Genomic DNA, 57671 nt, shown 5'->3' on the forward strand with positions numbered 1-57671 from the left:
TTTTTTAGTTTTAGTTCTGCAAGAGCCCTTGCATAAGGTTTACCATCAGATAAATCTTTTTGTAAACTTCAACTGCCAGTTCCTGAATTGGATTTTCTGCAAATCTGTCCAATTCCTTCCAGTTTGTAATCAGCTCTGGACGTGCTTTTTTGTAGTCTTCAACAAGGTCTTTCGTGCCTTTTGCAAACACAATTAAGTTTTTTGTGCTGTTTACGACGAATTCCTTTGCGATGGAGTTACAGTCGCGGAGCGTTGTCTTGATGATGTTTGCGGCTTCTTTGTCCCTGTCGGAGCGCGGAAGCAAGGTTTTTAGCTTTGTTCCGTACTCACCGCCTTCTTCAGAAAGTTTTCCGTCAAAAGTTGTGATTTTGTCTGAGTTTTCAAGAAGCGTATGGAAAGCTTCGCTCATCGCCTTTGAAAGCGGAGAAGCACCCCATTTGCCGCGGATAAGAACCAAGTCTGCATAGTCGCGAACGTCGCGTTTTACGTATTCCAAAAGGAACGCCTTCATGTAATTCAAGGCTTTTGTATACTCAAAACGGCCAAGATTCTTTTTTACGAAAATTGCTGATTTTGCATCAGTGTAATATTTGAGTGCCGTGATTGCGCTCGTGTTAAAAATCTGTGTCGCAATGCTGTCAATCTTCGAATCTTTTTGCTCTGCTTCGAGCTTTCGGATTGTGTTTGTTGCTTCGAGACGGATTTTTTCGATGTAAGTCTCTACGATTTGCTCACGTTTTTCTTCGACAGAAACAAAATACGTCGGGTCTTTTGTGGTGAGCTGGATAATCATCTCAAAGACGTTTGCCGAACGCATCTGTTCGAGTTTGTTCATAAGCTTGTTCCAAACGGCAGGCTTGATTGGCTCAACGCCCTTTATCGCCTTGAACATGCCCATCATATCGCTCCAGTCTTTGTTGAGCGGCATTGCCCACGTAATTGCAAGGAAGTCTTTTAAGTCGTCGGCAATGTAAGATGCGTCTATCGGGTTGAATTTCATTGTTTTGTTGAATTCTCGTTCTTTTAACGACGAATCGAATTTTTTGAGCATAAAATAAAAGTCAAAAAGACAGAATGCCCTAAAACTCATCAACTTTGAATAAATATCATCGATTTCGCGGATTTTGTCTTGAGAAAAATCGCTCGACAACGTATCAAGGTTTGATTTTACCTTCTGTTTGAGTTTGTCGAATTCCATTGAGGCAGAAATTGTTTTGATTGATTCTTCTGAAAGTTCATCAACAATCTTTTTTTGCTCCTCAGAAAGCGAATAGTCAACTACAAGTGTTTTGAACGCATTCGGATTCTGCTGATTTTGGAACATAAGCTGCGTTGGAGAAATCAGTTTGTAAATCTCAAAGAAAAATTTTCCGAGCTGTGGTAAAATCTGGTCGGAACCTGCTTTGTAAAATTTATATTTTGTTTTAGAAAGCGTTTTGGCTATTGCTTTAAGCTTGCGTTTTTTCTCGGCTTCTGGGTCATTTTTATGAAAAAACGAGCCGAACAATTTTTGAAATATATTTTCACCCGATTGATTATTAGACATTCTTTAAATATGCAAAATTATGCCCGTTATGTCAATCAATGGGAACGCTGCAAGTTGGTTTTACGGATGTAAGTTGACTTGTGCGTTCCCCGCGAGTTTCTGACGAAACTCGCGCTCTGGTGGGGGCAGTTTGCATGTGCTCACGAAACGCGGCGACAAGCAGGGCCGCGTTTCGTGGGTTTTGCTTTATTGCTCACGCGCCGCTCGCAAGGTTTTTTGCGGTAGTGCAGACAATTTTTTTACGCTGGCACGTTTGCAATGCAGAAAAACTTCACTTGTAGAAAAAATCCTTACTTCGCTTTAATATTCTATAATAATGGAAGTGAACAATTTTAATTCGGTGGACAAAAAAACTCTAAAAAAATATTCGGCTTATATTCTGATTACTTGCGTGGGAATCTTTTTGGGCGTGATTCTCAAACTTTTTGTAATCGACATCCTGCACGTTTCTGGAAAATCCATGCAGCCTTCGATTGAAGACGGAGAAGTGATTTTGGTTAACAAGCTTGCTTACGGACTTAATAAACCTTACGGCGAAAAATCTTTTTTTAATTGGAGCGAACCTAAAGTCGGTGACGTGGTTATTTATCTTTACGACAACAAAATCGTTGTAAAACGCTGCGTAGCCACGGAAGGCACTTTGCTAGAATATTCGGATAATCCGTTATATACTCTAAAAATCGGCGAAAAAGAAATTTCTCTTACGGCTGAGCAGTATGACAATTTAAAATCTTCACCGAAAGTTCCAGACGGCTATATTCTTGCGGTCGGAGACAATTACAGGGAATCAATTGATTCAAGAAATTATGGTTTTGTTTCAGTTCGCAACATTCTCGGAAAAGTTTTATGCAAATAAATAATTATCTTAAAAAAGTACCGACAATCGTCATTTGTGTTTTGACCGTAATTTTTGCGGGCATTGTCATTTTTCATTACGGAATGTATGCCTTTTCCAAAAAAGAAACTTCCACGGTGGCCTATTCAGAAAATCTGATCCGCGGTTCAATTCTTGACCGGAACGGAAAAGCACTTGCGGTTTCTACGAATTTCTATCAGTTCGGAGTTACGCCTTCCGCAATCAAAGACGTTCAGGAATTTTCTAATTTGATTGCTCCGGTAATCGGCGAAATGCCGCAGATTATAAGTCAGCTGATTTTTTCTAACAAAAAGTCAAGTTTTTTGTACATCAAAAAGAAGATTGACCAAAGCGTTTATGATGAATTAAAAACTTTGTGCAACACGAAAGGGTTCGGAAATGCCGTTCGTTTTGACAGAATTCCCGGACGAATTTATCCTGAGAACAATCTCGCATCTCAGCTGATTGGCTTTACGGATTACGACGGAAAAGGCTCCGAAGGAATCGAATATTCAATGAATGACATTCTTATGCCTCTTCCGAACGGAACTGATGAAGAACTCCGCGGAAAAAATATTTACCTTACAATCGACGCGAATTTGCAGTACAAACTTGAAAAAATCGCACAGGATGCCCTTACAAAAACCGGCGGAGAAGCGTTGATGCTGGTTGCCGCCGAAGCAAAAACGGGCGAAATTCTTTCGTACATCAGTCTGCCGTCTGCCGATTTGAATGATTTTGGAAACGTTTCTCAGGAAGCTTTGCGAAGCCGCCCTGTTTCCGAAGGATACGAGCCAGGCTCTGTTTTTAAGATTTTTTCGGTGGCGGCTTTCCTTGACACGAATGCAATTTCCAAAACCGACATATTCACTTGCGACGGCGTTTATGAGCGGCGCACGAGCAGCGGCGAAGTTGTAAAAATCACTTGCTTGAACAACGATGGTCCTCAGACGGCGCGCGAAGCCCTTCAGCATTCTTGTAACGATGCTTTGGCGCAGATGAGTGACAGAATTGATTCTGACGTTTTCTTAAAGAAAATTCGGTCTTTTGGCTTTGGCGAAAAAACAGGAATAGAGCTTTCTGGCGAAACGACCGGACTTGTGCGCAATACGAGCGACCGTTTGTGGTCTGCGCGTTCAAAGCCGACCATTGCAATCGGGCAGGAAATTCAGGTGAGCGCAATGCAGATGGTTCAGGCCGCAACCGCGATTGCGAACGGCGGTGTGCCTGTAAAACTCACCTTAATCGATAAAATCACCGACAGCAACGGCAAAGAAGATTTTGTTCACAAGCCGATTTACAAAGACCGCGTGTTAAAAGAATCCACGGCAACTTATCTTCTTAGCTGCATGGAATCTGTAACTGAAAGCGGAACAGGACGCAAGGCGACCATTGGCGACATTTCCATCGGAACAAAAACCGGAACCGCCCAAATGGCCGACCACATTCACGGCGGATATAGCAAGACCGACTACATTTCAAACTGTATCGCAGTTTTTCCTGTAGAAGCCCCAGAAATCATTCTGTACATCGTCATTGAAAAAGCAAAAGGCGAGCAGTATGCCGGACGAATCGTAGCTCCTGTAATCAAAGAGGCTGCCAACGTAATCATTGATTATCTCGGAATGAGCCGAAAGAGCGCTTCGAGCCTTGTTCATTCTGGCGTAATTTCGATTTCTGGAGACGCACCTGTAGTCATAAAAGACACCGTACCGAATTTTGTGGGAATGTCTTCCCGCCAGATTCTTCCTTTGACAGACCGAACGGATTTGCGCGTAAAAGTTAACGGATACGGCTGGGTAACCGAGCAAAAACCAGCCCCAGGAACACCTGTAACGGAGAATATGGAAATTGAACTCTATTTGGAATAAAAATATTTCGCTTTTTAAAAAAAGATTCCCGCTTCTGGCAGAAACGCTTTTGAAAAATCATTTTGCGGAGAATCCTGATGAAATTCCGGAAGATTTTCTGGCGCCACTTGAGATTCTTCCGTCAAAAACGGGCGTGCTTACTGCCCGCGAAAACGGAAAATATCTTCATTCGTTTTACAATCCTCTTCGCGAGGCTGAGCAGACTGCCGAGAGCGCAAAAAAAGGCGACGGCGCAAAATCTAACAAAACGATTATTTCGGCTGCATTTTTGGGCTTTGGCTTTGGCTATGCCGCCTTGCAGTACGACAAAAAAAAATCCGAACGACACGGTGATTCTCGTTGAGCCTGATTTTCGCTATTTTTTTACGGCACTTTCAGTTTGCGACTGGAGCGAACTTTTTGCCCTAAAAAATTTTATTGTCGCAGTTCAGACCGGAGCGGACGTGGTTGTTTCGCTAATTGAAAAAGCCGGCGGATTTGACCATTGCGCAATCGTCGCGAACCCTGCCCACATGCAGCATGCCACGGAATATTTTACCGCGCTTTCGAGTCAGATTTCCCGCAACAAGCAAAAAGACAAAATCAACTCTGCCACGCAGGAGCGCTTTTCAAAACTTTGGCTCAGGAACGTTTGCCGGAACCTTGAAAAATTCGCCACTTTTGACGGCGTGAACCGATACGAAAAAAAATGCCCGAAGAATTTGCCATTTTTAATCCTTGCGGCAGGGCCAACATTGCAGGACGTGCTTCCGCACCTTAACGAACTCAAAAAAAAATGCGTCATCGTTGCGGTGGACACGGCTTTGCGGGCTTGCCTTCGACTTGGCTTTGAGCCGGATTTTATTCTGCTTGCCGACCCTCAATATTACGCGTACATGCACATTGCGGGGCTTTCCGCGCCTTCTAGCGTGCTCATAACCGAATCTGCGGCTTATCCCGCGGTCTATCGCTTTGATTGCAAGGAAATCATCGTGTGCTCTTCGATGTTCCCGCTCGGAAAATTTTTTGAAGAAAAACTCGGAAAAAAAGGCGAATTGAGTTCTGGAGGCTCCGTTTCCACAGCTGCGTGGGATTTTGCACGCCTTTGCGGGGCAAACGAAATTTATTGCGCCGGACTCGATTTGGGCTTTCCAGACTTCCAGACTCACATCCGTGGCTCAACCTTCGAAGAAAAAATCCATACTGCATCGACAAGGCTCGTTCCCGCAGAAAAATCTGGAGTCTCCGCACTTTTTGGCGCAAACATGATTTACGAAAAAAATTACGCAGGCGAACCGATTCTTACCGACAACCGCATGAAAATGTTCGCATGGTGGTTCGAAAGCAAGTGCACCGAAAATTCGAGCATAAAATCCTATTCACTTTCTCAAAAATCCCTAAAAATTCCGGGATTCAGCGTCTGTCAAATAGAAGATTTTATAAAAAAATCGGATGTGATTTTAGAAAAAGATGAATTCATGAAGTGCATCTTCCACGGCGCACCTTCGCAGAGCGAACTTTCAGAACGGAAAAAATCTTTGCCTGCATAAAAAATGACTTACTTTTAGGGTTTGATTCTTTGTATGAATTTGCCAAAAAAGGAATTCGCGTTGCGGACAACGGAATTTCTGACAACAAAAAAAATCCGATAAAATATCTTTCCGAGCTTGAGTCAATCGACAGTCAGATAAAAAATTCTCGCTTTAAAGATATCGCCTCTTTGGTTTTTCCTACGGAACGAAAACTCAACGACATTTTTGCCGAGTCACGGCTCAGTCAAGATGAAATTTTGATGAATTTTCAGAAATCAAAAATTATTTACAAGCAAATCATCGAAGGTATAAAACTTTACCGTGCTGAACTTTGCTTTTCGTAAAATTTAAAAGAATTTTTGAATTTAATTCTAAAGAATTTTTACTGCCTACCGAAATTTATAATGTACCGAGCAATGCAGGGCATTTTCATTTTGAAAGAGGGTCTGTGAAGTTTTCAGAATGAAATGTTATCCAGATGCCTTGCATTGTAAAAAGTATGTAATCAAGCGGTGGGTGTAGCTGTGAAATGCATCCGTTGCAAAAAATATTGCATATAAGCGGTTCTCCATGATTAAGATGAAAGGTGTGTAAGGCTTTTCATCTTTTTTTTTTGCTCTTCTGTTTTTTGGTTGTATAATGATTTTGAGAGGGGCTGTAAAAAATCTCCAAAATCTAAAAAAGTCACATAAAATGACACTTTTCAGGGATTGTGGGTAAAAAATCACTGATTTTTGTCCGATAATTTAATTGGAGAATTATTATGACTTCATTTAAGGTTGCAGAATTACAAGACGGAAAAATTTTTACGGATTCCCTTTTCCTTGACAGCAATTTTTTACTACTCGACAAAATTTGTCCTTTTACAAAAGAATTACGCTCTGCGTTGCTTGAATGGAAGTTTACAGAGGTATATACAGAAGGTTCTGCTGTCGTTCCGCTGGCAGAAAAAGCTCCTATTTCTAAAGAATTTGAAGATGTTGATCTCGATGAAGTAATTGATAACGGTAAGCCCGAAAAAAAACAACTTGACAATGCTGATATTCGAAATCTCCTTGCCGATGCTCTGAACGCGCTGCGCACGTCTCCTGAAAATCAAAAAATGGAAATCGTTCAGGAAGTATTTAAAGGTCTTCAGGACTATGCTTCGGTTGTGTACACTAGGTTTGTCACGCATAGGGTGCTCAGTCTTGCCCAAATTTCAGAAGTTATAGAGGATTTTTGCAAGATATCTTCAGAATTCCGCTCGTATCTTTTGAGAATCACGCCGCCTCTTTTTAAAAAGAGCGATAAGAATTTTATAATTGGTCATACGGTTCGTTCGCTTATTTATTCGATTGTAATTGGCCAGCAACTAAAAATGCCTAAAGATAAACTCGTGGAACTCGGAGTTGCGACCTTCCTGCATGAAATCGGTCAGATTCGTCTTCCTCCGCAGATTTATCTTACGGAGCGTCCGCTTTCTTCTAACGAAAAGAACATTCTTGCAACCCATACGATTCTTGGTTACAAGATTCTGAAAGATCACAACTTTCCGCTTGCGATTCAGCTTGGTGTTTTGCAGCACCACGAGCGCGAAAACGGAAAAGGTTATCCTCAGCGACTCTTTAGCGGAAATATTTCGCTTTACGGAAAGATTATTTCTGTAGTTTGCTCTTTTGAGGCAATTACGGCTCCTCGCCACTATAAGGAAGCAAAATCAACTTATGAAGCTATGATTGAAATGCTTCGTAACGCAGATAAGCAGTATGATGAAATCGTGATTAAGGCTCTCGTTCAGGCATTGTCCCTTTTCCCGATTGGCGCGTATGTTTTCCTTTCTAACGGAAAACTTGCTCAGGTTACTGATACGAATCAGAATGATCCACGAACTCCGTTCGTTCAAATTATTGGCGAAAAAAATGAGGTTGGAAATCCAAAAATAGTGCCAACCGACAATGAGCTTTTTAAAATTGCCCGTGTTTTGAGCAAAGAAGAAGTTGCTGATATTATGAATGCCTTAAAGAACAAGCAGTAAATTTGTTCCGCAGAGGCTTTTTTGCATTGTTATGAGAGTTGCTTGCCGGGCGGTAGCGAAGGGGCAGCATGAAATTACTGTGCTCAAATCTCATGACGAAAACTCAAAATTCGGCCCTCTATTTTTTGAGATTTTTTAGTTGAAGAATTGCCTGATTTTTTCAACTTCCTCGTTGAATTTTTCATCGATATTCGGCGGGTTTTGTGTAAAGTATAAAATCTGCTGCAGCTCATCTTCAGTCTGAACGCCCCAAACCGGAACCACGTTGTCGAATTGCTGCAGGTAGCCTAATGCCAGCGGAAGGTTCGTTACGACACCGCCACACAACGGTCGGCTTGCAATAAATCCTATGTCAGCCTTAAAAAATTCCTGCGTAAGTTGTTCTGTTTCTTTTCCGCAGAGCATATTGAACGGAAATTGCAACGTTTCCCAACCAACTTCCGACGTTAACATTGAAAGTGCCGTTTCTATTGAGTCAGTTGAGATTCCATAATGTTTTATGACGCCCGTGGTTTTTAGATTCAAAAGCTTTTCCACAAGACCGATTTCTTCGTTTCCTGGAAGAAAATTCGTGCGGACAAGCTGGAATAAATCAATGTAGTCGGTCTGAAGGTTGCTGAGACAAGTGTCAATGTCCTCCGCGAGTTCGTCTGCCGAGTGGGCTGACGATTTTGCCGCAATAAAAATATTTTTTCGCATTGCAGGAAACTCTGCAATGGCAGCTCCGAGCCGTTTGGAACTTTCAACTTCGGATTTTGATGTGTCAAAAAAATTAATGCCTTCTTCATAAGCCTTTTTTACCATTTTTATGGCGATTTCCTGGTTTTCGGCTTTGCCAAGCGAGGCTGCCCCGAACCCTGTCCGGCTTACGAGAAGATTTGATTTTCCTAAAACAACATAATCCATCGCTAAAAGCTCCGTCCGTCTGGATTTTTAAGGAACTGGCTGCGCTGAAAAAATGTTCATGCAGCCAGAATCGTTCTGACTATCGCTCAACAGGCTTGTAATTCTTAATTGCGTTGAACAAGAATGTGTGAAGGTCAGAAAGCTTAACGCGCTCCTGTTCCATTGAGTCTCGGAAACGAACTGTTACTGTTCCGAACAAATCGTTCTTTGAACCGTCGTCTTTTGTCTCCTGGATTGTGTCAAAGTCAACTGTTACGCAGAATGGAGTTCCAATCTCGTCCTGTCGTCGGTAACGTTTTCCTACAGTTCCTGAAACATCGTAGTCTGTTACGAAGTCCTCTTTGAGAAGATGCTGAATCTCTTTTGCCTTTTCTGCAAGTCCGCCTTTTTTCATGAGCGGAAGAACTGCAACCGTTACAGGTGCGAGTCTTGGGTCAAGGTGAAGAACAGTTCTGTAGTCTTCTGTTCCTTCTTCTGTGGCAACGTTCTCTTCTTCGTAAGCTTCACAAAGGAACATGAGGAAGTTTCGGTTCAAACCAGCCGAAGTTTCGATTACATACGGAATGTACTTTTTGTTTCCGTCTTCCTGATCGATATACGACATGTCTTTCTTTGAGTATTCCTGATGCTGAGAAAGATCGAAGTCTGTGCGTGAGTGGATTCCTTCGATTTCTTCAAATCCAATCGGGAAGTTGTAAGTGATGTCGTAAGCGTCTTTTGCGTAGTGAGCGAGCTTGTCGTGGTGATGCCACTTGAGCTGTTTTTCTGGAATGCCGTACTTTAAGTAGAATGCCCAGCGTTCTTTTCGCCAGCGTTCAAAAGTTTCATCCTCGGTTCCTGGCTTACAGAAATATTCCATTTCCATCTGCTCAAATTCGCAAGTTCTAAAAATAAAGTTCTTGAAGATGATTTCGTTTCGGAAAGATTTTCCAACCTGAGCAACGCCAAAAGGCACTTTCATGCGGTTAGACTGAACGATGCTCTTGAAGTCTGTAAAAATACCCTGACAAGTTTCCGGACGAAGATAGATAAGGTGAGCGTCATCAGCGATTGGTCCCTGATGTGTTTTGAACATAAGGTTGAACTCGCGAACAGCAGTATATTTTTTATTTTTTGAGTGACAAGTAGGGCACTCGATATTCTCGTCAATGTATGCCTTCATCTCTTCGTGAGACATTGTATCAATCGGTTTTCCAGGAGCCTTGTCTGGATTTGCGGCAACAAAGTCCTCAATGAGTTTGTCCGCGCGGTGTCGAGCCTGACACTCAAGACAGTCAATCATCGGGTCAGAAAAGTGACCAACGTGACCAGAAGCTTCCCATGTTGTATGGTGCTGGAAGATAGCAGAATCAAGACCAACTACATCGTCGTGGAGCTGAGTCATTTCCTTCCACCATGCGTTCTGAATGTTTCTTTTGAATTCAACGCCTAAAGGACCGTAGTCCCAAGCACCGGCTTGTCCACCGTAAATCTCTGATGCCTGATAAACAAAACCTCGTCTTTTGCAGAGCGAAATGATTTTGTCCAAAGTACATGCGTGTGGATCAGCCACAACCTTTTCATTTTTTGCCATTTTTTTCTCCTGAATCCACCACTGGCTTGTGGCAGACGATAAAAATAAAGTAACAAGATTGTAGCAGATTTTTCTAAAAATGAAAATGTAGTTTTAATTCTACGTGAGTTATGAAAGTCCCGATGTTCGGAAGTTCCTTAAAATCGCGGGGGTGGGGAAAGTGCAAAGTAGTGCCTTGTTAAAATCCGCAGATAAAATTTTACCGCTGATTTCCTGATTAATATCAGACTCAGAAGAAATATAAAATCTATGTAATACACCATCCATCATAACATAATCACCTAATCATCTTTATGGTATCTTGAGCCAAAAGATAAAATTTTTAGATTTATTTAAATATTCTTAAATAATGTTTGCGTCAACCTCTTTCCCATGTTTATTGAAATGATGTAACAAAGAAACTTTTGCATTATCAAACGTGTTTTTTCCAACTCGCACCAGAAGCAAGAAAAATACTATGCGGAAAAAGATTCTTACGGTTTCTTTAGTTTTTTAACTTTTGCAAGTTTGCCGTTTTGAATTTTACAGACATAATAAGTCCATATCTGAGAGTCGCCTCCGAACAGAAAACGATGAATGGGATTGAATCGATTGTATTCACTTCTTAAAACATATATATCATAGTTCTTTCTCATTGCAATAATCTTTTCTTTTTTGGGAACGAATGTTTTTACCTCATTTAAAGAAACATTTTCTTCAATGTAGTTTGCAGTGAAAAGTTTATTTTGAACAGATAAATACACATTCCCATCTTCAACAAAAAGCTCCCTGAAATTTGTCTCTTTTGAAAAAATCTCTTTTCCAGATCGCAATGAAACAATTTTCATTGATTCTGGCCAACCATTATTTCCAGCAGTTATAAATAATGCTCTTTCATTCTTTTCATCAACATACATAGACCATATATTCATATAGCGATTTTGTATAAGAAAATTTTCTAGTTTATACTCTGAAATTACCTTCGGAGATTCCAAAGTCCTTTTTGTTATATAAAAATCTGCTTCAGAATCAATAGATAGTTCAAGACAAAAAATACCGTTTTCAGAGTAAAAAGCTGCTCTCAACTCTCTGTTTATAGACTTTCTGTTAATTGAATAAATTTCAGTTCGCTTTGAGTCTTTGAAATTATTCAAAGCAAATTGATATTCATCAAATTCATAGTGCGTCCCAGTTTTTCTGTAGAAAATGAAATGATTGAACTCATCAACGGTTTGAGTCGTTAAAATAGACCCTTCTCCCAGTATAGGATTCGTGCACCTCATCACCGGAGTGAACTTTTTTAAATCTGCTGTAGACCAGATACCAAAACCTTCTGAAATATATTGTTTTTCTGCATATAAAAATGAAGCAAAAAGCATCTGAACTAGAAAAAAAAGTTTTCTCATTGATTCTCTCCTTTATTTTTTTCTCTCAGAATTTTGGATAAATTGAGCGCCGTGACCTTTCATGGGGCGGACTTCTCGGGGAAAAGTGGATTTTTTAGGCATCCTACAAATCGCGATTTGTAGGGAAAATGCTTTTATTTAGAATAACTACCATACTAATTAATTTAGGTATATATTCTATTTACAATTTAATCTTATAAAGTTCGTTGCTTTTTTTATATTTTCACTAATTAAACTTAGCTCCTTGAACTCAATTTTATATAATGCTTTTTCCCAATCATAATCTTTTATAACTTGTAACACAAATCTGCCCCTGGAATACAGCTCTGGATACCAACCTAAATCTAAAAGTACATTATTTTGAAATGAAATTTGTAATATATCTTCTAAAAGACATTTTTCTTGTCCTTCTATAGACTTTGATAAATCAAAATCAAATTCATTATAAATTACTTTTCCTTCTGGTATATATAAATCAAACATATTTATTCCCCAATTAATTTTTTTTGCGGGAAGCCTGCGGCGAGAATGAGCCAACTCCAATTTGTATGGATTCCGAATCAGGTTCGGAATGACAGGACTGCTAAGGAGAGTGTGTCTAAAAAGTTGCGTCATACCGAATTTATTTCGGAATCTATACTGCATTTTGTATGCCGCACCTCGAAACAGGTTCGGAATGACATATTGGGGAACTTCTCTCAATTACCAGAAGCAAACCAAAAACGATGCGAGAAAAACGGTCAACCGACGTCTTCCAATTACTGGACAACTTTATCAGTATTTTGTGCCGATGAACGAACCGTATTTTACTTTTAATTCCTGACCGTTTGAAGTTCCGTTTATTACGTCTTCGTTCAGGCGGATTTTGTTTTTCTCAAAAAGAAGGACGATTGTTGAGCCGTGCAGGTCAAAAAATCCTTTTTCATCGCCTTTTTTAAATGACTCGCTGCCGCCCGTGTTTCCGAGATGATTTACGATTCCGCCAACTGAGAACGCGCCAACTTCAATTTGAGCCACTTTGCCGAAGTTTTCTGTTGAAAGAATCGCCCATGAACGGCGGTTTTTTGTGTAAACCCTAAAGTTTTCACAAGCCTTCGGCTGAACCGAGTAAAGCTTTCCGCGCAAAAAGTGGTTTTTGCCTTCCTCGCCCTCGTGCTTTCCATTGTCGATGTAGCAGAAACGGTGATAGTCGCTCGCGCACAGACGGAAAACCAGACAGTCTCCGCCTACAAAGTTTTGTCCGTAATCTTTTGTGCCAAAAAAATCTTCGAGCGTGTAATCAAAACCTTTTATGTGAAAAGTGGAATTTTCCTCGATTGTGTATACCGAAAGAAGCGAGTCCGATGGCGAAATCAAGTGAGAACTTTCTTTATCAGTGTTAAGTTTTTCGGAATCAATTTTTCTCGTAAAAAAATCGTTGAACGAACTGAAGTTTCTTCCTTCAAAATTGCTCATATCAATTCCGTTTTTTGCAACGAATTTTTTGATATAGAATTTTGAGAGCGGAGTTCTTAAAAGAAAGCCTAAAAGTTTTGGAATCCTGACAAAAAGAATGAATTCCAAAATTGCTTTTCCAATTTTTGTTCCGTAGAGAAATTCCACAGATTTGTCGTTTTGATTCGCAAAAGATTTTTCAGCCATCAATTATTCCGCCTGAGTGTTCTCTGATTCGGCATTTTGCTCATTGTCCAGTTTTGGTGGGTGAGCCAAAAATTCAACTTCAGAGGAAATATTTTCTTTGATTTCTTTTATTGTTGCAGGAGATTCAAAAACAATCGAACTGTCGGAACTGACTGTAGGAACACAATAGCTTTTTCCGAGAAGAAGAAGAACAAGTTCCACAAGTCCAATGAGAATCATTACGATTTTTCCGATTAAGCCCGGTTTTATGATTTTGAACGGCATGATGAACGCAAATGCCATAAAAATAAGGAGCACTGCCGCGGCTTCGATTGGCGGACGTGAGCTACCTGTAAAATAAGTTACGATAAATACCGCTGGCAAGATGATTGCGATGCTGGTGACCGGCAATCCCTTGTATTCGTGGCGTGAGTCAGCAGTTTTGTTCTGTCGCTCCATTTCGTCAACGTTAAAGTACGAAAGTCGGATGAGTGCGCAAAGAAGGTAAATCGCGCAGATGCATATTACTCCGCGTGCCTGCCAAGGGTGCTCAATCGGGTACTGAGCGTCCCCGATGGCGAGTTTGTAGACAATCAAAGACGGAAAAACACCGTAGCTTATGATGTCGGCCATGGAATCTATCTGGATTCCAAAAAGTTTTTCGGACGGCGTGCGGTTCTTTTTTGTTGAGGCAACCTTTCCGTCGAACATGTCCATTACGCCCGAAACCATAAGGCAGAGCAGGGCGAGAATAAAACTTCTGTCGGAATTAGAGAATACAAAATGTATTCCTGCGAACGAAAAGAGCATTCCGATGTACGTTAATAAAACTGTGTAGTTATAAACTCCTAGCAGCATAAATTATCTCCATAATATAAAAATCGCGGAAAATGATTCCACGACAGTTTCATAAATTAAATCTGTTCTCCAAGATAGCCGAAAATTAAGCTATAAACAAGAATAGTCAAAGGCTTTGAAGTAAGAATGATGATTAAAAATCTCTTGAACTTCATTTTTGTGAGTCCTGTAAAGTAGCACAAAAAGTCGTCCGGAGAGATTGGAAGCAAAATCGCAATCCACAAGAATATCGAATAGCTTTTATGCCATTTTTGCATCCATTTTAAGCATTGATTGTATCTTTTTTCTGAGAAAACGAGGCGCATCATAGAGTCGCCGAATTTTCGAGAAATCAAAAAAGCCAGTATTGAACCCGAACAGATTCCTATGTAGTTGCAGATGAATCCTGGAATCGTGCCAAACAGTCCTGCTCCTGCGATGCAGCCAATTGTTCCTGGAATTATTGCATATAAAACTTTTACGCACTGAAAGACTGTAAGAATGATGAATCCGAAGTAACCGAAACTTTGAATGTAGTCACGGAATGTTGCTGCATCACTGAATCGTCCGTTTTTATATTGATAAATAAAAAACGTTCCCACGGCGACAAAAAATAGTAAAAATATGCCTGCAAAAATATGTTTTGCAAAACTGCGTTTTTTTTGTGTGCCGTTTTTCTGCAAGTTGTTTTCAGAGTCAAAAGCGTCTTTTGGCTGTTCCTGTAAATATGCTGATTCTGCGATTTCTTGATTCATTAGTTTTATTTTCCGTAACTTAAAAAATAACATATAATTCTACTTGTGAAAAGTGGCATATTTTGCTCTTACCACTGACATGGCTGATTTTTCTTTTGTTTTTTTTTGCAATCTGAATCATTGAAAGTTTTTATTGTCCATATAAGATTTTTTTTGTAAGTTATTTATAATGTTAGGGGCGGGATGATTAAAAATATCGTCATGCTGAATTTGATTCAGCATCTATGTCTTATGGTGTAGAACTTCCAAAGCATAGAGGCAACCCCAAACTTTGACAATGTTAGCATATCAACACAGAGAGGATTTTTATGTACGACTATACGTATTTGATTTTTGTCTTGCCTGCCGTTCTTTTGAGTTTGTGGGCAAGCTCTGCCGTAAATTCAAGATTTTCAAAATATAATAAAGTTCACAGTAGAAAAGGAATTACAGGAGCTCAGGCTGCCGAGCTTTTGCTCAGGGCGAACGGGATTTATGACGTAAAAATTCGGCATATAAGCGGAAATCTTACGGACAATTATAATCCTGGAAATAAAATCCTGAGTCTCAGCGACTCAACTTACTCTAGCACGTCGATTGCGGCGATTGGCGTTGCTGCCCACGAGACTGGGCACGCGATTCAGCACAAAGTTGGCTATGCCCCGCTCGGACTCAGGAGCACTCTTGTTCCTGTGGCGAATATTGGTTCTCGGCTGGGGCCGCTTTTGGTAATAGCAGGGCTTGGTTTTGGATATTTTGGTTCAAGGGAGTCCCTTGCCATTTCTCAGCTGATAATGAATGCAGGAATTCTGCTTTTTTCTGGTGCCGTTCTTTTTTACATCATCACATTGCCAGTTGAATTCAATGCGTCTCGCCGTGCGTTAAAAATTCTGCATCAGACAGGAACTCTTGATTCTAGTGAACTTGCCGGTACCCGAAGTGTTTTGTGGGCTGCCGCAATGACTTATGTGGCTTCTGCTTTGACTGCTGTCGGTCAGCTTTTAAGGCTTCTGTTTATTTCTCAGCGCCGTCGTCGTTAAACTCGTTCCGCTCCGTGTCCACGCCAAGCCCAAAAAGCGCAAAATCCGCTTTTACAGGGTCGTCCGGAAAAACTTCTTTTAGGCGGTCGGTAAGTTCTATGGCCGTCTTGAGATTTGCGGAGCGTATTTTTCCTTTTGAATTCGGCTCGATGATTTTAAAATTCGTGGCTTCTTGCATTACGTGGGTGTCGAGCGGAATCAGCAAGTCTTTTTTTGAATACCAAGTCCACAATCCTAAATCAACTGGGCTTTCCGTTCGGACCATCCACCTTAAAAACATATTCAATTTTTTTGCCGCGGAATCTGGCGAATGGGGGAGCAAGTTGCACTCTTTTGGGAAAAAGCCGGCGATAACGTCGGTGAGCCGTTGAGAAGTGCACTTGTATTCATTCTTAAAAAAATCTCCCAGAGATTCTGATTTTTCGAGAATGATTCTGATTGAATCAAAAAAAAGTCTCATTGAATTGTTGGAATACATTCTGTAAAAAGATTTTTCGTTCTGCGGAAAGAAAATTTCGTATTTTTTTTGAAGAATCCACTCTTGCGGATTGTCGCTCATATTGTTTAGAATCAGTTCGACATGTTGCAAAATCTGCTCTCTTCGCCCGAATGCCAAATTTGCGGCAATAAAAGCTACAATTTCTTGTTCCCGCTGTGTTTTGTAGCGGTGCATGAATTGCGACGGGTCTTTTAAAAGAAAGTCGGCTGTTTCGTATTTTTGAGCCAGACTTCGTAATTTTTCAATAAGTTTTTCTTCAAGCATTATTAAATTATAATAAAAAAGCTGCTGGCTAGGAACAAAGTTTTGTGCCGGCCAACAGCTTTTCTTACGAGTTTATGGCTCCCTCGAAAAACTGAAGTTTTTCGAAGTTACCGTTTTTTATTTGTTCAAAATGAACTCTACGCGACGGTTCTTCCACCAGTTGTCTTTGTCTTCAACACTTGCAACCGGTTTTGTTCCACCCATGCCGACTGTTGAGAGTCGATTTTTTGCGACTCCATATTTGATAAGTTTAGACTTAACAAATTCTGCACGGTCTTTTGAAAGTGGAATAGAGCTTGTGCGTTCTTTTTCCGTGTTCTCTGTGTTGTTTGCGTGTCCTTCAACAGTTACAGTGTAATCCTTGAACTTCTTGAGGACTTGTGCAATTCGTTTGAGAATTCTTTCGTTGTTAGCCTGCTGTTCTTTTGTAACTTTGCTGTTTGAAACAACGTGGCCCTTTGCGTCCTTTTCGCCGTTTAAGCAGAAGTCTGCCGCGTCTGAACGGAATACGATAGAAGGTACGGCCATCTTGAGTTTGTCGCCGTCACGGATAACGAGAATATCAATCTCGATTTTGCCTTCAACCGTGCTTGTCATTCCCAGCGTGTCGGTTACCGTGAATACGTAAGGATAATCCATTGCAGACTGTACGAGTTCGCCTGAGTTAGAGCGACCGTCCCAAACGATTCTCTCGGTAATTGCAGTTTTTCCAGAAGTTGACCAGAAAGGCTTTCCGTATGGGTCTTTAATCTGGAACGACCATGATTTTGGTGTGAGTGCATGGCAGTTTGCTTTGAGAGAAATGAACAAATCATCGTTCTCGCCGTCGTTGTCTGGGCTAAAGTACTGCGGAGAAGTTTTTACGAGAAGCTCCGGTGGCGTTACGCTACAAATGAATGTGCTTGAAGAAACGTCAACTTCATTTCCTTTTTCGTAAGTGATTTTGAGTTTTCCTGTAAATACGCCTTCGGCAGTTTTTCCGTCAGTTCCTTTTCCGTCCCACTTGATTGTTGCTGGAACAGTTTTTGATTCTGTCTGAGTCCACTGTTTAACGATTTTGCCTTCTGGGCTAACAATGTCAAACGACCATTTTTCGATTCCTTCGTTCAAAGTAGTTTTGATTTTGAATTCCTGAGTCTCTTTGAATCCGTCTCCGTTCGGGCTGAATGCACTTTCTTCTGCCGTTACGAATGCCTTTGTTTCGCGCTTGTCGATTGTAAGGTTCGGAATCTCGGTTGTCGCTGTGTTTCCGGCAATGTCTGTAGAAGTGAATACGATTCTGTACTTTCCGTCGTCGAGTTTGTTTCCTGCATCGTCAGTTCCGTCCCATGAGAACGATGGAACCGTACCCTGCCAGTTGTATGCACGAACGACTTTTCCTGCATTGTCGTAAATTGAAGCTGTCCAAGCATCTTCTTTTGAAGAGTCTACTTTGAATGCAACGCTGTCTTTTTTGCCGTCGCCGTCCGGGCTGAACAATGTGTTGTCAGCGGAAACTTTGATGGTCGGAACGCTTGTGTCAACGACGAATACTCGTGAGCTTGCTTCCGGTTTAGTTCCGTTTGTGGCTTCGGTCATAAGCATTGCTTTGTACTTACCGTCAGCAACACGGTTTCCTTTGGCGTCGTTTCCGTTCCATGTGAATGAAGCTGGAAGTGAGCCGCTCTGTTTTGTGTTCCAAACTTCCTCGCCAGTTTCGGCGTTCATAATGCTGAGCTCGTATTTGTTGATTGTAGCCCCACCTTTTGCGTTTGGAGTGAGAACCAATGTTGAGCGGGCATTGTCTGTGGCTGCAGGATTGAATGCGTTTGGTTTTGCAGAAAGAATAAGTTCTGTCTGTGCGGTGTCGAGCTTGATTTTTCCGCCGAAAGCAATTTCGTTCGAGTTTCCTGCGAAGTCTGACGCTGTGAGAACGTATGAGTAAGTTCCGTCTGAGACGAAGTTGTTAGAAGAATCAAGACCGTCCCATGTTACAGTTTCTGGCGGGTATGCGCCAAAACTGAATTCTTTTACGACCTTTCTATTTGAGTCAAGAATTTTACCAGTCCAGTTGTTGATTGGAGATTCAGTCTCTTTGATTTTAGGAATTGACTGTGTGATTGTTACAGAACTCTTTTCTTCTGCACCAGGGTTAAGAATCAAAGTCTCTTCTTTTGTTTTTGAACCGAGCGTAGCAGTTGGTTTTACTGTATCAAGAACGAATTCCGGTGAATTGATGATTTCTGGAACATATCCGTTCAAATATTTTGCGCTTACGCGTGCCTGATAAATTCCGTCTGGAAGAAGTTTTCCGTCATCGCCTTTGCCGGTGAATACGATTTTTTCTTTTGGCTGGTCCGTGCCCGAATAGGTTCGAACAACGTTTCCGTCTTTAGAGAAAATCTCGACCTTCCAGTTTGTGAGCTTGTTTCCTGAGCGTGAATCCGGAAGAGGAATCTTTACGTCAAAGTTGATGTTCGTAAAATCACCGAATCCTGAGAAATATCGGCTTCCCAAAATAGTGATGTTCGTAGAAGGTTTCTCGGCAGAATAAATGATGTTTGTGATTCCTGTTACAGGGGCCACGTTTCCGGCCTTGTCTCTTGCTGTAATCTGGTAGTTGTAAACGCCGTCCGGAAGAGGAGCGCCAACGTCATCGGTTCCGTTCCATTCGACATTTGAAGGTGATGCTGAATTCCATTTGTATGATCGAACGACTTTGCCGTCCGCATTTGTAAATGCAGCTTCCCACAAATCTTCTGTTGAACCGCTCTGCGTAATGTTGAATACGGTTTTTGCGCCTTCTCCGAAAATCTTTTCGTTTGCACCTGGCTGAGCGAGAGTTACTTCTGGAGGTGTGTTGTCAACTGTGACAGCGAGTTTTCTTGTTTTTGCAGTGTTTCCGTTGTCATCAGAAGCTGTAACGTAATAGAAATAATTTCCATCAGGAGCAATTTCTCCGTTGTCCATTACACCGTTCCAAGTGACTGATTTTGGAATGTCAACACCGGCTTTTGGCGTGATGAGCGACTTCCAGAAAGATTTGAATGTGATTCTGCTCGGTCGTTTTTCTTTGTTGCCGATTGTTCGGACAACTTCGCCTTTTTCGTTCTCAATAACAAAAGACCATGCTGTTACGTATCGTTTTTCCTTGATTTGAAGAGGTACTGCAAGTTCATCCTGTACGCCATCGTTGTTTGGTGAAATGTAGACAGTCTCTTTTTGTGCAAAAGCAATTCCTGACGAGAGGAGAATTGCCATAACTGAAGATGTCAAAAGTTTTTTCATGATTAGTTATCTCCCCACATTGTGATTTCTGGAGCCTGCGTGTCTTTTAGACCCAGGTCAACTTCGATTCCCGCGCTTACCGCGTCAACGTTCTGGTACATTCGCTGCCAAGCCGCGCTTGTCGTAACTTCGCTCTGTTCCCAGCCTTTGCTAGAAAGTTTTTCGTTGTTTGACTTGAAGATAAAATTGAAACTCAGTCCGACAGACGGCAAAATGTTCTTTGCATCGTTTGCGAATTCCTGAACGTCAAATTCCCAAGAAGAAGAAAGTTTTATGATTTTAAAGAACTGCATCTGAAGTCCTGCGTCAAAAACAAAATCCTGGAATCCTGGGAACGCAAAGTCTGCCGAAAGTCCGAACTTGAAGTTCTCCGCATCAACCAAAGTTGCTGCCGAACCGATTCTGAGCGTTGCGATTCCCGGCCACATTGAAGCGTCGTCGTAAATTTCTGCGCTTGTTCCGTTAGAAAGTGTAATGTTCGTTGTTTTGATTCCGTTTACGGTTGTTTTTGTGTACATTTTTCCGAGATTCGTGATTGCAGAACCGAATCTTACGTTCTTAAGGAATTTAATGTCGCCGTAATTCCAGTAAGCTCCCAAAGCTGCGCTTGCGGTCCAGTCGCTTTCAAATCCCCACAAAAGTCCTACGTTGCCGCTTAGTCCGACAGACACGCTGTCCGTAATATCTTTTGCGTAGCCGAGCGTAAGATTCATGCTGTTGCCAAGCTGCATGTGCTCATACGGAACGAAAACTCCCTGGATGATTGCTGTAGGAACGCACCAGCGGTTTGCAAGCAGAATTCCGAGTTCAAATCCGCCGCCGAGCGAATGGTCATCATCTGCGCTGTCAAAAAGCAAAGTGCCGCCCGCTGTTAGCGTGCTTCTCTGATTGAAGCCCGGCAATGCGGGATTGTTTAGAATTGAATCTGGAGTGACGTGAAGAAGTGGTCCGCCTGCAGCAGATTTTGCTCCTGTAAGCAACTCAGGACTTGTAATCCTGAGAGAATTTTGTCCGCCGGCAGGCGGATTGTAAGCGAACAGACTTGCACTCATAAAAAGAGATGCTGCCGCAACGATAAACTTTTTCATTTTTTCCTCCCAAATGAAAATTGCTTGTATTATGTGGGAAAGTTGCCTCCAAAAGCTGAATCATTTGAAGTCTCCCATGTAAGTTTTTGACTCGTTTAAAATTTGATTTTTGGAGAGAGAATCACCAGTATGATTTTAATTTAAAACAAATTCTTTTAAAGTATCGAATAGAGTATCGGCCATTAAAAAAATGCACATAAGCCACTTTTGGTTACTAAAATCTCTAAAAAATAAGGGAAGCTCGAAAAACTAACAGCTTTTTTGTATGCGCCCATAAGTTTTGCCAAATTTTTATGACTGTTTTCCAATTTTCTAAATATCCTTTTTATTTTGACGATATTCTATATATGGAAATAATTAGTTATGTAGGCGGTGGGGTTGCCGCAAGAACAGACCGACCGCAAAAAAGTAAAAATTATCCTACGTTAAATTTAAGAAAAAATACTGAACGGCGTCACGAGCGTGCTTTTGCAGTAAATGCGCTTAGCGCTTCGGATTCCGTTCTTTTAGAAAGTCCAGTTTCTGTTGAAAAATCTGCCAAGCGTAAAAAGATAAGACGCGAGCGAATGAGCACGCGGGCATTCTTTTTTATGACGTTTATGACTCTTTTGGTTTTGTCAGTCGCACCGTATACGGTTTTTAAGTACAGACTTTATCAGGATACGCACATGGGGCCGCTTGTCCTTGATTCGTTTTTTTCTGACGAAGTTTCGATTTTGAATTCGGAAATGCGAAAATTCGCGATGGATCTTTCGAATGCCGGTATTTCCAGCCTGAGTCACAACGTACTCGACGAGGAAGGAAATATTCTTTCGAATGCGGATTTAGGATTTTCTGATGTGGTTACGTTCAAAACGTATCGCGTAAAAGACGGGGAGACAATCGGTTCTATCCGAAGGAAATTCAGTCTTGCGAATGACGGTACGCTCATAAACGTAAACAAAATTGAAAACGTTCGAAATTTGATGGCCGGCCAAAAATTAAAAATTCCTTCACAGGACGGAATTTTGCACAAGGTTGGAAACGGTGAGAATCTTACTTCGATTGCCACAAAATATAATGTTCCTATAGAAGAAATTCTTGATGTGAATGATTTGGAAACCGATATTTTGGCTCCTGGCAAAGAACTTTTTATTCCTGGGGCAATGATGGACGAGACCGAATACAGAAAGTCCTTGGGCGAACTTTTTGCTTGTCCTCTTTCTGGAAAATGGTATTTGAGTTCTCCGTTCGGAAAGCGAATAAATCCGATTACCGGTGTTGCCGGTTCGAACCACAACGGAATCGATATGGCGATTTCTGCCGGAACAAAAATTAAGTCAACCATGAGCGGAGATGTTGCCTATGTGGGTTATTCCAATGTTTATGGAAACTATGTGATTATAAATCACTTGAACGGCTATCAGTCTCTTTACGCGCACATGTCAAAAACACTTGCTCGGCAAGGACAGAAAGTTGGCCAGGGAACGGTAATCGGGCTTGTAGGTTCTACGGGAATGTCTACGGGGCCGCACTTGCATTTTACGATTTATAAAAACGGAAAGGCCGTTGACCCTCAGAAAATTCTAAATTTGAAGAAACGCTAGAGGTAACTTTAAAAATGCGATGCTTTAAGTCCTGCTATTTTCAGGATTTAAAACTCGCAGGCATTTCAAAAAATATCCAAATTTTAAGTTTTTCGAGATGCCCTAAATAATGACAGAAATTTATTTTCTGTGGTAAAATGATTCCATGAAATTTATGTCATTTTGCAGGTCGTGTGGACGTGCCGTTGAAAATGAATTTGTTTTTTGCCCGTGGTGTGGAGTTGAAAGATTTTCTTCTGCCGCGAATACGGCAAAAAACAGAGAATCTGGCGGTGTGCAAGAGCCTTTGTCAAATGCGTTGAGCCAGGAATTGATAGACGAGGTTTTTATACAGCTTGAAGAAAAGCAGTCTTCAAACCGCAATAAACGAGTTCGTGTAATGGAATCTAAACTCGAAGCTCTTGAAAAGGAGCTGGATACACTTGCGTTGATTGCGGAGACTCACGAATGCCAGCAAAAACACAAATCAGACGACTAAGACAATTGATTCGTTTAAAAGATTTCTTTTATTGTATGATTGCAAATACGCTTGCAGATATATTAGCATCCCTTAAAAAACAGAAAATATTTGGATTCCTAAAAATCGCATTCGGATTTTCTGTTCGTTTTTTCGGGGATTTTTTTTATGCAGCCCTTTGGCTTCTCAAGTTAAATTTGAATATCCTCAAATCAACGAGAATGATAAAATAATTTTTATTGTCGAGCATTCATCAGCTTTTTCGCCATCCTACAAAACACTTTTTTTGGCTGATGCGGCGAACGTTAAAGATTCAAAGATCCTTACGTGCTTTCCGGAAAAAATGCAGATTCTCACAGAAGTGAACGGCGGAAAATCAAAAGAATATCTTGAAATACGAAATCGTTACGGAACTGCCCGGTTTACGACTTCGGACATGAATCTTGTTTGGTATTCAAAAGTTCCTGAAATCCCTGCTGAATCAACTCGCCTTGTTCCAGAAATTTCGAGTCCGGACGGAAGATGGCTCTGTTACGTAAAAAGAACCGGGGCCACGGTTGGCCAGCTTGTAATTCGCAATAATTCAGACTTAAAAGAATACGTTCTTGATGAAAATGCCGCTTTTAGCTTTACGAAAGTGCCTGTAAAATGGTCGCCGGACGGAGCTGTTTTAATCTACGAAAAAAACGGAAATATTTATTTTATTGACCCAAAGATGGCTTTTCAAAAATATCAGATTGACGATGCGTTCCGAAAAATTGGCGAAGGTTCAATCAATTCCGTAAATTGGGCAAACCGAAAGACTTTGATTTATATAAATCGCGATTTGGTTTATAAATTGAACGCGAACGAACTTTTTACGCGAAGTTTGTATGCCGGAATGGCGGGTTCTGGAATTGTTGCGGGACGAATCCCAGTGTCTTTTGACGCAAAAAATGATGAATTTTGGGTGAACTCGGCAGAGACAGCCCTTGCCGTAAAAAATGCGAACTGCATCATCACGTGTTTTAAAATGAACACTGACGGCGGCGAGTACATTTCCAGCACCTATTCAAAGCCTTTTACTGACCCTCGTGGTTCGGTCGTAAATTATTATGTTTTTTGGGGCGAAAGCGAGACTCCTATTTTGTGGGTGAATCTAATAGGTCTTTTGGACGGAAAGCCTAAAACCAGCGTTTTTAAAATCGACTCGCAAATGAAGCAAATTGCCACTTTTGACGAAGCTGGAATTCCGATTCCGTCGCCGGACGGAAAAAAGTTGGCCTTTGCCCTGAACGACGCGCTTTTTGTTTATGACATCGACACATGGAAACCACTCGGAAAAATCAGCGGGGAAAAGCCTGTCTCGTATGCCTGGAGCGGAAATTACTCGATTTTTGCGGGCGGGGAATCTACCGTGCGGCATTGGAAGCTTAACGGCGGCGAAGACAAAAAAGGCCTTGTTCGCACGTTGTTCCTTTCTTCCGTGCGGAGTGCGGTCTGGAATGATTCAGAAATTTTGGTGAGAGATGCTTGCCGCGACGATGTTTTTTATTCTTATGATTCAAAAAATCATTATTGGAAAAAATCAATTGAAGAATTTGATGAAGAAATCTTAAAAAGTTCAAAATATCTTCAGAACGGAAAATATCGTGTTTTTACGGATGCGACCGAGAATAAAAAATTTGAGAATACGATTTACGTACGTGCGCTAAATGCAGCCGGAAGCACCAAACCGATTTTTCTTTCCACCACAAAAAAAACGCCTGCACCTAAAAAAATTTCTTTGATTTTTGACGCAGTTGATTCTGTTGATGGACTGAGTACGATTCTGTACGTGCTTTCGCGATACGGAATCAAGTCAACTTTCTTTTTTAACGGTGAATTTATAAGGCGTTATCCCCTTGAAACGAAGCAAATAATCTATTGCGGCCACGAGGCTGCCTCAATGTTTTTTAACAATGTTGACCTTACTGCTAAAAACGGATTCGTCGTTGATTCTGAATACATTCAGCGGGGACTTGCCCGAAACGAAGATGAATTTTTTAATTTGACAGGAACCGAGTTGAGTCTTTTTTGGCATGCGCCGGGCTATAAATCTTCCGAGATGATAAAAAAATCTGGCGATGATTGCGGATACACTTATGTTGAGGCTGGAAGATTCAGTCTGGACACAAAAACTTTGGAGCAAGGTTCTGCAAACAAATCTTGGTATATGACGGCAGACCAGCTGGTTATGTTTTATGCCCAAAACGTAAAAAATGGTTCCATGATTCCAATCAGCGTGGGAAATCCGAACGGAACGAGAGGCGATTACCTTTATGAAAAATTGGATTTGCTGATTGGAATTCTTATGGATGCAGGATATGAGTTTGTTCCCGTGAGAAAGTTATTTTAGCTTGTGCGTTGCGAGTTTTCCCCAGAATAATCCCCAATTGTCTGCCGGATTTGCGTTTCTGTCGGCAACGAGCGGAACAGTTTGCAAAACAGTTTTTCCGATTTTGTATTGAATTTGCCCGTAAATCCGGCCTGCAGTTACACCGCCATAAATATATTTTGGAATTGAAACCTCGGCTTCTATGCTGTCTGCAGTGTCTTGCGGGGTTTTCCCCGTAATGTGCGGAACCGAAATAATTTCATCCCAGGCCGGTACCAAATTTACGAATTTTTCTTCTGTTCCTGGAGTCGGAATCGTAAAAATCGTTTTTACCCGTTCTCTTGCAACGTAATCCGCAAATGACGAAAAAGCCCATTCCATTATTTCTTTGCCGTCGTGCACTCGTCCGGCCTGTCCTTCTTTTGTATTGTTTCCCGGTCCTTTCATCGTTACAGAAATGAATCTTTCTTTTCCGCGTTTTACGGTTAGCGCGAGATTGTAGCCGCTTTCATAAATGAATCCTGTTTTTATTCCATCGCAACCTTCCAGCTCGCCTAAAAGCGGATTTGTGTTTTTTTGAAAAATCGCTTTTGAGTCGCCGTAGCTTTTTTGCCAGGACGGCAAATTTCCTTCCGTCGGATAAAAAATTGACGGCATTGAATGAAATTGCAATGCGATGTCGCCGAATTTTTTCATGTAAATATAGATGAACTGAGCAAGTTCCCGCGGGGTTGTAAGATTATTTTCATCGTAGCCGGACGTGTCTACAAAATGCGTGTGGACGAGTCCCAAATTTTTGCAAGTTTCATTCATTTTTTTTATGAATTCGTCCGTGCCGCCGCTTATGTACGATGCTACCGCAATAGCCGCATCGTTTCCGCTGGCAACTGCAAGACCGTTCAAAAGTTCCCGCAGCGTAACGGTTTGACCCTGACCCAAAAACATTTTTGACGCATCGGAAGGCAAGTTGATTGCCCACGACCGTTCTGGCAAAGGAACAACGTCATCTAGCGAGATTTTTCCTGAATTGATTTCTTCAAAAACGAGATACATTACGAATAGTTTTGTTATTGAAGCCGGCGGAATTATTTGGTCTGCATTTTTTTCATAAATCACGCAGCCGTTTGCAAAATCGTATACAATTGCGGATTCTGCCCAGACATTAAGTTTTGCAGGTCTTATTGAATACGGAAGCTCTGTTATTTTGAGTGAATATTTTTGCGGAAAAGTTTCCGAAAGGATTTTGTTCAAGTAAACTTGCTGTTCACCGGTTAGACTTTTCACATTTTCTAATTTTCCGAAGGTTCCGACCCAAATGTTAAAAAATAGCAAGGTGATTAAAAAAATGACCGTAAGAATCAGGGCGTAAATAGTAAGTTTTGCAGCTCTTGGCAGCGCAACAAATTTTTCGAATCCTGATTTTCCATGCACTTTCTGATATTTTGCTTCTTCTTGTTTGTTAAAATCTTTAGTTTCGTCTTCAAAATATTGCATGAATTGATTCTATCAAAAAAGAAAAAAAAACGTCATTGCAAAAACATAAGCCTTTGCAATGACGAACCAACGGGTTAGTCTCAGTTGTGTTGGGAGGAGGTTATATATACGGAGTTTCCGTATGCAGTTATTCTACTTCGAAATTCGACACGTGCTTAAAAGTCAGTCGTTTTTTGCCGATTCGAATGTCGCAGTATGCTTTGTTTGAATACAAAAGCACTGAATATGCGATACCGTATAAAGTGTCCACCGCAGTACAAGTAATAATTTGGTCACCAGTGTTAAAATCCATGCCGTAATCGTAGTCAAGCAATTCGTACTTTGTCGTTCGTTTTGGAGTTTGATACTCCATAAACTTTTCTTTATCGTTGACCGTGATTACTACTTTTTCTGAATTTGTTACACCGATAAAATCAAGTTTTTTGATGGGCTTTGCGTTTGCTGTTGAAAAACCAAGTAGCAAAACAAGCAAAACAGGTATACATTTTTTGATGAAGTTTTTCATAGCGCACCTCCTGTTAAGTTTTCCCCACTCAAAGTTTCCTCGTATTCCAATTATAAATCTAAAATCTCTAATTTGTCTAATATTTTTATGTTGATAAATAGAAATTTAATTTTTAGGAATTGATAGAAAGTAAAGTTGGGAAAAATCTTAAAATAAAAGAGAATTTTAAATGAAAAGTTACAAATGATTTTAGGTATCTCGAAAAAATCTGTTAGTTTTCCGAAATTTCCTTTAAAAAACGCACCAGCTGTTTGAAGTTCACTTCATTGTTGCTGGTGCGTTGATTTCGTTTTTTAAGAGATAAAAATCCTATTCGCTATTTGAGCGAATTCATTACTTTTTGTTCGTATGAAGTCCAGTAAGCCTCCTTGCACGTAAAGTTTCCTGTTGAATCAACCGTAAACAGGTTTTCGCCGTCAGCATTTTCTCCGAGCACTTTTGTCGGTTTTACGAGATTTTTTGCCAGTGCCGGAATTTTTGCCTTGATTTCTTTTGCGAACTCACCCGCAAGAATGAATCCTCCGAGCTTGTTGTTGTGCGTGCTGTCGCCTGGGAACATGAGTTTTCGCGCAAGTTCGTCGCTTCCTGCCGATTTATAAGCGTTCTCGTAGAATTTTTTTGTCAGCTCGAATCCGTCGATTAAAAGAACTTTTTCCTCGGCGGCAAGCTGTTTTACCGCTTCGCAATATGCGTTGTTCTCGGTCGGGAACGTGCCCATTGATTCTGTGGATTTGTCCTCGGAATCGTGGTGCGGGCGAATTGTTCCGTCGGCGTTAAAGTAAAGTCGGCTTACCGGCGTTACGAGAATTGGAATCGCACCTGCTTTTTTTGCAACGTCAACGTACTGTTTTAAGTACCATTTGTAAGTGCCGCCTTTCCAGCCGTAGAATTCGTCGCCGTATTTTGAAACCAAAGATGATGGAGTCTTGATTTTCTTTCCGGCCGTTACGGGGTAAATTCCGTTTGAGTCGGCTTTTCCGAGCGGAACGTAGCGGTCTTCAAGGTAGCCGGCTTCGTTGTGGCAGTCGTTGTGCCCGAACTGAATGAAAAGATAGTCGCCTTTTCCGATTTTTTCCTGAATTTTTTTGAGCGAGCCTTCATTGATAAAGTTTCGTGAAGAGCGTCCGCCCTGAGCGTAGTTCTGTATTGCTACAGAATTTCCGAAGAATGCCTGAATGTATTCGCCCCATGAGCCTTCGCTGCGGACTTTTCCGCCCATCCAGATTCCGTTTGCGCTGTAGTCCGTTACTGTAGAGTCGCCTGCAAGGAACACGTTGATTGCTCCTGCCGTGCGAGGTCTGTCTGCCGCAGCTTTTGCAGGTGTTGCGTAGCCTTCCTTTATTTGAGCTTCAAGTTTTACTTCTGCCGGAGCGCCTGTTTTTCCGCTTCTGAGTTTTGGCGTTACGACCGCCTTGATGAACGAATTTGAGTCATCTTTTGTCAAAAGATAAGTTTTGTCTGCAAAACCTTTTGATTCTTTTATGAGTGTTTCCTGGCTTCCGCTGATTCTGTACCACTTTATAGAAGAAATATCTTCTTCGTCAGCCTTTCCGAGCGAGTAGTGCAGTGTGATTGTGTGTCCTGGGTACGGAGTGTTTATGTCGTCGTCAGTCGTAAAGCTTGGTTTTTTTGCGAATGCGGCTTCTCCTGATTTTTTAGGCAGTGCGCTGAACGCCGGAGTCCAGTCGCCAAAGAAATCTTTTGGCTCAAAACCGTCGATTTTTGAAAGGACTGTGCCTTCCGTGCGGTAATCGAGGTCTGCGTTTTCGCCGTCTTCGATTGTGCCGAATTCGCGGAAGTTTGCGTTTTCAGGTTTGTTTCCGCTCATTTGAGTCCAGCCCTGCACGTTAAAAATGTTCGCAGTTCCGATTGTTGAGTTTACGAACGCAACGCGTGCGTCTTTTCCCCACGGTCGGCCCAAATATCCTTGTCCGACGAAATAATTCTGGTTTGCGCTTAAAAGACAATTGTAGAAGAGATAGCCTTTTTTGCTCGTTGTGCGCGCAGCAGTCAAATATCCGCCTGCCGCGCCTTCCGTTGTGTAGCCTGCAAAACTGATTTCGCAGTCTTCAAAAACAACATCGCCGTCGCCAAAAATAAAATCCGTGTTTCCTTCAATAAAACAGTTCCTGAAGTAGCTTCGGAGAACTTCGTTTTTGTACGGATTGTCCTCTGATTTTTGCGCTTCCGAATTGTAGCCCGTGTAAAGTGTGTCCTGGCTTCCCAAGAATTTGCAGTTTATGAATTCAGTTCTGCATGCCTCAATTAAGATTGCCGCAGCCCGCTCCGTAAGTGGTTTTGAGCGGACGTCCGAGTTGATTTTTCGCTCAGGAACGCTTCCGTCGGATTTTACGCCGTCATCAAGTTCTTCGTCCGTAATGTATTTGTTGAACGACGTTTCGAACGTGATTCCTTCGGCGCGGAATGCCGTTGCGCTTGGCTGAATGTAAGTTGCGCCTCCCCATTTTGCGACAGGATGCTTTGCGAATTTGTCGTAAGCCAAATCTTCGTCGTACCAGCCTTTTTCGTCGGCAGAGTAGTACGTGTAGCCGATTCCGTAGTACCAGGTGAGTTTGACTTCTTTTGAAGGCGTGTCATTTTTTAAGGTGACGTAAGGAACGTTTACGATAACCTGCTCGCGGTAAATTCCCGGTGCAATGTGAATCGTGATTCGGTCTTTCTCGGATTGCGGGTTCATTGCCTTTGCTGCTCTGAGAGCCGCGTTCACCGTTTTGTATTTTGCTTTTGGACCGACTTTCAGGTCTTTTTTGAGCTTGATTTTTGTTTCCGGTGCAATCTTAAAAGACATTTTGATGTTTTTTGAAACCGCGTTTCCGGAAATTACGACGTGATTTACAGTTTTTGTGTTTTCCGTTTCCGCAAGAACTTCGTACTGACCGTCGCGGAGAGCTACCGAATATGAATCCTTGCTGATTTTTCCGCTGTAAACGTAGCCGTCATCAAGATTTTTGAAGGAAATTGATTTTGGAAGAGGTTTTGTTTCCCCGAAGAATTTTCCGTTCACCGCATACGTTTTTTTGAGGGAAACTTCGATGTTTTCAGAAAAATCCTTTGAAAGCTCAAAAGAGCCTCCCTTCGTGATTTCGTAGTCATTTGCTCCTTCAAGGCTTGCCGTGTAGCGCACCATCGGTTCCAGTTTTGCTTCGTAGGCAAAAGTTCCGTTTTGGCCCGAAAGTTTTGCTTCGATCGGCTGATAAACGCTGCCTTTTGGCGGATTCATAACGAGCTTTAATTTTGAAGTGTCATATTTTGAATCGATTCCTGTGAGTTTTCCGCTTGCCTTGTAGAGAATTGCTTCCGCTACGACGAGGTTTGCCGTGTGAGAGATTCCTGGAGCTATTTTTGCAAGGTCAAGGATTCTTGTGTCAGGATTGATTCCGTAGCCAGGAACGCCTGAAAGAACCGCCGTGAATGTTTTTCCGGCAGGAAGGCTTGCTTTGTAGCTGTTTCCTGAGACTTGCGCATTCAGTTCCTGATTCGTGCCTTTTACAACGAATTTGAGCGAGCCTTTTCCGTTGAGATTTGAAAGCGAACCTGTCACTTCGACAGCTGGTTTTCTTACGACTCTGTAAAAAACAGGTTTTCCGGCTTTTTTGTCCGTCCAGATTCTGTAAGTGCCGGATGTAAGTGCAATGTATGAATAGATTTGCGATTCAGCTTTGATTGGGGCAGTTTCGTCCTGAACGGTTGTAACTTTGCCGTCATCTCCGACTGTTGAAAAGTGAATCGTTGTGTCTGCGGCGGCAGAGAGCCGTGCGTAGAATGTTACGATGTCTCCTGCGCGGACGTTTTTGAGCGTGAGGCACCGTCTGTTGTCGCCGCCGCTTCCGTTGCAGTAGTAAATTCCGTTTGAGGTGTAACCGTCATCAAATGTGTATGAGGCGTAGCCCTGAGTTCCGTAATTCTTTTTTCCCGGATTCGACTCCGTTCCGTAGTAGGCACGGTCGTTTGCCACGACGGTGAGCGTAAGGTCGCCGTAGGAAATGTCTCCCGCACTGTCGTATTTTCCGCCGGTGCCGAGGAGGGCTGTGTTGTCAATGTCGGTCTGTGAGATGTGGTTTTGCGCTCCGCTTTCTGGAACGCCTCCAAAATCCCACACGTCGATTTTTCGGTTTTGGGCTGACAAAGCTGTAATTGCCGAGAGGGCAAAAACTGCACCAAAAACTTTCTGAAGAATTTTTTTCATACAAAACCTCTTACATGTAAGACGAGTATTTTTATTTTGTATAGACTACCACGTGAAGAGGTGAAAAGTTTTGTTGCGTCTTAGACCTTTTCCGCTATCTTTTGAAAAACCGTCACACAAAACTGTTTCAGGGGCATGAAAATCAGTTTTCAGATTTCTAACGCAGATAAATTCGGGTTTTCGCAGATTTGACTGGGTGCCGCATTATGAACAGGCTTGCTGGTGCAAAAATCTCTGCTGTCGTCCGCTACGCCGCTTAAAAAATATTTTGTATTTTTTAGAAAATCACTTTTTTGAGGAAATATAAAATATATTTTTGTGGTTTTGCGCATTTTGAGGAAATACAAAATATATTTTTGAGATTTTCGGATTTTGAGAAAAATATAAAATATATTTTTACGATTCTGGCTATTTTTAACGAAATACAAAATATATTAGCCAGAATTTTTGATTTTAAAGAAATATAAAATGATTTTTGAAGAAAAACTGACAGCCCTAAAATATATCAAAAACGTCACCCTGAACTTGTTTCAGGCTCTTGTCCCGCATTTGTGCAGGGAGGCTGAAGCAAGTTCTGCATGACAGAATGTAGTTAGCGGGAAAGACGCTGTAAATCGGTTCTTAGAGTTTTGCTTTCTGGATAGTTTTTGAGTCCTTCTTCTACGACTAGCTTTGCCTCATCTTTTTTGCCCGAATTTGCAAGCTTTGCCGCCTGATTGTGGATTTTTACTTCGTAATTTCGCATAAAACTTGCTTTTTGCCGGGTCAGGTTCGCGTCGTTCGGGAGTTCCAAAAGTCCTTTTTCGGAAAACTTTGCGGCTTCTATAAAATTCTCGCCTTTTGAAATCCTGTTCGCCTCGGTCTGGTAGGCAAAGCTGACGAGTTTTTCATAATTTTTTTGCGGAAGAACGCTTTTTTTGCCATGAACGGCATTTATTGCGTTTTCGAACGGTTCGTTTTTTATGATGTAGTTGAGCTGATTTTCGGTTAGGATTCTCGTAAGTTCGTTGTAGTCGGACGGGGAAAGCAAATCCTGATTTTTTGTGAGCGTCAAAAATCCTTCTTCAAACTGATTTTTTTTTGCTGATTCCGCAACCGAATTATTTATGATTGCAAGCGTGTTGTTTTCAAAAATCGGCGAGTCCCCGAATTTTGCCTTTGCTTCACGCACGAGCTGTAAGGCTTCGTCATTCTTTTGGGAATTTGACAAATCAACCGACGCATTCGTAACGCACTGATAAAAAGTTGTCATTGCTTCGGAAGAGTTGTTTTGAATGTAAAGCGCGTCCACCGCAAGTTCGATTGATTTTGAATTCTGAATTTTCCGCTGCAGCGTTACGATTCTGTTGTTCAAAATCAGCGCGATGAGCCTAAAATCAGAAATTTCATGCCGGCCGCGGTATTTTTTTTGCGGAACCGAAATGTATTTTTTTGAGTTCGGAATCTGATTTTTTTTGCCCGGCTCAAATCCGTAAGGATTTGTCGTTTCAACATCGATTTTTCTGTCGTCAATCGTAACCGTGCAAAATGCATGGTCCGGGGTTTCAACCGCCACCACGGGAATTTCAAGGCACTTCAAAAAATAAATGTAGAGAATGTCGGAAGAAACGCAGTTGTAAATTCCCTGCTCAAGTGCCACGTCAACGAGAGTCTGCATTTCCGAGTATTTTGAGATGATTTTTTCGTAAAGAAACGAGAGAGCCTTCTGAGCTTTTTCAGTCTGGCTTGTCTCGGCCGTGAGTGTTTTTTCAAATTCCGCAAAGTGATTTTTTAAAATCGAAGTGAGCGAAAGAATTTTGTCGTCCGTGCAGCCCGAAGCGGTGAGTGCGGCTTTTAAAAAATCCTCGTGCGGAAGAAAATTCTCCTTTGCCTGAATGTGCCCCTGCAAAAAATTATAGCGTTCATCGTGTTCAAAATTAAAATCCGAGGAAAAAGCCCTAAAAAACAAAAGAAAAATCAATCCCGAAGCAAAAAAAAGTTTTTTCATAACAGTAAAATAAATATACCGCAAAAAAACGCCCCCAACAAGAAAAATGATTTTGTTTGGGGCAGGGATTCTTTTTACTTTCCCACAGTCACTTTTCCGTTCGTGCTGTCGAAGATTGTGTTTTTTAGGTGGTCAAAGTCGGTTACGGCGATTTTTCCGGTGATTGAGATTAGTTCTCCAAAGTCTTCGGTTGTTTCGTAGATGGTGAAGTTTTCAAAAATCTTTTTTACGACCTGATACATCTGATAATCGGTTTTGAGCGAAAAGCCCGTTTTGTCGATGAGTTCCTCAAATTCCGCATTTTCGAGCACGTTTTTTACGCCGTTTCCGTAGGCATGGACAAGCCCGCCGGTGCCTAAAAGCGTGCCGCCAAACCATCTCGTCACTGTTACAAGAATGTTCGTCACTCCGCGGCCTTTTAGAACGTCAAGCATTGGTCTTCCGGCTGTGCCGCCCGGTTCGCCGTCGTCGCTCATGCCCATAACTTCTGCGTTCTTGCCGCATATAAAGGCATGGCAAACGTGCGTCGCGTCGGCGTATTTCTGTTTCTGAGCTTTTATGAGTTCTCGGACCTTTGCCTGAGAGTCAATCAAAAAAAGTTCTGAGAGAAATCTTGAGCCTTTGATGTTTTCTTCGAATGAGGAATATTTTACGGGAACTTTCATTTTTATGGCTCCAAGTTTTCGTTCTGCACAGGATTGCCGATTAAAAGTGGCGGTGCGCTTTTAGATTTTTCATCACCATTTTCATCTTCTGAATTTTTTGTGAGCGAAACGTAAAAAACTGGAATCGAAAAATAGATTCTGATTAGGGCCGTTAGGCTGTTCAAAAGATAGATAAAATCTGCCACGAAAAACAGGATTGAAGTGCTTTCGCCTTTTTTTGCCCTTGCAATGTTCAGGATGATTCCGAGAACAATCGCGATTACAAGATAGCGTCCGCCAGCTCGCAGTGCAAAGCCGATGAATCTAAAATAATTCCATTTTTTGAGGATTAACGAATAGCTTTTTTTGAACGGATACCAGAACGGTTTTTCTTTGTTGTCAAAACGAAGGTCGAATGAGAGAACCGTTGGCAAAAGGATTATGAACGAAGCTACTGCTGTGAGTGCGAGGATTACGACCCGCACTGAATATCGTGCAATGATTTGAAGGGATTCCGCGTCGAGCTTCATTCCTTTTGTAATAAACGCCATGATTTCTGCGTCGATTTTTACTGCGTGGACGAATTTTCCGCTCGCAAAGCCGATGATTCCGATTAGAACCGTGTACACGATGCAGACCGGAAGTGATTGGCGGAGGTTTTTGAGTCCGTAAAAGAGGTAGCCCAAAGTTACGTATTCTTTTCGCACGATTCTCAGGAGCATAACCGCAAAGCCGTATTCGAGGAGCAGGAATTCAAAGAGCAGCGCGCTTACAAAAATATTGATAAAAAGCGCACTTTGCGGCAAAAGTTGGCTGACTCGTGTTTCGAGCATAGCGAACGCAAGTGCAGTGAACATTTGCAGGAGCATTTTGACAAAAAGTGTGTACATCACTTTTCCGACTGCGTTTTTTGTGTTCTGATTCAAAATCAGCATCATTTCTTTTATTTTCATAAATATTTCCTAAATATTGCTTACAAAAATCTGTGCGTGCGTTTTCTGCATTATCAACTTGTAAATGTAAAAATCTGCTCGTGCGTTCACTGCGGTGCTTCAAAAAAATGATGGCTGACCGTAAGAGGTATCCGACTCCCTTCGGTCGCGAACGGTCAGAATCGTTTTTTTGCTTCACCTCCGTTACCGCACGAGCAGATTTTTGGTTTGGTTTTTCATAATACGAAATTCCTCTCATATTCTTTTGTCAACTTTTAAAGTCAATATTTTCTCCATTCGCTAGACCGAAGGGGCGTTGTTGCTTTCTTCCACTTGGATTTCTTTTACTTCGCGGGAAGAGAGTTTTAAGCCCTGGGTTTTTAAGCCCTTTTCTTCGTAGTCGTGGGCTTTGAATTCTTCTTCTGTAATCCTGATTTTTGGCTTTTTCTCGTAAATCAGTTTGAAGGTGAATTTTTCCCGCGTGTCAATGTGAAGAATCTCCGCTCCTTCCGGCGCGATAAAATAGTCCCTGTTCAAAATCCAGCTTGGAATTCTGCACCGCTTGATGTATGCGAATTTTGTTTTTGGGTCCATAAAAATCACGGTGAAGAGGACTTTGTTTATCACTTCTTTTGTGCCGAGCTGGCAGAACCACATTCCCTTGTCCACGAAGATTTTCTGCGGAACGTCCGTAACTGTGTAGATTCCGTTTCGGCGCATGTAAAGGATTCTGTCGAACGGCGAGACTTTCATAATTTCGCTTCCGCTTGAAACCGAGGTTCCGAGGTAGCCTTTTTCGTCGTAGCGGAGGCTCAAATCTGCCTTTGCGATTTCTTTTACGTCAACCGCGTCGAATTTCTTGATTTTTGTCTTCCGCTTGAATTCTTTTTCGTCGAATTTCTGCTGCATTCCTTCAAGATATTCAATCGCACATTCTGTGAGGTGTTTTAGCCTTCGGGCGATTTCTTTGAGCTTCGCGTTGATTTCGCGCACTTCCGCACGGTTTTTGTTTATGTCGTAGAGCGAGATTCTGCGGATTGGAATTGCGAGAAGATGTTCGATGTCGTCGTCAGAAAGTTCCCTCACGAGTTCGTCCTTGAACGGTACGAATCCGTCTTCCACGGCTTTTTTTACGGCGGCCTGGGTTTTCATTTCCTCGATTGCTTTGTAAATGCGCTCTTCAATAAAAATGCGTTCGAGCGTGCGAAGGTGCAGTTTGTCGGTGAGCTGCTCGCGGTCAAATTCAAGTTCGTCCTTGATGATTGAAGTGAGCTTTTGTGCGTAGAATTTGATGATTTCGGTCGCCGTCATCAGAACCGGCATGTTGTCTTTTATGACGAGCATCTGGCACGAGATTGATTTTTCGCAGTCTGTGTACGCGTAGAGTGAGTCGATTACGTCCTGAGTGTACACTCCGCGCGGGAGCTTAATCTCAATGTTGCAGCGGTCAGTCGTGTAGTTTTCGACCGAGCTGATTTTTATTTTTCCGGCCTTGTAGGCGTTGTCAATCGATGTGAGAAGGTCTTTTGCGTTCGTGTCCACCGGCAGTTCCGTGATGACGATTTTTTTGTCGTCGCTCACGTCGATTTTTGCCCGCGTGATGATTTTTCCGTTTCCGTCGTTGTAGTTTGAAACGTCCATGAGTCCGCCGGTTGAAACGTCTGGGAAGATTTTAAAATCCTCGCCTTTGAGACATTTTATTTCTGCGTCAAGAACTTCTTTTACGTTGTACGGCAAGATTTTCGTGCTCATGCCGACGGCAATTCCTTCCGCACCGATGATGAGCGTTACAGGAATTTTTGCGCGGTAAACTTCCGGCTCTTCGCTTCGTCCGTCAAAATTCGGAACGTAGTGCGTGATTTTCGGGTTCGTTACGAGAAAGTCCTTTGCGAGGCTGTGAATGCGGCACTCGATGTATCGCCCTGCGGATGCCGGGTCGCCGGTGAATTTATTACCGAAGTTTCCCTGCTTTTCGATGAAGATTTCTTTGTTCGCAAGATTGACGAGCGCGCCGTAAATAGAAGCGTCTCCGTGCGGGTGATATTTCATTGTTCGTCCGACAACAAAAGACACTTTCTGGAAATACCCGTCGTCAACTTCAAAGAGCGTGTGCATGATTCGCCTCTGAACTGGCTTTAAGCCATCTTCAAGGTCTGGAATCGCTCGGTCACGAATAACGTAAGAAGCGTATTCAATAAAGTTTTTATCAAAAAGATTTTTTACAAATGCCATTTGCTTTCCTTGATTGTTCTGACACAGATAAACGGTGATGAACTCAGATAGGACACAGATAAAAATAAAAATCCGTGTCACATCCGTGTATATCCGTGCTCATCTGTGTCTTTTTTGCATTGCCACAGATAAACAGTGATGAACTCAAATATGGCACAGATAAAAATAAAAAATATCTGTGTCTCATCCGTGTGTATCCGTGTTCATCTGTGTCTCCCAAAAAAAACTCCTAATTCACAATTCTTTCGACCGTAATTTTAGGTGCGCCGAAATTTATTAGTAAGCCAATTTTTTTATTTGAGGCTCTCAAATAATTTAAAACTTGTGCACGATGAATATTTTCTGTTGCTTTTGTAGATTTTAGTTCAACAATAACTGAACTTTCAACATACAAATCGGCAACATAATCGCCTACACAAAAGCCTTTATACATTACAGGAAGAGGATATTGCTGCTCAACTTCCAATCCCAGATTTTTTAATTCAAAGAAAAGAGCGTTTTCATAAACTTTTTCAAGAAAACCAGAGCCGAGAGCGTTTGCCACAGTGTAAGCAGCTCCGATTATTTTTTGAGTTATTTCGTTTATGTTCAACATGCTCTCCTTTTTGTTATTTTTGAAAAAAATATCTGTGTCTCATCCGTGTGTATCTGTGTTCATCTGTGTCTATTCTGTTACCGCCTTATACGTCAATTTCGGCGTTGCTCAGAAGGTTCTGTTCGATGAACTTTCGGCGTTCCGGGGTGTTTTTGCCCATGTAGAACGCAAGGAGTTGCGGAATGATTTTTAGCTGGCTTATTTCGACCGGCGTTAAGTGCATCGTTTCCGGGGCGATGAACTGGCGGAATTCGCTTGGGTTTATTTCTCCAAGACCTTTGAATCGGCTTGTTTCCGAGCCTTTGCCGAGTTTTTTCTGAGCCTTGTCGCGTTCCTGCTCGGTGTAGCAGTAGATATTCTCTTTTTTGGTTCGCACTCGGAAAAGCGGTGTCTCCAAAATCCAGACCCTGCCCGAAGTTACAAGTTCCTCAAAATATCCCAGGAAGAACGTGAGCACGAGATTTCGAATGTGGAATCCGTCGTTATCGGCATCGGTTGCGATTACGATTTTTGAGTATTTCAAATTTTCAACTGAATCTTCGATTCCGAGAGCCATCATAAGCTGGTAAAGCTCGTCGTTGTTGTAAATGTCGCTCTGCCGCTTTCCGTACATGTTTTCAGGCTTACCGCGTAGCGAGAAGATTGCCTGATAATCCGCGTCGCGCGAGTGAGTCATTACGCCCGAAGCCGATTGTCCCTCGGTAATAAAAATCATCGATTGCTCGCCCTTTCCGCCGTCGCCAATATGGAACCGACAGTCGTCAAGCTTAGGAATTCGGATTGAAATCTTCTTTGCCGCTTCTTTTGCCTGCTTTTTTACACTCGCAAGGTCTGTGCGGAATTTTTCGTTTTTCTGGATTTTCTCCTGAATCGCCTGTGCTTCCTTTGGATTCTTGTGGAGCCAGTCGTCAAGACCTGACTGGGTTTCGCTTATAATCCACTGTCGGATGTCCGTGTTTCCGAGTTTGTTTTTTGTCTGGCTTTCAAAAACCGGATCCTTTACTTTTACGAGAACAGCCGCCGTGATTCCTGCACGAACGTCCTCGCTTTTGTACGAGGTCTGGAAAAAGTCGTTTATTCCCCGCACAAAACCTTCTTTGAATGCGTTTAAGTGCGTTCCGCCGTCCGAGGTGAACTGTCCGTTTACGAACGAAAAATAATTCTCCGCAAATTCGCCCGTGTGTGTGAACGCGAACTGCAAGTGCTCGCCTCGGTAGCTTCCGATTTGATAAATCGACTCGCCTTCGATTTCTGCTTTGAGCAAGTCCAAAAGTCCGTTTTCAGAGATAAAATCCTTTCCGTTAAAGCGAATCGTAAGGCCTGTGTTGAGGTAAGCGTAATTCCACATTCGCTTTTCCACGAATTCCATGTTGAACGAATATTTCCCGAAAATTTCCTCGTCAGGAATGAATTCAAAATACGTTCCGTTCTTGGTTTCGCTTTTTACGCTTCCGTGCCGCTCTGATTCAAGCTTGCCTTTTTGGAAGACCGCTTCTGTGCATTTTCCGTCGCGAACAGAAACGACCCTAAAATATGAGGAAAGTGCGTTTACCGCTTTTGTGCCGACTCCGTTCATTCCCACAGAGAACTGAAAAACATCGTCGTTATATTTAGCTCCCGTGTTGATTTGGCTTACGCAGTCAATCACTTTGGTGAGCGGAATTCCTCGTCCGTAATCGCGGACTTTTACGCGGTTTTCTTTTATCTCAACGTCGATTCTCGTTCCGAATCCTACTATAAATTCATCGATTGCGTTGTCGATGATTTCTTTGAGGAGAATGTAGATTCCGTCATTCTGATTCGAGCCGTCGCCCAACCGTCCAATGTACATTCCTGAGCGGAGGCGGATATGCTCCAAAGCGTCGAGGTGCTTAATCTGAGCGTCGGTGTACTCTGCGATTTTTTTTGCGGGGCGTTTTGCCGTAGGGTCAAGCTCTTTTGCCTTCAAAAGATTTTTTCGAGCCTGTTCCGCAGATGCTTTTGATTTTTCGATTCCTGCTGATTCCGAAGCGTTTTCTGCATTCTTTGCGTTTTTTGGCTTAGCCTTTGATTTTGCCTTGTCCCATGCAAGGAATTCCTGCTTTTCGCCGTTAATTTCTTTGTTTGCTGTGTTCGAAGTTTCTTTTTTCATTTTCTAACTCGCTTGCAGTCTATACTTTAAATCATTCTAAGTAAAGTTGTAATTTGTCTAGGAAATTGAAAATTGAAAGATGAAAATTGACTTTTATTTTAGACACAGATAAACAGAGATGAACACAGATAGGACACAGATGAATTGAAAATGGAAAGATATAATTTTGAGATTCAAAGCAAGATTTAAAAATCTGGGGCGGTAGCGTAGGCGGGGCAGAAAAATGATTTCGACCGTTCGCGACCGAAGGGAGTCGGATACCTATTCTGCTCAGCCATGACAAATAAGGTGCGCTTTTCTAGCGATAGCAAAAACTGGGGAAGCGTCAGTTTTTCTCAAAAAAACTGACGGGAAACGCACGAGATTATTTTAATGTTGGAGAGGAAATGCGTGGCGTTTCCGTTTATTTTTTGCTTGCAAACATCACTGCATTTTCATATAATTTTTGCATATTTATACATTAGGAGCGAATAAATATGCAATTTAATTTTATTGATGGCGGAGTTACCGCCGCCGAAGGATTTACTGCTAACGGTATCTTGAACCACATAAAAGCTAGCAGAAAATTCAATGATACGGCTCTTATTTATAGTGAAAGATTATGCAACGCGGCAGGCGTATTTACCCAGAACCGGGTAAAAGCTGAATGCGTAAAACTCGATAAAGCCCACATCGAAAATGGCAAAGCTCAGGCAATCATTGCGAATTCTGGAAACGCTAACGCTTGCACCGGCGAAGAAGGCTACCGTAACGCCGAAAAAGAAGCCGTTGCCGTAGCTGCAAAACTCCAAATCAATTCTGACGACGTTTTGGTCTGCTCAACCGGCGTAATTGGACAGCAGCTTCCTGTGGAAAAAATCATAAGCGGAATCGACACTCTTGCCGACGGACTTTCAAAAAAAGGTCACGAGGAAGCCAGAATCGCGATTATGACGACGGACACGCACTACAAAGAAGTCGCCCTTGAAACCGAGATTGGCGGCAAAAAAATCCGCATGGGAACAATGGCAAAAGGTTCAGGAATGATTCATATCAATCTTGGAACAATGCTCGGATTCATCACTACGGACTGCGCGATTTCTTCTGAAATGCTGGAAAAAGCCTTGAGAAAATCGGTTGCGGGAACTTACAACTGCGTTTCGATTGACGGCGACACTTCCACGAACGACACTCTTTTGATTCTTGCGAACGGAATGGCCGGAAATACCGAGATTACATCTGAGGGCGAAGATTTTGAAAAATTTGTTGAGGCTTTGAACGCGCTCAACACTCAAATGGCAATGAAAATTGCTGCCGACGGTGAAGGGGCTACCCGCCTTGTAACGTGCAACGTAGTTGGTGCTGACACCGTTGAGAATGCAAGGGGGCTGGCAAAAGCCGTAATCTGTTCAAGCCTCGTAAAAGCTGCTTTTTTTGGCGCTGACGCAAACTGGGGCCGAATCCTTGACGCAATGGGCTACTCAGGATTCAATTTTACGCCAGAAAAAACGAGTGTTTCTTTCGTGAGCCGCGCAGGCGCAAAACGGTATTTTGAGAACGGAAAGCAAAACGGTGGCGAAGAAAAAAAGATAAAAGTATTTGACCACGGAGTTCCTCTCAATTTTGACGAAGATTTGGCAAAGAAAATTCTTCTTGAAGAAGCCGTTGACATTCTCGTTGAACTTGAAGATGGTGAGGCAAAAGGAACGGCCTGGGGCTGCGATTTGACTTACGACTACGTAAAAATCAACGGAGATTACCGCACTTAATTGAAAAGGAGACACTTATGGCAGATAAAAAAGACCCGCGACTCGACAACGAGCATTGGGCAGACGTACTTGTACAGGCATTGCCTTATTTTAGACATTGGGTAGGAAAAACTGTCGTTGTAAAATACGGCGGAAACGCAATGCTCAATGAAGAACTGAAAGTTGACGTGATGAAGGACATTGTGCTTTTGAACACAATCGGAATCCACGTTGTTCTGGTTCACGGAGGCGGACCTGAAATCAACAAAATGCTTGAACGCGTGGGAAAAGAGTCCAAATTTGTGAACGGACTTCGCTACACCGACGAAGAAACCATGGAAATCGTTCAGATGGTACTCACAGGAAAACTGAACAAAGACATTGTTGGAATCTTGTTGCAGGAAGGCGGAAAGGCCGTTGGACTTTCGGGAGTTGATTCTGGACTTTTGCGGGCAAAAAAGATTTCTAAAGACGGTGCGGATTTAGGATTTGTTGGCGAAGTGACGGAAGTTCATCCGGAAATCATTCAGTCTTTGATAGAAAAGGGCTTTATTCCTGTTGTTTCAACGGTGGCTTTGGGCGAAACTGGCGACATGAACCGCTACAACATTAATGCTGACACGGCTGCTGCAAAAATTGCAATTGCGCTCAAAGCTGAAAAATTCGTTCAGCTTACGAACGTTCCGGGTGTCCTTAAGGACGTTAACGACCCGGCAAGTTTGATTCAGCGGATTCATCTGGCAGACGTGCAGAAATACATTGATGACGGAATAATCGCAGGCGGAATGATTCCGAAAATTGAATGTTGTACGATGGCCTGCAAAGGCGGTGTTCCAAGAACCCACATCATCGACGGCCGTGTACCGCACTCATTGCTTATAGAAATGTTCAGCGACCGCGGAATCGGAACAATGATTTACTGAAAACAAGTTGATAATGTTGTGTAGTGCGGTACACTTCGCAAAGTGTATAATTCAGTTTTCCTTGAAAACTGAGAGGAACGCTGGAAGTGACTTCCTGATTAAGCTGTGACAAAAGCGTTCCGCGCATTCACTATTAATTGAAATGTTCAGCGACCGCGGAATCGGAACGATGATCTACTGAAACTCTACAAGTTGACTTTAAAATTTTTGGTTGACTTGTGCGTTTCACGCAAGTTTTCGGAAACGCACAGATTTTATTTTTAGACAAAAAGTACAGTTTTTAGCGTTTCCCAAAACTCGCGCTCTGGCGGGGGCACTTTGCAAATGTTTTCAAACTCGCCGCGACAAGCACTGCGACGAGTTCGAAGGTTGTTTTTTGCGTTCGCCACGTAGGCTCGCGCTGTAAAAAGTGCGGAATCGGAACGAGAGGACACGGTAAACGCTACAAGTTGACCTTAAAATTTTTGGTTGACTTGTGCGTTTCACGCAAGTTTTTTTTACTAGCACGTATTTAATATTCAAATAGGAAAAATTATGGGAAGCAAAACAGTTGTTAATAATTACGGGTCATTCGACGTGATTCTTACGCACGGACAAGGCTCTACAATGTGGGATTCCAACGGAAAAAAATACATCGACTTTCTCGCAGGAATCGCAGTAAATTCACTCGGAACGAACTATAAACCGCTCGTAGATGCCGTAAAAGCACAGGCAGAAAAAGAAATTCACATCTGCAACTACTTTATGAGCGACACCGGCGTTCAGTTTGCAGACGAACTTCTGAAAGCCACAGGATTTGAAGGAGTCTACTTCGGAAACTCTGGCGGAGAAGGCAACGAAGCTGCAATCAAATTGGCAAGAAAATACGGATATTTGAACGGCGGTGAAAAGCGTCACGTAATCTACACGTTAAAAAATTCATTTCACGGACGCACAATGGCAACTTTAACTGCCACAGGTCAGGACAAATTTCATCCTGCTTATTTTGCGCCTTATGTTGAAGGCTTTAAGACAATCGAAGCGAACGACTGGGACGCCATAAAAACAGCCTTTGACGACACTACGGCAGCTCTTTTGATTGAATGTGTTCAGGGAGAGGGCGGAGTTAACATTGTTGATGCTGATTGGGCAAAAGCTGCTGCTGAAGCCGCTCGAAAAGCCGGTGCAATCGTAATGGCGGATGAAGTTCAGACCGGATTTGGACGCACAGGAACTTTGCTTGCAAGCGACGCGCTGGGATTCAACCCTGAAGTCGTAAGTTTTGCAAAAGGCGTTGCGGGCGGACTTCCGATGGGCGGAATCCTCTTTAGAGGCAAGGCAAACGGCGTATTCAAAGCGGGCGACCATCAGTCCACATTTGCAGGAAATCCTCTCGCCTGCGCTGCGGGGCTTGTTGTTCTTCACGAACTTCAAAAAGAAGGATTTTTGCAGAGCGTCGTAGAAAAAGGCGACTACATGAGAAAAGAAATTGCCTCTTGGAAAATTCCGAACGTTGGGGAAATCCGCGGAAAAGGCTTGATGATTGGAGTTGATATTGTTGAGGGAAAAAGTGCGCTTGAACTTGAGAAAAAACTTCTTGCAAACGGACTTTTAACGTCAACTGCGGGCAAAAACACTCTTAGAATCGTGCCACCTCTCAATATTTCGATGGAAGAAATTAACGAAGGTCTGAATATTCTAAAATCAACTCTCGAAAATCTTTAAATCTGTTTTGTCCAATAGACTTTTTGTTTTTCGTATGTTTTAATTTATTTTAAAGTTGCCTTTGTGGGTAGCTAAAAAAAGAATTGGAGAATTTATGAAAAATCTTCGACGAATTGTTCTTGGCGCATTCCTTGCATTGATTTCTGGAATGTTTGTGTCTTGTTTTTCAATGAAGCAAAGTCTCAGCTACGAAAAAGGAAACTACAGTTATACCGTTGAGCTTGCCGTTGATAAAATGGTTCTTGCACTTGCAGAAATGGATGCGGACACTCTTTTTGCGCAGTTTGACAACGAACTTGCAAAAAAAGGTGGCATTTCTGATGAGAATGTTAAAGTTGAAAAAATTGACACTGAAAAAGATGCTGGATTTAAAATCTCTGTTGTAGTCAATGAAAATACTGAAGTTGAATCTGAAAAAGCTGTTATTCCTGTAAAAAACGGCAAAAAGCTTGAAATCTTGATTTTTGGCGGACAGGCTGTGGACGGAACTGTTGACTTTAACAGCGACGAAGGCGCCCAGGCTCGCGAAATGCTCGCAGAATCAACTTGGACATACTCTGTTCATAAGAGCGTTATGAAAAAAGTAAAGAAGGCTGCGATTGTTGATGAGAAAAATGGCAAAGAATTCAATTGTGAAGTAAATAAAGATGGCGATAACTTCGTAATCACAATTCCTCTCACAGAAATTCTTCAGGTTGGAAACTCTTACAGCAAGCTTGTAATTTCAAAATAAATTTTCCGGGGACTGAATTCCAGTCCCCTTTTTTGTAAAAATCTTCTGTAAAAATACACCGGACTTACCTTAAAAATGAAAAAATCACTCACAATTCTTTTTTCCATGATTTCAGCATTAATGTTTGTTTCCTGCTTTGAAATGAAACAGCAAATTTCTTATAAAAAAGGCATCTACAACTACAGCATTGAATTTACAGTTGATAAAACAGTATTGGCAATGCTCGGCGAGAACACGTCAATTGATTCTGAAGAAATTCTTGGCTCTGTTGACTCTGAGGATTTTACAGTTTCACCCGAAAAAATCAGAATAGAAAAAGTCAATACACAGACACATGAAGGCTCAAGATTTTTATTTTCTATCGATGAAAAAACAACCGATACTCTGGCTCAAATTTTTCTTCCTAGTAAAAAACGGAAAATCAATTGAACTTTTTATTTTTTATCCAGAAATGTTTGAAGACCGCTTTGATCCGGACAGCAGCGAACGGTAAAAAAATCAAAGCATTGCTTTCAAGGGCAAAATGGTCGTTTGTCGTAAATAAAAGCGTTATGAAAAAAATCAAAAAAGCGGTAATTGTAGACACTGAAAACAATAAAGAACTTGAATGCAAAGTAAGAAAAGAAGGAAAAAATCATATTATTGAACTTCCGGTGGTGGAACTCCTTCAAGATGGAAACTCTTACACCAAACTCATAATTTCAAAATAAATTGAAACGCTGCAGGTTAGACTTATAACTTTTTGGTTGGCTATGTGCGTTTATGGAAACGCTGCAGGTTAGACTTATAATTTTTTTGGTTGGCTATGTGCGTTTATGGAAACGCTGCAGGTTAGATTTATAACTTTTTGGTTGACTATGTGCGTTTCCCGTGATTTTTCCTTACGGAAAAGCTCGCGCTCTGGTGTAGGCACTTTGCAGGTGTTTTCGATGTTTCCGCGACAAGCACAGCGTCAACATCGAAAGTCCGCTTTGTGTTCGCTTCGTAGGCTCGCACTTAAAAATGGAAACGCACAGATTTTATTTTTAGGCAAAAAGTTCAGTTTTTAGCGTTCCGCGTGCTTTCCGCGCAGGCTTGTACTTATAAATCTAAAAGTTGATTAATTGCGTTTCCTTTTTGTCAAAAAACGTGCTATAATCGTTGGCATGAAAAAGACAACTTATGTTTTTGGGCACAAGAATCCAGACACGGATTCAATCGTATCTGCCACAGCATTCGCCAAACTAAAGAACCTCCTTGGCGAAACAGACTACAAAGCGGCGAGAGCCGGAAAACTTTCTCCACAGACTGAGTACATTTTTAAGAAATTCAAAATCGAACCTCCAGAGTACATTCCTGATTTGTATCCTAAGGCAGCCTACTACATGAACGAAGGCTGCAAAACTGTTGACGAATTTTGCTCACTTTGGCACGCATTCAACGTAATGCAAAAAGAAAAACTCATGGTTATGCCGGTCGTTGATTCGAACGGAAATTACAAATCGCTCCTTCATTACAACGCGTTTTCAAAAAACATCCTTGAGACGCTGAACCCGGAGCACCACATTACCGTAAAAACCAGCGTCAAACTTGTAAACGAAACAATCAACAGTCAGCCAATCGAAATGTCTGACCAGGATTCAATCAAAAAATTCTCCGTAATGGTCGGCGCTGCAAAATTCGACTCCTTTAAAACGACTTTGGACGCGCATCTTTCAGAGAACGTGATTATTGTTACTGGTGACCGCGAGGACGTTCAGGAATACGCAATCGACAAAAAAATCTCGCTTCTCGTCGTTTCGGGCGGAAAAATTCCTCGAAAAGAACTCATTGAAAAAGCTCGAAAAAACGGCACATCGCTTCTTGTAAGCTCGTTCGACACGATTTCTACGGCGATGCTCGTTGTTTACTCAACTCCTGTTTTTGTAATGTCGGATTCTTCCATAAAGCCAGTTGGCGTTTTTTCACCAGTCAAAAAAATCAAGCCGCTTTTGCACGAAAGCCCAAGTCATTCGCTTCCAGTTGTTGATGACACCGGAAAACTCATCGGAACAATCAGCGAGAATGATTTGTTGCACGAACCGAAAATTCAGGTTTCGCTGGTAGACCACAACGAGATGAGCCAGGCTGTTGACGGAATCGAGAATTACAGAATCCGCGAGATTATTGACCACCACAGAATCGGCGTTATGGCAACAAAGTATCCGATTACTTTTGTAAACCGTCCGGTCGGTTCAACAGCAACTCAAATTGCGAATCTTTTCCGCGAAAAGCACGTTTCGATTCCTGTTGAAATGGCTCAGATTCTTTTGTGCGGAATTTTGAGCGACACATTGATTTTGCAATCTGCCACAACCACTGACATTGACCGCGAGGTTGCGGAGTATCTTTCTGTAATTTCTGGGCAAGAAATCCAGACGCTCGGCCAGGAAATTATTTCTGCCGGCAGCCGCATAACTGGCCGCAAAGCAACCGATGTTATTGGGCAAGATATGAAGGAATACAGCGAGAACAACGGAAAACTCATTTACACCGTAAGCCAGATTGAAGTTGATGACCCAGACGAGATTATGGAGCGAAAAGACGAATTCCTTGCGGAACTTGAGATTACGCGCCGAAGTCATGGAGGGCTTTTCTCTGTTTTGCTCGTTACGGATATTACTAAACTCAGCTCAATCATGCTCATTGCGAGTGACGAGCGTTTCTTGCCGTATGTGAACTTTCAAAAGACCGAGGATGACAACATCTATTATTTAAAAGATGTCGTGAGTCGCAAAAAGCAGCTCATTCCTCTTCTTACCGAGGAAATCACGAAGTACCTTAACTAGATTTTTTTAGTAAAAAACGTGCTTTATAAGGAAAATCAAAACAAAAATCTGCTCTTTCGCCGTAGCTAACGGGAGAGCTGATTTTTCTGAGTGCATTTTTACACAAGCACAGTGAGTTTTGCCGGTAATGTCGTGTATTTTATTTTTGCGACGTTGCCCATAAGCTCACCGTCTGTGTGACAGATTGTCGAACTGTTTGAAGTTACTTCGAGACTCTTAAAGTTTCTTAGAGTGAACGACTTAAAGATTTTCTGTTTGCCCATCAAAAGAAACGGGAATGCAAAAAATGTGAGAAGTTTTGGAATCCCCGCCGCCATGCAAAAACTAAGTTCGCCGTCAAAGCCGCTTGCGAACGGAGCCATTGGAACGCCGCCGCCTTCCGCTTTAAAATTCATAATCGCCATAAAAATCATTTTTGAGAAACTTTTTGGCTCTTCATCATCAAATTTTAGCGTTACGGTCTGAGTCCGCATTTTGAACAGCGTGTAAACCGTCAAAAACGCGTAGCTAAGTTTTCCCATTTTTATGTAGTTCAAGACCTTTTTGATTTTTGAAGTGTTGATTTCTGTACCGACAATCGCATCAAGTCCAAAACCAGAACTGATTCCGAAAATTCTGCTTTTGTGAACGATTCTTTCATCCGAAAGTCCACTTTCCTCAATTTCGGCCTTACCCAAATCGATTTTTTTGTCGCCAGTTGAATTGAGAATCAAATTCAGTGCCTTTTTGTAATTGTGCCGAGGCAAATTCAAGCCCCGCGAAAAATCGTTTCCAGACCCAGTTGGAATTAATCCCAATTTGATTTTAGAAAAATCCTCGATTCCGTTAAGAACCTCATTTATGGTTCCGTCGCCGCCAACAACGACGATTTTTATATCGCTTTCGTCAAGCTTTGAAACGTCTCGTGCAATCTGCTCCGCATGTCCGACCCGAAGCGGAACGTGAGTGATGTATTCAATATTTTTTTCTTTTAAAAGCTCTCTGATTTTGTTCCACTGCAAAAAAGCCTTTCCGCTTCCGCCGTGGATATTTACGATAAAATGATACATAACCAAATTATATGCCAATTTTTTTATAAATTGAAAGAGGAAATTGTGAATTGTGAATTATGAATTATGAAGTGTGAAGTGTGAAGTGTGAAAGTTGTTTAAAATCTTATGGGCATACGCTACGGCGCTTCAGAAAATGCTTTGCCTTCGCTACTGCCCATAAGATTTTTACACCTGTAAGCTAATTTCGTGATTCATCAACTTTTTGCAAAATATTCGTGTGTTGTTCTTGCACAAACACCGCTCAAAACGATGAGCGAAATACAGTTCGGAATCGCCATGAGACAGTTCGTAATATCAGCGATTTCCCAAACTTCCTTTACAGTAAGATACGGCCCAACAAAAACCGCCAAAATGTAAAGAACCCTGAACGCTTTTACGATTTTCATCTTTCCGTTCGTAAGATATTCAAGACATCGCTCAGAATAATAGTTCCAGCCCAAAATCGTTGTGAACGCAAAGAAAATCAAACAGAGCATGATTAAAAACTGAACCGAGCGCCCGTCTCCGCCAAGAACTTTTGAGAATGCTCCAGAAGTTACCGCAACGCCTTCTAAGTCGCCAACGCCTGTCGCTCCGTCCGTAAAGAACGCGATTACGATTGCAAGACCTGTCATAGAACAGACGATGATTGTGTCTATGAACGTTCCGAGCATAGAAACCAAGCCTTGTTCAACAGGTTCCTGAACCTGAGCCGTACAAGCCGCGATTGGAGCTGAACCAAGACCCGCCTCGTTCGAGAAGATTCCTCGTGCAACGCCTTTTTGCATTGAAGAAATTACTTGAGCCACACAGAATCCTGTAGCACCGCCAGTGGCAGCCTGCCAGCCAAAAGCAGATTTTAAAATCACGGAGAGAGCTTCTGGAATTCTAGTCATGTTCATAATCAAAACCGAAAGACCGAGGAAAACGTAAATCAAAGCCATTGCAGGAACGATAACTTCCGCAACTTTCGAGATTCTTCTTAACCCGCCGATGATTACGAGAGCCGTAAAAATCGTTACGAGAATTCCGGAGATTACGACAGAAATCGAATAGTCTGCCCCAAAAATCGAAACAGTGTGCAAACTTTCTGGGTCGATTGCATTTTTTACTGCCGAAGTGATTCCGTTTATCTGCGTAATCGTACCGATTCCCATAATTCCGGCAAGTACGCCAAAAATGGCAAAGAGAACCGCAAGCCACTTCCATTTTTTTCCCATTCCTTTTTCAATCGTGCAGAATGGACCTCCAAGAATGTGACCGTCCTCTTTTTTTTCGCGATATTTTAGCGCGAGCATACATTCAGAATATTTCGTAGCGATACCCACAAGGGCCGCGAGCCACATCCAAAAAAGTGCGCCAGGTCCGCCCGTGCAGATTGCAGTCGCAACTCCGACGATGTTTCCAGTTCCGATTGTGGCAGAAAGTGCAGTGCAGAGCGCGCCGAACGGCGAAACTTCTCCATGCGCGTTCTCATCTTTTTCCTGAAAAATCGATTTGAATGCAAGACCGAGTTTTCTGAACTGCAAGCCTCTAAGCCGGATTGTGAGCAGAAATCCCGTCACAAGAATCAGAATGATTGTCGGCAATCCGCAGACAACGCTGTTGATTTTCTGAAGAATCAGGTCGAATGTTTCCATCAACATCTCCTTAAAACTATTTTTAAAAAACTAAAAAAAAACAAGTTTTAGCGTAAAGATTCGTTCTCGCGTCTTTGCGTCAAAACTGTGCGTTAACCGTATCATAAAATGCTCTTAAATGCAACGGAAAATCTGCAGAAAAACAGGCTGAACTTGCGCTGTCATTCAGAAATTGGCTATCTAAAGTCCTTGCCGTCAAAATGTCAGCGGCATTCCTCTCCCCTTGAATGTGGGTATTCCATTCGCCTCGCCCGTAGTATTCCTGACCCTCGAACCGTAGGATTCCTGTCACCTCGACCGAAGTGGAGAGGTCTGCACACCTTTCGTCGGAAGGTAGATTTCTCCATTCCGCTTCGCTCCAGTCGAAATGACCGCGGGTATTCCTGTCGCCTCGCCCGTGGGTATTTCTGTCCCTCGAACCGCAGGAGTCCTATCACGTCGAGCATAGAATTCCTGTCACCTCGACCGAAGTGGAGAGGTCTGCACGCCTTTCGTCGGAAGGCAGATTTCTCCATTCCGCTTCGCTCCAGTCGAAATGACCGTGGGGGCCTGTCGCCTCGACTGTGGGTATTCCATTCGCCTCGCCCGTAGTATTTCTGTCCCCTCAAACCGTAGTGTTCCTCTCCCCTCAAACCGGGAGTATTCCATTCGCCTCGAACCGTAGTACTCCTGTTCCCTCGTCCGTAGGATTCCTGTCACCTCGACCGAAGTGGAGAGGTCTGTACGCCTTTCGTCGGGAAGTAGATTTCTCCATTCCGCTTCGCTCCAGTCGAAATGACCGTGGGGGGCCTGTCGCCTCAAACTGCCATATTTTCAATTCTGTTTAAAATGAATTTTAACTGGTTTTCAGAAAAGGAAAAATGTTAAAAAAAATCGAAAAAAAAGCTAGAAAATATCTTGTTTGTAAAAAACTTTTATTTTATATTGTTCCCTTATGCGGAAAATGGGTTGCAGAAAACCGCATGTTTTACAATTTCCATTTTTTTAAGGGTGGTCTCTATGTTCAATCGTGAGGACTACGTTTCAGATTCTGACTGGAATCGTTTTATTGAGTTTTCAAAAGGGTTGGAAACTCCAAATGTTGTGATTAATCTCAAAAAGATTAAGCAAAACTTTCTTGACTTACGTAAATCTTTTCCTTACGCAAGTATCTACTATGCCGTAAAGTCTTGTCCTGGCGAGCCAGTTTTAAAAATGCTCGCAGATTTAGGCTCTAATTTCGACATCGCTTCCCGCTACGAGCTTGATAAGGTTCTTGCTTTGGGAATTTCTGGTGACAGGCTTTCTTACGGAAACACAATCAAAAAAGCCCGCGACGTAAAATATTTTTATGAAAACGGAGTTCGTCTTTTTGCCACAGATTCAAAAGACGACTTAAAAAACATTGCAGAATACGCTCCAGGCTCTAAAATCTACGTTCGAATGTTGGTTGAGAACACTCAGACTGCAGACTGGCCTTTGAGCCGCAAGTTTGGCTGCCACCCAGACATGGCTTACGATTTGCTCGTAATGGCAAAGAATCTTGGTCTTGAGCCTTACGGAGTTTCTTTCCACGTTGGATCTCAGCAGCGCGACATTGGTTCTTGGAACGATGCGATTGCAAAGGCTACTTATCTTTTTTCTTCTATAGAAGAAGAGGAAGGAATCAAATTGCAGATGATTAACATGGGCGGTGGATTCCCAGCTCATTACATTCAGCCGACTAACGAGCTTTCGGACTACGCTTCCGAAATTACTCGCTACCTAAAAGATGACTTTGGCGATGATGTTCCAAAAATCATCTTGGAGCCAGGCCGTTCACTTGTGGGAGACAGCGGAATTTTGACTTCTGAAGTTGTGCTCATAAGTCGAAAGAACAACACAGCTCTCCAGCGATGGGTTTATCAGGATTCAGGAAAATTCAACGGACTCATTGAGACAATGGACGAAGCCATGAAATATCCTGTAATTGCCGAAAATCAGGTTCCGGGCGAAAAAGAGGGCGAGGTGATTCTTGCAGGCCCTACTTGCGACAGTGCGGATATTATGTATGAGGATTTTAAATACAAGCTTCCGCTGAGCCTCAAAGCAGGGGACAAACTTTATTGGCTCACCACAGGCGCATACACGGGAACTTACGCAAGCGTAGAATTCAACGGATTCCCGCCAATCAAAACCTACTACATGGGCGAAGAAGACTAGACCTGCGCAAAAGCCTGTAAAAAATGCATGGGATCGTCCAATAAGTTCGTTGCATAGCGTCATTCCGAACAGAATCTGCACGGCAACACTTTTTGGACGTCCCTGCGTTTCCATGCCATGGATGGAAATTATCGAACAGGTCTAGTTAACAAAAACTTTGTGAGCCACATTCCGAATTTTAGTGAATCACACATCCTGAAAGCATAATCATAGCCAAGCCCAAATAAAAAACACGCTCTAAGAAAAACTGCATAGTTCGCCTCCAAAAAAGAAATCAGAATAAAACTACGGATTTTTATAAAACGATTTTTTGTAGGGACTTTTAGACTTGAATCACTCGTAGGTTAAGTGTATTTTAAGATGGAATTCTGAATTAGTCAAATTTATTTTAAAGATTTTTTCAATATTTTTACTTCTAATTTTTGCAATCATATTATAAATCGAAAGTTGACAAAAAATCTGTTGGGCGGTAGTGGAGGCGGGGTAAAAAAATGATTCTGAGCGTCGCGAGCGATAGCGAGTCGGATACCTCTAAAGCTCAGCCATCATTTTTTTTGAAACGCCGCAACGGACGCCCAACAGATTTTTTTACGCCTGCAAGTTTATAATACGCTTGCTTCTTGCTGTCGTTGTCGCTCACTTCTTATTTCAGTATACTAAAAACAATTATGGAAACACGTAACATTTTTGAGAATCTCTCATGTATCGATCACCGTTATTCACTTTCTGAAAAAGCGGTTTTTGACGGACTTTCGCAGTACATTTCTGAACAGGCTTCTGTTCGCTCTTGCGCAAAATGTGAATCAGCACTCGTAAAGGCCCACTTAAAAGTCAGAGGTCAGCTTACGGACGCTCTCGCCAAAGAACTTGACGATGTTGCTTCTAAAATTGACCCTGAAGAAGTTTACGTTGAGGAAGAAAAGACCAAGCACAATATTCGTGCCCTCGTAAACGTAATGAAGACCAAAGTGAATGCCGAAATCGGCCCTTTGATTCATTTGGGGGCAACCTCTGTTGATATTCTTGATACAGCGCTTTCTTGCAGAATGCGGGATGTTACACAAAACGTTGTTTTACCAGAACTTAAAAAACTTGAGAATTATCTTTGCGACATTGCTGAGCGCGAGTCTGCTACTCCGCAAGTTGGTCGCACTCACGGTCAGCACGCCGTTCCGATTACTTTCGGTTGGTCAATTGCAGAATTCGTTTCTCGCCTCGGAAAATCTATCCTAAGAATCGAGGAACTTTCTAATCAGCTCGTTGGAAAACTTGCAGGCCCGGTAGGAAGCTACAACGGCCCTTCGATGATTGTAAAAGACCCTGAGGAACTTGAGCGAATCTACACTGAATTTTTGGGATTGAAGCCTTCTGAATATTCAAATCAGCTTGTTGAGCCAGAGCATGTTCTTCGCCTTCTTTTGGAGATGAACGTGGCTTTCGGAATCATCGCGAACCTTGCAGACGATTTACGAAACTTGCAGCGTTCAGAAATCGGTGAGGTTTTTGAATACTTCTCGGCTACTCAGGTTGGCTCTTCTACAATGCCGCAAAAACGAAATCCGTGGAACAGTGAGCACGTAAAATCTTTGTGGAAGGCAATGTGCCCTCGCGTAATCACGTTCTACATGGACCAGATTTCTGAGCATCAGCGTGATTTGACGAATTCTGCTTCTCAGAGATTCATTTCTGACTACGTTGCAGGATTTACGATGGCCGTTGCCCGCATGAATTCTGTAGTAAAAGGTTTGCAGGCGGACAAAGAAGGAATGGCTCGAAATTTGCAGAATGCCGGCGGAAAAGTTAAGGGTGGTGTTCTTGCTGAGCCTGCGTACATTCTTTTGGGTGAGGCCGGATACAATGACGGTCACGAGGTAATCCGAAAAATCACTTTGGAAGCAGAAAAATCAGGAAAGACGTTCTTTGAAGTGCTAAAAACTCACGAAAAGGAATTTGCGGATATTACGGCTCAGCTTGAAAAGCTCGGTGTTGAAAATCCTGCGTCATTCTTTGAGAATCCTGCAAACTATTGCGGTCTTGCGGCAAAGAAATCCGCACGCCTCGCAAAAAAATACAAAGAATTGATGAAATAATGAAGTTTGCATAAATTTTGACACGGATGAACACAGATTAACGGTGATAGGACACAGATAAAAAAATCTGTGCCCCATCTGTGTCAGGAAAACGGCAACAGTCACTTTGAGCTTCGCCAAAGCTTACATTGTCGTTCCTATCAGTTTTGCATGACAAAACTGAACAACTGGGGTGAGACTGTCGAAATGACCAACAACACTATCTTTTGTGGTTTCGACATGCTCAACCACCGTGTTTTTTTCCCTAATTCGATAGCCCCATTTACAATTGCCGATTCCTACTATAATTTAGTTTTCGTTCGGGCTGTTTTCAGCAGTCAAAAAATCATTCAAATCTTCAATAACTTCGTCTGGGTTCAAGCCGTGAACCATTGCTGCTTCTTCAAGCGTTTCCATTTGCGAAGCGTAGCAGCTTATGCAGTGCATTCCCATTTGCATAAGTGGGTCCACAAGTTCAGGGTGAGTCATTACGATATCCGAAACGAGCATTTCCTTTTTGAGTTTCTCGTTTTGTTCTGCCATATTTTCCTCCGGTAAGCGGTATTTTCTCTGTTCAAATATAGTAAGATTCTTGCCGTTAGAAAAGAAATATTTTGCGAAGCGCAAAGCAAAATATGCGAGGTGGTGCGCTTTAGTTGATTTTTACTGAGGCAATTGATTCCAGCATGAGTTTTTGATAGATAACTGCATGTTTTTGGGGAAGAAGACCATGAATCATATATAATTTTTGATTTTTTACGATTAAGCGTGTGATGTAAATAAGATTGTTTTCAAGATAAATAACTGTGTCGGAAGTTTCGTTTAGGATTTTTGCCGTTTTTGCAAAGTATTTTTTGCTTTCTGTAAGGGCTTGTTTTGTGGTGAAGCCGTCGGGAATTCCTTTCATTTCGTCGGCACTTGCGATGATGATTGTTTCGTTTGATGCGGACGAAATTTTATAGAAGAGAAAAAGTCCGAATGATTTTTTGCCGAGTTTTTCTACTTCCCAATTTGGCAGCGCCGTGAATGTGATTTCTTCGGAAAATGATTGTGCGTTTTTTGTTTTGCCTAAATCTTTTTGATTTTGTTCTAGTTTTGTGCTCGCACATGAACTTAAAAATACTGTTGCGGCCAAAATGAGCGTGAATATTTTTTTATTCATAAAAACTCCGAAATGGGGAACGACAATATTTTGCTTTCAATCTACATAATCGGTTTTGTCGTTCCTATCAGTTTTGCAAGCAAAACTGAGGATGCAGTTTAGATTGCTTTCAATCTGCATAATCGGTTTTGTCGTTCCTATCAGTTTTGCAAGCAAAACTGAGGATGCAGTTTAGATTGCTTTCAATCTCCATAATAGGTTTTGTCGTTCCTGTCAGTTTTGCAAGCAAAATTGAGGATGCAGTTTAGATTGCTTTCAATCTGCATAATCGGTTTTGTCGTTCCTATCAGTTTTGCAAGCAAAACTGAGGATGCAGTTTAGATTGCTTTCAATCTACATAATAGGTTTTGTCGTTCCTATTAGTTTTGCAAGCAAAACTGAGGTGGTCACTTTAGATTGCTTACGGTAGTGCAGACAATTTTTTGCACTTACAACTTTATAATGTACAATCCGTGACCACCCTTAGTTAGTTCTTTCCAACGTCAACCATTGTTCCTGCGGCTGTAATCGGAATGTAATTAGGAACTTCCCGTCCGTCCCATTTTTTTGCGCGTTCAAGTTCGATTTCAAGTTCCTTGAGTTTTATTTCGACGTTATAGTTCTGTGCGACTTTTGCGTTGTAGTAGGCGAGTGCGTCTGCTTCAACCTGTTTTGCTTCTGCGGCTTTCTGTGCTTTTATCAAATCTGCTTCGGCGGTCTGTTCGGCTGCCTTTTTTGCGGCTTCTGCTTCGGCAACTTGCTTTTGTGCGTTGGTCTGGGCGAGCTTCAAATCCTGTTCTGCCTGACGAACCTGCTGAGTGCGGTTCATTGTCTCTTTAATCTGTTTGTCAAAATCGTCGCTCCAGTCCCAGTTTGAGATTGTGAGCTGAGTCACTTCAATCGGGTAATCTTTGAGTTTGTCTTTTAAGCTTGAAGCTACAGTCTGCGTAATGTGGTCCTGATTTTCAACAAGCTCGTAAATCGAATATTTTCCTACGGCTTCTTTTACGCAGGCAACAAGGCTTCTGGTAATTGCGTTTTCGAGCATGGAATTGTTGTATTTTGTGATTGCGTCAAGGATTTTGCTCTCGTCGTATCGGAAGAAAACTGCAACCTGAGTTCCGACTGTCTGCGCGTCTTTTGTGAGTGCGCCGTCCTGTCCTACAGAGAACGTAACGTTAAGTTCGCGAGGAACGACAGAGTATTTTTTGATTTGGCTGATGAATGGCGTGTGGAAGTGCATTCCAGGTTCCAAGATTCCGCCAGAAACTTGTCCTAATGTTACCAATACGGCTCGCTCGCTCGGTTCAACGACGGTGAATGCGTTTCCCATTACGATGATGAACGCAAAAACCAAAACGATTGGCATGAGGATTCTTTTTAGACTTTTAAAATCTTTGCTCATTTTTTGTCTCCTTTTTTGTTCCAGGGGTTCCGCATTATAGGAAAGTTGACAAAAAAATTGTCGGAACGAGAGTAAAAAAACGGCTTTTGTGAACGTTTGCAAGGTGAGCCGCTTTGCGGCGTTAATAATTTTCCTTGCACCGCGTGAACAAAAACGTTTTTTACGGTAGT

Annotated in this window: 44 protein-coding genes; 19 read left to right on the forward strand and 25 right to left on the reverse strand. The window is 42.1% G+C overall.

Annotation, left to right across the window (positions count from 1 at the left end; all coding sequences use genetic code 11):
• Positions 1 to 10 precede the first annotated feature (10 nt).
• Complete coding sequence (locus JI65_RS05510; RefSeq protein ID WP_191014384.1) at positions 11 to 1546, reverse strand: hypothetical protein; 1536 nt, start codon at positions 1544 to 1546, stop codon at positions 11 to 13.
• A 316-nt stretch (positions 1547 to 1862) separates the two neighbouring features.
• Here JI65_RS05510 and lepB point away from each other — a divergent pair, with 316 nt between their 5' ends.
• The 6 genes from lepB to JI65_RS05540 all read left to right on the forward strand — a co-directional run bounded on the left by lepB (position 1863) and on the right by JI65_RS05540 (position 7801).
• A complete protein-coding gene (gene lepB / locus JI65_RS05515; protein WP_191014385.1) occupies positions 1863 to 2402 on the forward strand; it encodes a signal peptidase I in 540 nt (179 codons plus the stop codon).
• Positions 2393 to 4273 (forward strand): penicillin-binding protein, encoded by a 1881-nt coding sequence (locus JI65_RS05520; protein WP_191014386.1) that lies wholly within the window; start codon positions 2393 to 2395, stop codon positions 4271 to 4273. Before lepB ends, JI65_RS05520 begins: the two co-directional genes overlap by 10 nt.
• Positions 4254 to 4616 carry a hypothetical protein gene (locus JI65_RS05525; RefSeq protein ID WP_191014387.1) on the forward strand — a complete coding sequence of 121 codons (363 nt, stop codon included), beginning with the start codon at positions 4254 to 4256 and terminating at the stop codon, positions 4614 to 4616. Before JI65_RS05520 ends, JI65_RS05525 begins: the two co-directional genes overlap by 20 nt.
• Entirely contained in the window at positions 4561 to 5802 is a 1242-nt protein-coding gene (locus JI65_RS05530; protein WP_191014388.1) for a motility associated factor glycosyltransferase family protein, read from the forward strand. The genes JI65_RS05525 and JI65_RS05530 overlap by 56 nt, the downstream gene beginning before the upstream one ends.
• A gap of 29 nt (positions 5803 to 5831) precedes the next feature.
• Positions 5832 to 6128 carry a hypothetical protein gene (locus tag JI65_RS05535; protein WP_191014389.1) on the forward strand — a complete coding sequence of 99 codons (297 nt, stop codon included), beginning with the start codon at positions 5832 to 5834 and terminating at the stop codon, positions 6126 to 6128.
• 419 nt (positions 6129 to 6547) lie between these two features.
• Positions 6548 to 7801 carry an HD-GYP domain-containing protein gene (locus JI65_RS05540; protein WP_191014390.1) on the forward strand — a complete coding sequence of 418 codons (1254 nt, stop codon included), beginning with the start codon at positions 6548 to 6550 and terminating at the stop codon, positions 7799 to 7801.
• A 135-nt stretch (positions 7802 to 7936) separates the two neighbouring features.
• Here the strand turns inward: JI65_RS05540 and JI65_RS05545 are convergent, their stop codons facing one another.
• From JI65_RS05545 to JI65_RS05575, 7 genes are all read right to left on the reverse strand, one after another.
• The gene (locus JI65_RS05545; RefSeq protein WP_191014391.1) at positions 7937 to 8707 is read right to left on the reverse strand and encodes an aldo/keto reductase; all 771 of its coding nucleotides are present in this window, start codon (positions 8705 to 8707) and stop codon (positions 7937 to 7939) included.
• 79 nt (positions 8708 to 8786) lie between these two features.
• Entirely contained in the window at positions 8787 to 10280 is a 1494-nt protein-coding gene (locus JI65_RS05550) for a glycine--tRNA ligase (RefSeq protein WP_191014392.1), read from the reverse strand.
• Between the two features lie 473 nt (positions 10281 to 10753).
• Entirely contained in the window at positions 10754 to 11665 is a 912-nt protein-coding gene (locus JI65_RS05555) for a hypothetical protein (protein ID WP_191014393.1), read from the reverse strand.
• Positions 11666 to 11842: 177 nt separating this feature from the next.
• Positions 11843 to 12148 (reverse strand): hypothetical protein, encoded by a 306-nt coding sequence (locus tag JI65_RS05560; RefSeq protein WP_191014394.1) that lies wholly within the window; start codon positions 12146 to 12148, stop codon positions 11843 to 11845.
• Between the two features lie 291 nt (positions 12149 to 12439).
• Positions 12440 to 13306, reverse strand: coding sequence for a phosphatidylserine decarboxylase (locus JI65_RS05565; RefSeq protein WP_191014395.1), 867 nt, complete (start codon positions 13304 to 13306; stop codon positions 12440 to 12442).
• 3 nt (positions 13307 to 13309) lie between these two features.
• Positions 13310 to 14143 carry a CDP-alcohol phosphatidyltransferase family protein gene (locus JI65_RS05570; protein ID WP_191014396.1) on the reverse strand — a complete coding sequence of 278 codons (834 nt, stop codon included), beginning with the start codon at positions 14141 to 14143 and terminating at the stop codon, positions 13310 to 13312.
• Between the two features lie 56 nt (positions 14144 to 14199).
• Positions 14200 to 14877 (reverse strand): TVP38/TMEM64 family protein, encoded by a 678-nt coding sequence (locus JI65_RS05575; RefSeq protein WP_191014397.1) that lies wholly within the window; start codon positions 14875 to 14877, stop codon positions 14200 to 14202.
• Between the two features lie 308 nt (positions 14878 to 15185).
• Here JI65_RS05575 and JI65_RS05580 point away from each other — a divergent pair, with 308 nt between their 5' ends.
• Positions 15186 to 15896 carry a zinc metallopeptidase gene (locus JI65_RS05580; RefSeq protein WP_191014398.1) on the forward strand — a complete coding sequence of 237 codons (711 nt, stop codon included), beginning with the start codon at positions 15186 to 15188 and terminating at the stop codon, positions 15894 to 15896.
• Here the strand turns inward: JI65_RS05580 and JI65_RS05585 are convergent.
• The 3 genes from JI65_RS05585 to JI65_RS05595 form a co-directional block, all read right to left on the reverse strand.
• Entirely contained in the window at positions 15871 to 16659 is a 789-nt protein-coding gene (locus JI65_RS05585; RefSeq protein ID WP_242457170.1) for a TIGR02757 family protein, read from the reverse strand. The two genes, JI65_RS05580 and JI65_RS05585, sit on opposite strands and share 26 nt — an antisense overlap.
• Before the next feature lie 117 nt (positions 16660 to 16776).
• Positions 16777 to 19926, reverse strand: coding sequence for a FlgD immunoglobulin-like domain containing protein (locus JI65_RS05590; RefSeq protein ID WP_191014399.1), 3150 nt, complete (start codon positions 19924 to 19926; stop codon positions 16777 to 16779).
• A 2-nt stretch (positions 19927 to 19928) separates the two neighbouring features.
• The gene (locus JI65_RS05595) at positions 19929 to 21014 is read right to left on the reverse strand and encodes a PorV/PorQ family protein (RefSeq protein ID WP_191014400.1); all 1086 of its coding nucleotides are present in this window, start codon (positions 21012 to 21014) and stop codon (positions 19929 to 19931) included.
• Between the two features lie 347 nt (positions 21015 to 21361).
• On the opposite strand from JI65_RS05595, the gene JI65_RS05600 reads away from it, so the two are divergent.
• The 3 genes from JI65_RS05600 (at position 21362) to JI65_RS05610 (ending at position 25434) form a co-directional block, all read left to right on the forward strand.
• Positions 21362 to 22600, forward strand: a complete 1239-nt coding sequence (locus JI65_RS05600; protein WP_191014401.1) for a peptidoglycan DD-metalloendopeptidase family protein — start codon at positions 21362 to 21364, stop codon at positions 22598 to 22600.
• 145 nt (positions 22601 to 22745) lie between these two features.
• Positions 22746 to 23078, forward strand: a complete 333-nt coding sequence (locus tag JI65_RS05605; RefSeq protein WP_191014402.1) for a hypothetical protein — start codon at positions 22746 to 22748, stop codon at positions 23076 to 23078.
• Positions 23079 to 23235: 157 nt separating this feature from the next.
• The gene (locus JI65_RS05610; protein WP_191014403.1) at positions 23236 to 25434 is read left to right on the forward strand and encodes a polysaccharide deacetylase family protein; all 2199 of its coding nucleotides are present in this window, start codon (positions 23236 to 23238) and stop codon (positions 25432 to 25434) included.
• Here the strand turns inward: JI65_RS05610 and JI65_RS05615 are convergent.
• The 9 genes from JI65_RS05615 to JI65_RS05655 all read right to left on the reverse strand — a co-directional run bounded on the left by JI65_RS05615 (position 25426) and on the right by JI65_RS05655 (position 40140).
• Positions 25426 to 26907, reverse strand: coding sequence for a D-alanyl-D-alanine carboxypeptidase family protein (locus JI65_RS05615; protein WP_191014404.1), 1482 nt, complete (start codon positions 26905 to 26907; stop codon positions 25426 to 25428). The two genes, JI65_RS05610 and JI65_RS05615, sit on opposite strands and share 9 nt — an antisense overlap.
• A gap of 127 nt (positions 26908 to 27034) precedes the next feature.
• Positions 27035 to 27412: a hypothetical protein gene (locus tag JI65_RS05620; RefSeq protein ID WP_191014405.1), complete on the reverse strand. Its 378-nt coding sequence runs from the start codon at positions 27410 to 27412 to the stop codon at positions 27035 to 27037.
• A 316-nt stretch (positions 27413 to 27728) separates the two neighbouring features.
• The gene (locus JI65_RS05625) at positions 27729 to 31619 is read right to left on the reverse strand and encodes a pectinesterase family protein (protein WP_191014406.1); all 3891 of its coding nucleotides are present in this window, start codon (positions 31617 to 31619) and stop codon (positions 27729 to 27731) included.
• Between the two features lie 592 nt (positions 31620 to 32211).
• On the reverse strand, positions 32212 to 33606 hold the full coding sequence (locus JI65_RS05630; RefSeq protein ID WP_191014407.1) for a hypothetical protein: 1395 nt from the start codon (positions 33604 to 33606) through the stop codon (positions 32212 to 32214).
• 74 nt (positions 33607 to 33680) lie between these two features.
• Positions 33681 to 34271 (reverse strand): YigZ family protein, encoded by a 591-nt coding sequence (locus tag JI65_RS05635; protein WP_191014408.1) that lies wholly within the window; start codon positions 34269 to 34271, stop codon positions 33681 to 33683.
• 2 nt (positions 34272 to 34273) lie between these two features.
• The gene (locus tag JI65_RS05640) at positions 34274 to 35203 is read right to left on the reverse strand and encodes a hypothetical protein (protein WP_191014409.1); all 930 of its coding nucleotides are present in this window, start codon (positions 35201 to 35203) and stop codon (positions 34274 to 34276) included.
• A 279-nt stretch (positions 35204 to 35482) separates the two neighbouring features.
• Positions 35483 to 37414: a DNA topoisomerase IV subunit A gene (locus tag JI65_RS05645; protein WP_191014410.1), complete on the reverse strand. Its 1932-nt coding sequence runs from the start codon at positions 37412 to 37414 to the stop codon at positions 35483 to 35485.
• A 229-nt stretch (positions 37415 to 37643) separates the two neighbouring features.
• On the reverse strand, positions 37644 to 38006 hold the full coding sequence (locus JI65_RS05650; RefSeq protein WP_242457171.1) for a GxxExxY protein: 363 nt from the start codon (positions 38004 to 38006) through the stop codon (positions 37644 to 37646).
• An 88-nt stretch (positions 38007 to 38094) separates the two neighbouring features.
• Positions 38095 to 40140, reverse strand: a complete 2046-nt coding sequence (locus JI65_RS05655) for a toprim domain-containing protein (RefSeq protein WP_242457172.1) — start codon at positions 40138 to 40140, stop codon at positions 38095 to 38097.
• A gap of 476 nt (positions 40141 to 40616) precedes the next feature.
• On the opposite strand from JI65_RS05655, the gene argJ reads away from it, so the two are divergent.
• From argJ to JI65_RS05690, 7 genes are all read left to right on the forward strand, one after another.
• Positions 40617 to 41888 (forward strand): bifunctional glutamate N-acetyltransferase/amino-acid acetyltransferase ArgJ, encoded by a 1272-nt coding sequence (gene argJ, locus JI65_RS05660; RefSeq protein ID WP_191014412.1) that lies wholly within the window; start codon positions 40617 to 40619, stop codon positions 41886 to 41888.
• Between the two features lie 17 nt (positions 41889 to 41905).
• Positions 41906 to 42790 carry an acetylglutamate kinase gene (gene argB / locus JI65_RS05665; RefSeq protein WP_191014413.1) on the forward strand — a complete coding sequence of 295 codons (885 nt, stop codon included), beginning with the start codon at positions 41906 to 41908 and terminating at the stop codon, positions 42788 to 42790.
• A gap of 534 nt (positions 42791 to 43324) precedes the next feature.
• Complete coding sequence (locus JI65_RS05670; protein WP_191014414.1) at positions 43325 to 44494, forward strand: acetylornithine transaminase; 1170 nt, start codon at positions 43325 to 43327, stop codon at positions 44492 to 44494.
• A gap of 94 nt (positions 44495 to 44588) precedes the next feature.
• Entirely contained in the window at positions 44589 to 45227 is a 639-nt protein-coding gene (locus JI65_RS05675) for a hypothetical protein (protein ID WP_191014415.1), read from the forward strand.
• A 75-nt stretch (positions 45228 to 45302) separates the two neighbouring features.
• Complete coding sequence (locus JI65_RS05680; RefSeq protein WP_191014416.1) at positions 45303 to 45656, forward strand: hypothetical protein; 354 nt, start codon at positions 45303 to 45305, stop codon at positions 45654 to 45656.
• Between the two features lie 38 nt (positions 45657 to 45694).
• A complete protein-coding gene (locus JI65_RS05685) occupies positions 45695 to 45937 on the forward strand; it encodes a hypothetical protein (RefSeq protein ID WP_191014417.1) in 243 nt (80 codons plus the stop codon).
• A 435-nt stretch (positions 45938 to 46372) separates the two neighbouring features.
• On the forward strand, positions 46373 to 48034 hold the full coding sequence (locus JI65_RS05690; RefSeq protein WP_191014418.1) for a putative manganese-dependent inorganic diphosphatase: 1662 nt from the start codon (positions 46373 to 46375) through the stop codon (positions 48032 to 48034).
• A 98-nt stretch (positions 48035 to 48132) separates the two neighbouring features.
• Here JI65_RS05690 and JI65_RS05695 read toward each other — a convergent pair whose 3' ends face one another.
• Together JI65_RS05695 and JI65_RS05700 are read right to left on the reverse strand one after the other, a co-directional pair.
• Positions 48133 to 49083 (reverse strand): diacylglycerol/lipid kinase family protein, encoded by a 951-nt coding sequence (locus JI65_RS05695; RefSeq protein ID WP_191014419.1) that lies wholly within the window; start codon positions 49081 to 49083, stop codon positions 48133 to 48135.
• A 197-nt stretch (positions 49084 to 49280) separates the two neighbouring features.
• Positions 49281 to 50705, reverse strand: a complete 1425-nt coding sequence (locus JI65_RS05700) for an alanine/glycine:cation symporter family protein (protein ID WP_191014420.1) — start codon at positions 50703 to 50705, stop codon at positions 49281 to 49283.
• A gap of 999 nt (positions 50706 to 51704) precedes the next feature.
• On the opposite strand from JI65_RS05700, the gene JI65_RS05705 reads away from it, so the two are divergent.
• Positions 51705 to 52886 (forward strand): type III PLP-dependent enzyme, encoded by a 1182-nt coding sequence (locus tag JI65_RS05705; protein ID WP_191014421.1) that lies wholly within the window; start codon positions 51705 to 51707, stop codon positions 52884 to 52886.
• 668 nt (positions 52887 to 53554) lie between these two features.
• Positions 53555 to 54976: a lyase family protein gene (locus JI65_RS05710; RefSeq protein WP_191014422.1), complete on the forward strand. Its 1422-nt coding sequence runs from the start codon at positions 53555 to 53557 to the stop codon at positions 54974 to 54976.
• Positions 54977 to 55264: 288 nt separating this feature from the next.
• Here the strand turns inward: JI65_RS05710 and JI65_RS05715 are convergent, their stop codons facing one another.
• The 3 genes from JI65_RS05715 to JI65_RS05725 all read right to left on the reverse strand — a co-directional run bounded on the left by JI65_RS05715 (position 55265) and on the right by JI65_RS05725 (position 57501).
• The gene (locus tag JI65_RS05715; protein WP_191014423.1) at positions 55265 to 55498 is read right to left on the reverse strand and encodes a DUF1858 domain-containing protein; all 234 of its coding nucleotides are present in this window, start codon (positions 55496 to 55498) and stop codon (positions 55265 to 55267) included.
• A 109-nt stretch (positions 55499 to 55607) separates the two neighbouring features.
• The gene (locus tag JI65_RS05720; RefSeq protein WP_191014424.1) at positions 55608 to 56117 is read right to left on the reverse strand and encodes a hypothetical protein; all 510 of its coding nucleotides are present in this window, start codon (positions 56115 to 56117) and stop codon (positions 55608 to 55610) included.
• Positions 56118 to 56583: 466 nt separating this feature from the next.
• On the reverse strand, positions 56584 to 57501 hold the full coding sequence (locus tag JI65_RS05725) for a prohibitin family protein (protein ID WP_191014425.1): 918 nt from the start codon (positions 57499 to 57501) through the stop codon (positions 56584 to 56586).
• Between the last annotated feature and the right edge of the window lie 170 nt (positions 57502 to 57671).

Origin of the sequence: Treponema zioleckii, assembly GCF_014737315.1 — a bacterium.
GTDB classification, from domain to species: Bacteria; Spirochaetota; Spirochaetia; order Treponematales; family Treponemataceae; genus Treponema_D; species Treponema_D zioleckii.

Coding starts and splice junctions, on each gene's coding strand:
- argJ (WP_191014412.1), top strand. CDS start 40,617: ATGCAATTTAATTTTATTGATGGCGGAGTTACCGCCGCCGAAGGATTT.
- JI65_RS05710 (WP_191014422.1), top strand. CDS start 53,555: ATGGAAACACGTAACATTTTTGAGAATCTCTCATGTATCGATCACCGT.
- JI65_RS05600 (WP_191014401.1), top strand. CDS start 21,362: ATGGAAATAATTAGTTATGTAGGCGGTGGGGTTGCCGCAAGAACAGAC.
- JI65_RS05635 (WP_191014408.1), bottom strand. CDS start 34,271: ATGAAAGTTCCCGTAAAATATTCCTCATTCGAAGAAAACATCAAAGGC.
- JI65_RS05725 (WP_191014425.1), bottom strand. CDS start 57,501: ATGAGCAAAGATTTTAAAAGTCTAAAAAGAATCCTCATGCCAATCGTT.
- JI65_RS05645 (WP_191014410.1), bottom strand. CDS start 37,414: ATGGCATTTGTAAAAAATCTTTTTGATAAAAACTTTATTGAATACGCT.
- JI65_RS05705 (WP_191014421.1), top strand. CDS start 51,705: ATGTTCAATCGTGAGGACTACGTTTCAGATTCTGACTGGAATCGTTTT.
- JI65_RS05595 (WP_191014400.1), bottom strand. CDS start 21,014: ATGAAAAAGTTTATCGTTGCGGCAGCATCTCTTTTTATGAGTGCAAGT.
- JI65_RS05545 (WP_191014391.1), bottom strand. CDS start 8,707: ATGGATTATGTTGTTTTAGGAAAATCAAATCTTCTCGTAAGCCGGACA.
- JI65_RS05565 (WP_191014395.1), bottom strand. CDS start 13,306: ATGGCTGAAAAATCTTTTGCGAATCAAAACGACAAATCTGTGGAATTT.
- JI65_RS05555 (WP_191014393.1), bottom strand. CDS start 11,665: ATGAGAAAACTTTTTTTTCTAGTTCAGATGCTTTTTGCTTCATTTTTA.
- JI65_RS05695 (WP_191014419.1), bottom strand. CDS start 49,083: ATGTATCATTTTATCGTAAATATCCACGGCGGAAGCGGAAAGGCTTTT.
- JI65_RS05655 (WP_242457172.1), bottom strand. CDS start 40,140: ATGAAAAAAGAAACTTCGAACACAGCAAACAAAGAAATTAACGGCGAA.
- JI65_RS05615 (WP_191014404.1), bottom strand. CDS start 26,907: ATGCAATATTTTGAAGACGAAACTAAAGATTTTAACAAACAAGAAGAA.
- JI65_RS05590 (WP_191014399.1), bottom strand. CDS start 19,926: ATGAAAAAACTTTTGACATCTTCAGTTATGGCAATTCTCCTCTCGTCA.
- JI65_RS05575 (WP_191014397.1), bottom strand. CDS start 14,877: ATGAATCAAGAAATCGCAGAATCAGCATATTTACAGGAACAGCCAAAA.
- JI65_RS05625 (WP_191014406.1), bottom strand. CDS start 31,619: ATGAAAAAAATTCTTCAGAAAGTTTTTGGTGCAGTTTTTGCCCTCTCG.
- JI65_RS05620 (WP_191014405.1), bottom strand. CDS start 27,412: ATGAAAAACTTCATCAAAAAATGTATACCTGTTTTGCTTGTTTTGCTA.
- JI65_RS05510 (WP_191014384.1), bottom strand. CDS start 1,546: ATGTCTAATAATCAATCGGGTGAAAATATATTTCAAAAATTGTTCGGC.
- JI65_RS05680 (WP_191014416.1), top strand. CDS start 45,303: ATGAAAAAATCACTCACAATTCTTTTTTCCATGATTTCAGCATTAATG.
- JI65_RS05640 (WP_191014409.1), bottom strand. CDS start 35,203: ATGAAAATAAAAGAAATGATGCTGATTTTGAATCAGAACACAAAAAAC.
- lepB (WP_191014385.1), top strand. CDS start 1,863: ATGGAAGTGAACAATTTTAATTCGGTGGACAAAAAAACTCTAAAAAAA.
- JI65_RS05570 (WP_191014396.1), bottom strand. CDS start 14,143: ATGCTGCTAGGAGTTTATAACTACACAGTTTTATTAACGTACATCGGA.
- JI65_RS05520 (WP_191014386.1), top strand. CDS start 2,393: ATGCAAATAAATAATTATCTTAAAAAAGTACCGACAATCGTCATTTGT.
- JI65_RS05690 (WP_191014418.1), top strand. CDS start 46,373: ATGAAAAAGACAACTTATGTTTTTGGGCACAAGAATCCAGACACGGAT.
- JI65_RS05675 (WP_191014415.1), top strand. CDS start 44,589: ATGAAAAATCTTCGACGAATTGTTCTTGGCGCATTCCTTGCATTGATT.
- JI65_RS05530 (WP_191014388.1), top strand. CDS start 4,561: ATGCCGCCTTGCAGTACGACAAAAAAAAATCCGAACGACACGGTGATT.
- JI65_RS05560 (WP_191014394.1), bottom strand. CDS start 12,148: ATGTTTGATTTATATATACCAGAAGGAAAAGTAATTTATAATGAATTT.
- JI65_RS05550 (WP_191014392.1), bottom strand. CDS start 10,280: ATGGCAAAAAATGAAAAGGTTGTGGCTGATCCACACGCATGTACTTTG.
- argB (WP_191014413.1), top strand. CDS start 41,906: ATGGCAGATAAAAAAGACCCGCGACTCGACAACGAGCATTGGGCAGAC.
- JI65_RS05715 (WP_191014423.1), bottom strand. CDS start 55,498: ATGGCAGAACAAAACGAGAAACTCAAAAAGGAAATGCTCGTTTCGGAT.
- JI65_RS05630 (WP_191014407.1), bottom strand. CDS start 33,606: ATGAAAAAACTTTTTTTTGCTTCGGGATTGATTTTTCTTTTGTTTTTT.
- JI65_RS05670 (WP_191014414.1), top strand. CDS start 43,325: ATGGGAAGCAAAACAGTTGTTAATAATTACGGGTCATTCGACGTGATT.
- JI65_RS05580 (WP_191014398.1), top strand. CDS start 15,186: ATGTACGACTATACGTATTTGATTTTTGTCTTGCCTGCCGTTCTTTTG.
- JI65_RS05585 (WP_242457170.1), bottom strand. CDS start 16,659: ATGCTTGAAGAAAAACTTATTGAAAAATTACGAAGTCTGGCTCAAAAA.
- JI65_RS05720 (WP_191014424.1), bottom strand. CDS start 56,117: ATGAATAAAAAAATATTCACGCTCATTTTGGCCGCAACAGTATTTTTA.
- JI65_RS05540 (WP_191014390.1), top strand. CDS start 6,548: ATGACTTCATTTAAGGTTGCAGAATTACAAGACGGAAAAATTTTTACG.
- JI65_RS05605 (WP_191014402.1), top strand. CDS start 22,746: ATGAAATTTATGTCATTTTGCAGGTCGTGTGGACGTGCCGTTGAAAAT.
- JI65_RS05700 (WP_191014420.1), bottom strand. CDS start 50,705: ATGGAAACATTCGACCTGATTCTTCAGAAAATCAACAGCGTTGTCTGC.